Genomic DNA, 56822 nt, shown 5'->3' on the forward strand with positions numbered 1-56822 from the left:
AACAACGACGACCCGCAGGGCGCCTCGCGCCCCTACGACCTCGCCCGGGACGGTTTCGTCATGGGCGAGGGCGCGGGTGTGGTCGTCCTGGAGTCCGCCGAGCACGCCGCCGCGCGCGGCGCCCGCGTCTACGCGGAGGCGGTCGGCCAGGGCATCTCCGCCGACTCGCACGACATCGTGCAGCCGGAGCCGGAGGGGCGGGGCATCTCGCACGCCCTGCAGAACCTGCTGGACCGCACGGACCTGGACCCGGCGGAGATCGTGCACGTGAACGCGCACGCCACGTCGACGCCGGCGGGTGACATCGCCGAGCTGAAGGCGCTGCGGAAGGTGTTCGGGGACGACGCGGACCACTTCGCGGTGTCCGCGACGAAGTCGATGACCGGGCACCTGCTGGGCGGCGCCGGCGGTGTGGAGTCGGTCGCGACCGTGCTGGCGCTGTACCACCGAGTGGCTCCGCCGACGATCAACGTGGAGAACCTGGATCCCGAGGCCGAGGCGAACGCGGATGTCGTTCGCGGTGAGGCGCGGAAGCTGCCCGTCGACGGGCGGATCGCCGCGTTGAACGACTCGTTCGGGTTCGGGGGGCACAACGTGGTGTTGGCGTTCCGGACGGTTTGATCGCCCCCCGGGGCGGTTCGCGGAAGGGGTTCACCTCTGGGGAGGTGGGCCCCTTCCGGTTCTTCTGCGGGTTGCCCGCGTGCGGGGCGGTGGGGGTTTCGCGCAGTTCCCCGCGCCCCTGATGGCTGCGGGCGGGCCGGCGGAGGCTGGGCGCGCAGTCCCCCGCGCCCCTCAGACGACCTGGTGGAGCCAGCGGACCGGGGCGCCCTCGCCCGCGTAGCGGAAGGGTTCGAGTTCGTCGTCCCAGGGCTTGCCGAGGAGTTTGGCGATCTCCGACTCCAGGTCGGTGTCCTCCGCGCGGGAGCGGACCAGGGCGGCGCGCAGGCGGTCCTCCGGGATGAGGATGTCGCCGTGGATGCCGGTGACGGCGTGGAAGATGCCGAGGTCGGGGGTGCAGCTGTAGCGTTCGCCCTCGGCGGTGGGGCACGGTTCGGAGGTGACCTCGAAGCGCAGCATCTGCCAGCCGCGCAGCGCGGAGGCGAGCTTGGAGGCGATGCCGGGCTGGCCCTGCCAGGAGAACTCCGAGCGCCAGGTGCCGGGGGCGGCCGGCTGGCGGATCCAGTCGAGGCTGACACGCGTGCCGAGCACCCCGGCGACGGCCCACTCGACGTGCGGGCACAACGCGCGCGGCGCGGAGTGCACGTACAGAACTCCACGAGTCGTCACCGGAACCTCCGGGCTGAGCGGGTCGTCTTCGATCGGGCGGAACGGTCACGGCCCGGCGGGCCGCGTTGAGGGCGAGGCTACCGTGCGACGGAGCCGGGAGTGTGACGGACCGTCCGTCCCGGTGACGGGAAAGTCGTGCCGTTCACCCGGCAGGACGCCTGTGCGGGCGCCGTGGTTCACCGCCGGGCGGGCCCGTCGGAGGAGCGGGAACTCCCGTGCGTTGTTATGGGTTGGGGGACGGCACGGACCAGGCGGGACGCTCGGGGAGGCGGCGGATGGGGCAGGCGACGTGGAGGCGGGGACGTCGCGCGCGGGCGCTGTCCGCCGCGGTGGCGGCCGTCGCGTTCGGCGTGGCGGGCTGCGACGCGGGCGGCGGGGAGGTCCGCGGTGCGGCCGCTTCCGGGACGCCGTCCGCCAGGCCGACGCCGCTGTGGGACACCCGCCCGGACTCGGTGGCCGCGGTGGGCGACTCCATCACCCGGGGGTTCGACGCCTGCGCGGTGCTGACGGACTGTCCGGAGGTGTCGTGGGCGACGGGGGACAGCGAGCAGGTCGACAGTCTGGCCGTACGGCTGCTGGGGCGGGCCGAAGCGGCCGGGCGGAGCTGGAACCACGCGGTGACCGGCGCCCGGATGGCGGACCTGCCGGGGCAGATGGCGCGGGCGGTGCGGCGTGAACCGGAGCTGGTGGCGGTGATGGTGGGCGCGAACGACGCCTGTCGGGAGAGCGTGTCGGCGATGACGCCGGTGGAGGAGTTCCGCGCGGACTTCGAGGCGGCGATGCGCACCCTGCGCGAGGCGCTGCCGAAGGCGCAGGTGTACGTGGCGAGCGTGCCGGACCTGAAGCGGCTGTGGGCGCAGGGGCGGACCAACGCGCTGGGCAGGCAGATCTGGAAGCTGGGCATCTGCCCGTCGATGCTGGGCGACGCGGACGCGCTGGACGCGGCGGCGACCGAGCGGCGGGCGACGGTGCAGCGGCGTGTGGAGGACTACAACGAGGTGCTGCGCGAGGTGTGTGCGAAGGACAGCCGGTGCCGTACCGACGGGGGCGAGGTGTACGCGTACCGGTTCGGCGCCGCGGAGCTGAGCCGCTGGGACTGGTTCCACCCGAGCGTCGCCGGACAGGCCAAGCTCGCCGAGATCGCCTACCGGACGGTCACGGCGCCGGGGGCGTGACCTATGGTTCCGCGCTTGACTTCCTCCCCCCCTCCTGAAGGCGGGGGGTTCCTACGGCTCGCGCCGTGGGGTTTCCTGCTCCACGGCCGACTGCCCGCCCGGCGTACGCCGTTGGGGTCTTACGCCGGCTCCACAGGCTGACACCGCCAGTCCGGCGGCCAGAAGGTTCTTCGCGGCATTCACGTCCCGATCGTGGACTGTCCCGCAGTCACACGTCCAGGTACGGACGTGCAGGGGCATCTCGCCTTGCAAGGCACCGCAGTTCGAGCAGAGCTTGCTGGAGGGGAAGAAGCGGTCGACGGCGATCACCTCGCGGCCGTACCACTGGGCCTTGTGCTCCAGCATGCTCCGGAAATCCGACCACGCGGCATCACTGGTGGCACGGGCCGGACTCCGGTTTCTGACCATGGTGCGGACGCTCAGGTCCTCGATCACGACCGTTTGGTTCTCACGGACGAGCCGAGGGGTCAGCTTGTGCAGGTGATCCCGCCGCCGGTCGGCGATGCGGGCATGGATGCGGACGACCCGCCGGCGGGCCTTGACCCGGTTCGCGGAGCCCTTCCGCTTCTTCGCCAGGCGGCGCTGAGCGAGGGCGAGCCGGGCTCGGTCCTTGCGTTCATGCCGGGGGTCGGCGCCTTTCCCTCCGGTGGAGAGGGTCAGCAGATGGTCGAGCCCGACGTCGATACCGACCGCCGTGTCCATGGCGGGCAGCGGCTTCACCGTCGGGTCCTCGACGAGGAGAGACACGAACCAGCGTCCGGCCGCGTCCTGCGACACGGTCACCGTGGACGGTGCCGCGCCCTCGGGGAGGGGCCGGGACCACACGGTGTCCAGCGGCTCGGCCATCTTGGCGAGGGCCGGCTTCCCGTCGCGGAACCGGAAGCCGGAGGTGGTGTACTCCGCCGACTTGCGGGACTTCTTCCGCGACTTGAAGCGGGGGTACTTCGCCCGCCTGCCGAAGAAGTTGGTGAACGCAGTCTGAAGGTGCCGCAGGCACTGCTGGAGGGGGACGGAGGAGACGTCGTTCAGGAACGCCAGCTCCTCCGTCTTCTTCCAGGCGGTCGGCATCGCCGAGGTGGCGTTGTGGTTGATGCGCTCCGACCGCAGTACCCATGCCTCGGTGCGGGCCTGGAGGGCGAGGTCGTAGACCGTCCGCACGCATCCGAACGTGCGCGGCAGCTCGGCTGCCTGCGCGCCGGTCGGATGGAAGCGGTACTTGAAAGCCCGCTTCGTGTGAGCGGCGGTCGTGGCTCATGAACTAGCAGGGTTGTTCGTGAAGTGTTGAATACCGCTTACAGCACGGTCTTTCGCCTTGACGACGAAATCCCACCTCCTGCCCTGCTCCACAGGGGTTTCGCTTCCTCCCCGGCCTGAAGGCCGAGGTATCCACGAAAGGAATCAGATGAACGAACTCTTCGGCACACTTCCCGACGGCACGCCGGTGCACCGGTGGACCCTGGAGCGGGCGGGCGTACGGGTACGGATCCTGTCGTACGGCGGGATCGTGCAGGAGGTCGAGGTGCCGGACCGGGACGGGCGGCCCGGGAACGTGGCGCTGGGGTTCGACGGCCTGGACGGCTACCTCGCGCACCCGAAGCCTTTCCTCGGCGCCCTGATCGGCCGGTACGCCAACCGGATCGGGGGTGCGCGCTTCACCCTGGACGGCACCGAGCACGTCCTCGCGCCGAACGACGGACCGAACTCGCTGCACGGCGGTGAGCGGGGCTTCGACAAGCGCGTCTGGGACGTCACGGAGACCGGTCACGGCCTGCGGCTGTCGCTGGTCGCCGAGGACGGCGAGGAGGGCTTCCCGGGCCGTCTGGAGGTCGTGGTCGCCTACTCCCTGGACGAGCGGGGCGCGCTGCACATCGCGTACGAGGCGGTGACGGACGCGCCGACGCATGTGAACCTGACGAACCACACGTACTGGAACCTGGCCGGTTCCGGCACCGCGGGCGGGCACGAGCTGCGGGTGGCGGCGTCCCGCTACACGCCGTCCGGTCCGGGGCTGATCCCGGCCGGCGGGCCGGCGGACGTCTCCGGCACCCGCTACGACTTCCGTGAGGCGCGCGAGGCGGGCGGCGGCTACGACGACAACTTCGTGCTGGACAAGGGGGTGACGCCGGCGCCCGAGGAGGCGGCCGAGCTGTACGACCCCGGCTCGGGCCGGGTGCTGACGGTGGCGACGACCGAGCCGGGCCTGCAGGTGTACACCGCGGACCACATCGGGGAGCCGTTCGAGCCGGGGGCGGGCATCGCGCTGGAGACGCAGCACTTCCCGGACTCGCCGAACCGTCCCGATTTCCCGAGCACGGTGCTGAGGCCGGGCGAGGTGTTCCGCTCCGAGACGGTGTACGGCTTCTCCGTGCGGTAGCGGCGGCCCTGCGCACGGGATCCGGACACAGTGGGATCCGGACACAGCGGACCCCGGACGCACATGAGCCCCGGTCCGGGGTCAGGGTCCCGGGCCGGGGCTGTTCATGGGTTACCCGCAGGAACCCGACGTTAACCGCTGAACCGCTCCCGCGGCCGGGGATCCGGGTCACGGAACGGATACCGTACGAATCCTTCACATTCGGCCACGAAGGTGGTCCCCCGCCGCTCCGGCGGCCGTCGGCCGGGGCCCGCCGCACCGTGGTGTGCTTCACGCCGGTTACGCGACACCGCGGCGGGCCTCGGCCGGTTCCCGGTGTACGACGACGCCGCCGTGACGGAGATCTCCGCGGGAGGGACCGCGCCGGTGCCGGCGTCCGGGACGGGCGACACCACGGAGGTGACCGACCCGCGGTTCGTGCGGAACCGGCCGGCCGTCGTCGCCCGGGTGCGCGCGATCGTGTCCGTCGCGGTCAGTGCGCCGGAGCGAGCGCGAGGCTGACGCCGAGGCCGGCCAGCGCGGTCCCGATCACCTTGTTGAGGACCCGCTGGCCGCGCAGCATCAGGCCGCGCATCCGGTCATGGGAGAAGAACAGCGCCACGGCGGCGAACCACAGCAGGTGGGCCAGCGACATGAACAGGCCGTAGCCCGCCTGCTGGAGGACCGGCGTGCCGGGGCCGACGACCTGCGCGAACGTCGAGACGACGAAGAGCGTCGTCTTCGGATTGAGGACGTTGGTCAGGAACCCGGTGCGCAGCGCGGCGAGCGGGGTCAGGCCGGTGCGGTGCTCCAGGTCGACGGTGACCTCGGCGCGGGTGCGGAAGGTGCGCACGCCGATGTACACCAGGTAGGCCGCGCCGGTCAGTTTGACGACCGTGAAGAGGAAGGCCGAGGAGGCGATCAGCAGCCCCACGCCGAGCAGGGTGTACGTGACGTGGACCAGGACCCCGGCGGCGACCCCGGCGGCGCCGAGCAGCCCGGTGCGGCGGCCGTGGAGGTAGCTGTTGCGGACCACCATGGCGAAGTCGGCGCCGGGGGCGATCACCGCGAGGACGGTGATCGCGGCGACGGCGAGGATCTCGGTCACGCGTCGACGCCCTCCTCCTCGGGCGCGCCGACGGCGCCGTCCTCCCCGGTCTCCTCGCCGAGCAGCCCGCGCGCCATCAGGGTGGCCCCGGCGACCGCGCCGGGCATCAGGAACACCGCGACGAACGGCACGAGGAACGCCAGCGCGAGAGGGGCGCCGAAGCCCCACACGAGGGTCTTGCGGGACCGCAGCAGCGCCAGCCGCTCGCGCACCTCGACGCCGCGTCGCTGGAGGGCGACGGCGGTCAGCTCCTCGGTGAGGAAGAAGCCGGTGACGAAGAGGCCGATCACCGGGACGACGGTCTGCCCGGCCACCGGGACGAACCCGAGCGCGAACAGCAGCACCGCCCACACGGCGGCCCGCGCGACGATGCGGAGGCTGTCGCGGGCGGAGATCCACAGCTCCCGCCACAGCGGCAGGTCCGACTCGGGCGCGGTGCCGTCGGGCGAGACGTCCCGGTCGACCGTCTCGGAGAGGCTCTCGTAGAAGGGCTGCCCGATGAGCAGGGTCACCGCGGTGAAGGTGAGCACGGACAGCAGCAGGCCGAGCGCGAACAGCACGGCGGTGAGGAAGCCACGGAACAGGCCCGTCCAGGGGTCGGCCCAGTCGTCGGCGAACGGCGTCGCCCAGCCGACCAGGTCGGAGCCCCACAGGGCGAGGGCGACCAGGGCGGCCGCGTACAGCACCAGGGTGATCAGGCCGGGCAGCAGCCCGAAACCGTACTGTCCGCCGTGCCGGCCGACCCATCGCTGGCCCTTCAGCAAGTACCGGAAACCGGCCACCAGATCGCGCATGGGAAGGACTGTAGCGGGCGCTCCGCGGGGCCCACGGGACAGGGCCGCACCCCACGTCCAAGGGTGCGGCCCCGCCGTGTGCAACGAGACCGGCCGGGCGGGCGTCACGGGCGGCGGGGCCCCCGCGTCACCGGGCGGCGGCGGTCTCCGCGGCCTCCTCGTCGTCCGTGGCGGCGCGGTGCGGGCCGTCCGGCCCGCGCAGGGCCCCGTGGACCAGCAGGACGGCCATGACGGCGACGCCCGCCCACATGGCCCGCTGCCAGCCCTCCACGAAGGACTCCTGCGCGGCGCGCACCAGCTCCTGGGCGTGTCCGCCGGTGGCCGGGGCCACCTCGACGGCGTTGGCGACGCCTTCCCGCGCGGTGTCCGCGGCCTCCCGGGGGACGCCGTCGAGCCGGTCGCCGACGGCGGCGCGGTACCCGGAGGCCACGAGCGCGCCGAGCAGCGCGACGCCGAGGGCCGTGCCGAACTCCCGGGTGATGTCGTTGAGGGCCGAGGCGACGCCCTGCCGGGCACGGGGCAGGGCGGCGGTGATCGCCTCGGTGGAGGGCGTCATCGACAGGCCCATGCCCGCGCCCATGGCGAGCGTGCCGGGCAGCACGGACAGGTAGCCGCCGTCGGCGGAGACGAACAGGGCCATCAGCGCGAGGCCGAGGGCGGACAGGGCGATGCCCGCCGTCATGGTGGAGCGGGCGCCGGTCACGGCGGCCATCCTGGGGGCCAGTCCGGACGTCGCCATCATGGTGACCGCCATGGGCATCATCGCCGCCGTGGACAGCAGGCCCGACCAGCCCAGCACCGCCTGGAAGAAGGGGAACATCACGACGGCGACACCGGCCTGGACGCCGAACACGGCGAGCAGCGTGAGGGAGCCGCCGGCCAGGCCGCGCTCGCGGAAGAGCCGTACGTCCAGCAGCGCCGCGTCGCGGCGGCGCAGCTCCCAGGCCACGAAGGCGACGGCGGCGGCCAGGCCGGCCGCGAGGCCGGTGAGCGTCATGGGGGCGGTCCAGCCGCGCTCGGGGCCTTCCTGGAGGACGAAGATCAGGCCGACGACGGCGACCGTGGACAGCAGCGCGCCTCCCGTGTCGAAGGAGGAGGCGGGCCGCTCGCGGGAGTCGGGCACCGACCGCACGGTCGCCACCAGCGCCACCGCCGCCAGGGCCACGGGCAGCGCGAACAGCCACCGCCAGTCCGCGACGTCCACGAGGAGCGCGGAGAGGAACATCCCGAGGATGCCGCCGCCCCCGGCGACCCCGGTCCACACGCCGATCGCCTTGCCGCGCTCCTCCTCGGGGAACGTGGAGGTGATCACGGCCAGCGTGACCGGCATGATCATCGCGGCGCCGGCACCGGCCGCCACCCGGGCGCCGATCATCACGGCGGCCGACGGCGCGAACGCGGCCGTCGCACCGGCCGCGCCGAAGAGGACCAGCCCCGCGATCAGCACGGGTCTGCGGCCCAGCCGGTCGCCGACCGCGCCGAGCGGCAGCAGCAGGGCGGCCAGGGCGAGGGTGTAGACGTTGACGATCCACAGGACGGTCGTCTGGGAGGCGCCCCACTCGACGGCCATGTGGGTCTGGGCGACGTTCAGGCCGGACACCGACGCGACGACGGCCATCAGCGCGATCGACACGGCGGTCAGGACCGCGCGCAGCTGTCGCGCGTCCGGCGCCCCGGCGTCGCTCGGTGGTGCGTCCGCCGCCCGGAAGGGCTGGTCGCTGCTCATGTTCTCCTCCGGAAAGGGGCGTGCGGGATCAGCGCCGGGACGGGTCCGGCCGCCGAAGAGGACGGGGCGGAGCGGCAGTCGCGCGGACCGCCGGCCCCGCTCCCCGGCGACGCTAGGCTCCCATTGCGGCTGGGGCATAGGCTGTTGCCCATGACGCAAGAAGACGGCGGTCTGGACGGCCTCGTACGCAAACGGATCCGTGCGCTGCGGGTCGCGCAGGGGTGGTCCCTGGAGGAGCTGGCGACCCGGGCCAACCTCAGCCAGTCCTCACTGAGCCGGATCGAGAACGGGCAGCGGCGGCTCGCCCTGGACCAGCTCGTCGTCCTCGCCCGGGCCCTGGACACCACCCTGGACCAGCTCGTGGAGAACGCCGACGACGACGTCGTCGTCAGCCCGATGATCGACGGCGCCCACGGCCTGATGCGCTGGCCCGTGAAGGGCCACCCGGGGATGAGCGTGGTGCGTCAGCGGCTGACCGCTCCCCCGCCCGGCAACCCGGCCCGGATGCGCGCCCACCCGGGCCGCGAGTGGCTGGTCGTGCTGTCGGGCACCGCGGTCCTGCTGCTCGGCCACCGCCGGTACCGCGTGGAGACCCATCAGGCCGCCGAGTTCCCCACCATGACCCCGCACGCGATCGGGGCGGAGGGCGGGCCGTGCGAGATCCTCGGCATCTTCGACCGCGACGCCCGCCGCGGCCACCAGCGGGACGCCGGCGGCCCCGCGGGGGACGACGGTCCGCGGGGCGCGTAGCGGACGCCCGGGAGGTCCGGGGCGCTCGCCCGCGGAAAGGACCGCACCCGGCGGCACGGGTCGTGCGGCCGGGTGCGGTCCAGGGCGGCTCCGGGGAGCCCCGTCGTCAGAGCTTGACGATCATCTTGCCCGTGTTGTCGCCGCGCAGGACGCCGAGGAAGGCCTCCAGGTTGTTCTCGATGCCCTCGACGACCGTCTCGCGGTACTTCAGCTCGCCCGAGCGGATCCAGGCGCCGACCTCCTCCACGAACCGCGGCTGCAGGTCGTAGTGGTCGCCGACGAGGAAGCCCTCGATGCGGCCGCGGGTCTGGATGAGGCGGGCGAGGTTCTTCGGGCCGGGGGCGGGCTCGGTGTTGTTGTAGACGGAGATCGCGCCGCAGACGGCGATGCGGCCGTCCCGGTTGAGGGAGCCGATGGCCGCCTCGAGGTGGTCGCCGCCCACGTTGTCGAAGTACACGTCGACGCCGTCGGGGGCGGCGGCGCGGAGCTGCTCGCCCACCGGGCCGTTCTTGTAGTTGAACGCGGCGTCGAAGCCGTACTCCTCGGTGAGGAGCTTGACCTTCTCGTCGGAGCCGGCGGAGCCGATCACCCGGGAGGCGCCCTTGAGCTTGGCGATCTGGCCGACCTGGCTGCCGACGGCGCCGGCCGCGCCGGACACGAAGACGGAGTCGCCCTCCTTGAAGGACGCGGTGCGCAGCAGGCCCGCGTAGGCGGTGAGGCCGGTCATGCCCAGCACGCCCAGGTACGTCGACAGCGGTGCGGCGTCCGGGTCCACCTTGACGGCGGTCTTCGCGTCCACGACGGCGTACTCGCGCCAGCCGAGGAAGTGCAGCACGTGGTCGCCGACGGAGATCCCCTCGGCGTTCGACGCGACGACCTCGCCGACGGCGCCGCCCTGCATGGCCTTGCCCAGCTCGTACGGGGCGACGTAGGACTTGACGGCGCTCATCCTGCCGCGCATGTACGGGTCGACGGACAGGTACTCGTTGCGCACCAGCACCTGGCCCTCGCCCGGGGTGCGGACCTCCGCCTCGACGAGCGCGAAGTCGTCCGGCTCGGGCCAGCCGACCGGCCGGCTCACCAGGTGCCATTCGCGGGCGGTGGCGGGGGGCGTGGGGGTGTCGGACATGAAGGCCCTTTCCTCGAGTGCTTCAGTACCTGAAACAACCATGCTGCTGAATATTTCAGTATGTCAAGCACATGGGTACCCTGGTCGGCATGGCCACACCCCGATCCGCGCCCAGCCGTCCCGACGATCTCACCCTGGAGGTCGTCGATCTGATCGGCGCGGTCGTGGCGCGCTACCACGAGGAGTACGAGGAGGCCGCCGCCGGACACGCGCTGACCGGCGCGCAGGCGCGGCTGCTGAGCCTGCTGAGCCTGGAGCCGCTGCCCATGCGGAGGCTGGCGCAGCGGCTGAAGTGCGAGCCGTCGAACGTCACCGGCATCGTGGACCGGCTGGAGGCCCGCGGTCTGGTGGAGCGCCGCCCGGACCCGGCGGACCGCCGCGTGAAGCTGGCGGCGGCGACGGAGGAGGGACGCCGGGTGGCGCGCGGCCTCCAGGAATCCCTCCGCTTCGCCCGCGAGCCGCTCGCGGGACTGTCGGAGGGCGAACGGGTGGCGCTGCGGGACGCGTTGCGGCGGATGCTGGGGCCGGGGAGCGGCCGGCCGCTCCCCGGCGCCGGGGTGCTCCCACCCGGGTGACGCCGGGCGCGGGCCCGCCCGGGCGCCCTGCGGCAGTGGTGAGCGGGGCCCGCTCACGGACACCGGCACGGCTCGGGCGCCGACCGGGCGGGACGCGGGTCCTTGCGTGGCCCCTCGGGCTCGGACGGATCGGAGCACCGGAGCGGGGCCCGCTCACGGACACCGGCACGGCTCGGACGCCGACCGGGCGGGACGCGGGTCCTTGCGTGGCCCCTCGGGCTCGGACGGATCGGAGCACCGGAGCGGGGCCGGGCGCGGGCCGCCGCGCCCGGCCGCCGGGCGGAGGCGGGCGCCGCGAGCCGCCCGTGCTTCGCCCGGGGCTCAGGCGCACCACCACAGGAACTTCTTGCACGTCTCCGACGGCTCGGGTTCCGGTTCCGGGTCCGGTTCCTCGGTGGTGGGGTCCGGTTCGGCGGGGGCGTCCGTCTCCGGCGGGCCCTGCGAGGGCTGCCGCGTCGCCGGGGCGTCGGCCGTGGGCGTCCCCGCAGGCGCGGACGACGCGGCCGCCTCCGCCGTCTCCTCCTCCGCCCCCTCCGACTCCTTGCCCTCGGGGGCGGAGGCGGAGGCGGAGACCGAGGCGGAGGCGGAGCCCGACGCCGCCGGGCCGGGTGACGTGCCCGGCGCTTCCGCCCGCGGGGCGGTCCCGCTCGCCGACGCGCTCGGCCCGACCTCGTCCGACCCCCCGTCGACCGACTCCCCGCCCGCCACCGCCGGACGCGGCTTCGGAACGGGTGCGTCCAGTCCCAGTTCGGCCAGGCTCAGTCCGCCGGCCGCGAGGGCGAAACCCGCGACGATCAGCAGGGTGCGGTTGCGCCGACGACGGTGGGCCGCCGCCTTGCGGTCCCGGCGGCTCCGTCCGACACCGTTGTCCTCACCCTCCGGACCCTCCACGCCGTTCGGACGCTCCGGCCGCCCGCCCCGACGCCGGTCCGCACGCCGTCCACGGGGCGCGGCGCCCGCCGCCGACTCCTCGCCCGCGTCGGCTTCTTCGCCTTCGGGGCGCTCCTCGTCACCGTCGTCGTACGCGTCACCCGAGCCCGGGAGGACGGGGGCGCCGTCCGCGGGCGCGGTCCGCTGCCGGGCACGCAGCGTCTCGACGGGCGTGCCGCAACCGGGGCACGCCAGGGCGCCGTTGAGGTGCCGTCGGCACGGGTGACAGAAGTCCATGACGCGGGAAGGTTAGGTTCCGGTACGGTCCGGTTCCTAGGCCTTGCCGTGAAGGTTTGGTGCGGACCTTTGCGCAATGCTTTCGAACCTGCCGAAACCGTTGTGCGCGCGACCCATTGACACCCTCGCCGCGCCGTCCTTACTGTCTCGCCAGCATTTCGAACGTGTGACGAAATATCGAACGCGTCGTACCGTCGCACCCGATGCCAGTCCACCACCGCAGCGAGGGGCAACCGCCGTGCGCATCACCGGAATCAGCACACACGTGGTCGGAACGCCGTGGCGCAACCTGACGTACGTCCAGGTGCACACCGACGAGGGGCTCACCGGGGTCGGCGAGACCAGGATGCTCGGCCACACCGACGCCCTCCTGGGCTATCTGAGGGAGGCCGAGGCCAACCACGTCCTCGGCTCCGACCCGTTCGCCGTCGAGGACCTGGTCCGGCGCATGAAGTACGGCGACTACGGCCGCGCGGGCGAGATCGTGATGTCCGGGATCGCGGTCGTCGAGATGGCCTGCTGGGACATCAAGGGCAAGGCGCTGGGCGTCCCCGTCTGGCAGTTGCTGGGCGGCAGGGTCACCGACAAGGTGAAGGCGTACGCCAACGGCTGGTACACCACCGAGCGCACCCCGGAGGCGTACCACAAGGCGGCGCGCGCGGTGATGGAGCGCGGGTACCGGGCGCTGAAGATCGACCCCTTCGGCACGGGCCACTTCGAACTCGACCACCGGGAGACCTCGTACGCCGTCTCCCTGATCGAGGCGGTGCGGGACGCGATCGGTCCCGAGGCCGAGCTGATGCTGGAGATGCACGGCCGCTTCTCCCCCGCCACCGCCGTCCGCCTCGCGCACGAGCTCGCGCCGTTCCGGCCCGCGTGGCTGGAGGAGCCGGTGCCGCCGGAGAACCTCAAGGCGCTGGAGAAGGTCGCCGCGAAGGTCGGCATGCCGGTCGCGACCGGTGAGCGCATCCACGACCGCATCGAGTTCCGCGAGCTGTTCGAGAGCCAGGCGGCGGACATCCTGCAGCCGGACGTCGGACACATCGGCGGCATCTGGGAGACCCGCAAGCTGGCGGCGACCGCCGAGACCCACTACATGCTGGTCGCCCCGCACAACGTCGGCGGCCCGGTGCTGACCGCCGCCTCCCTCCAGGTCGGTTTCACCACCCCGAACTTCAAGGTCCTGGAGCACTTCAACGACTTCGCCGACGCGGAGATCAAGAAGGTGGTCAAGGGCGCACCCGTGGTGGACCCGGAGGACGGCTGCTTCCACCTGTCCGACGCGCCCGGACTCGGGGTCGAGCTGGACACCGACGCCGCCGCCGAGTTCCCGCAGCAGCAGGCCCGGTTCGACCTGTGGGCCGAGGGCTGGGAGCAGCGCAGGCCGAAGGGGACGGGACAGTGAGCACCGCCGTCGTCGTCGAGGCGCCCGGACAGCACCGGCTGGTCGCGCACACCCCGCGGCCGCCCGCCGCCGGGGAGGCGCTGGTACGCGTCCACGCGGTCGGCATCTGCGGCAGCGACCGCGAGGTCTACCAGGGCAACAGGCCCGAGGGGTACGTCCGTTACCCGCTCACCCCCGGCCACGAGTGGTCCGGCACCGTCGCCGCCGTGGGCGACGGGGCGCCCGCGAGCCTGGTCGGACGCAAGGTGGTGGGCGAGGGCTTCCGCAACTGCCAGGTGTGCGACCGCTGTCACGCGGGCGAGACCACGCTGTGCACGGCCGGGTACGAGGAGACCGGGTTCACCCGGCCCGGCGCGATGGCCGCCACCCTCACCCTGCCGGCCCGGCTGCTGCACCCGCTGCCGGAGGACGCCGACCTGACCGCGGCCGCGCTGCTGGAGCCGGCCGCCTGCGTCGCCGCCGCCGCGCTGAAGGCGCGCGCGGTGCCCGGCGAGCGGGTCGCCGTGGTCGGCACCGGCACGCTGGGGATGTTCGCCGCGCAGTTCCTGCGCGCCGCCTCGCCCGCCGAGCTGCTGGTGGTCGGCACCCGCCCGGACCGGGCCGGGCTGTCACGGCGGTTCGGGGCGACCGCGTTCCGCACCAAGGACCAGCCGCTTCCGGACGACGTCGACGTGGTGATCGAGACGGCCGGGTCCGCCGACGCGGCCCGTACCGCCGCCGCGCTGCTGCGCCGTGGCGGCCGGCTGGTGCTCACCGGCATCCCGGCGCCGGGCGCCGAGGGGCTGGACCCGACGGACCTGGTGGTGCGGCAGCTGGAGGTGCACACCGTGTTCGGCGCACCGCCGGACGCCTGGGCGCACACGGTGCGGATGTTCGCGGCCGGGCTGCTCGACCCGCTGCCGCTGGTGACCCATGAACTCCCGCTCACCGGGTTCCCGGACGCCATCGAGCTGGTGGGGTCCGGCGATCCGAAGGTGGGCAAGGTCCTGCTGCGCCCCTGATCCGCGCCGGTACGTGGGCGAGCCGACGGCCCTCGTACCGGCGTCCCTTCCCCGTCGTCCTCGTACCGGCGCTCCTCCCCCGTCACCTGGAGCCCCACCCCCGTCCCGCCTCCCGTTCCGCCCCGGACCCGGCCGGCCCGTGCCGCGGGCCGCGAACCTCGTCCGACCCGTCGAACGAACACCGAAGGACCTCTTGTGACCGACGCTTCCGCCACAGCGCCCCGCAGACCCGGTGAGCAGGCGCTCACCGCGCTCGGCCTGGGCGCACCCGCCCCCGACCCCGCCGACGCCTCGCCGCACTCCTTCCCCGGCGGCGGCCGCTGGCGCACCGAGATCCCCTCCTGCGAGGGGCCCGAGGCGCTGGCGGTGGTGCTGAAGGAGGCCTCCCGCCTCGACGTGCCGGTGCACCGGATCAGCCAGGGCAGCGGTGTGTGGATGCTGACCGACGCCGAGATCACCGAGATGGTCGAGGCGACCGCCGAACGGGACGTCGAGCTCTGCCTGTTCACCGGCCCGCGCGGCACCTGGGACATCGGCGGCTCCACCCGGACCGACTCGCGGGGCGCCGGGCTGCGCGCCCGCGGCCACGACGCGGTGGCCGGCTGTGTCGAGGACGCGGTGCGCGCCACCGAACTGGGCGTGAAGTGCCTGCTGGTGGCCGACGAGGGCGTGCTGTGGACGCTGCACCGGGCGCGGGCGGCGGGCGTCCTCCCGGCGGACACCACGCTGAAGGTGTCGGCGCTGATCGGGCCGGTCAACCCGGCCTCGTTCGCGGTGCACGAGCGGCTGGGCGCGGACTCGGTCAACGTGCCGAGCGATCTGACGCTCGACCACCTTACCGAGATCCGGCGGGTGTCGGCGGCCCCGATGGACATGTACATCGAGGCGCCCGACGACCTGGGCGGTTATGTGCGGATGTACGAGGTGGCCGAGCTGATCCGGCGCGGCGCCCCGGTGTACCTGAAGTTCGGGCTGGCGAAGGCGCCCGGCATCTATCCGTACGGCCACCACCTGCGGGAGGTCGCGCTCGCCACGGCGAAGGAGCGGGTGCGGCGGGGCCGGCTGGCGCTGGATCTGCTGGCGCGGCACGGCGCCGGCGGCGGGATGGCGCCGCTCGGTTCGCGTCTGCCGGGAAAGCTGCGCCGGTTCGACATCTCGTCATAACGTTCCGGAAACGCAGCTTCACAGAAGCAGACACAGACGCGCACAATCCAACACACCCGTTGTCAGGTCCCAGCGCGTCCGGCCCTTCCGCACCACCTCGTCACCGCTTCGTACACGGCACCACCGACTCGAACCGAGTCGCCCGCCCCGCTCGACTCGCCCGACGATCAAGGAAGATCTCCATGCGTAACCGCAGAGCCGCATTCGCCGCGACGGCCACCGCCGTCACCCTCGCCCTCTCCCTGACCGCCTGCGGCCAGAACAGCGAGGGCGGCAGCCAGGAGGACAAGGGCAGCTCCGAGGGAGCCACCGTCGGCATCGCGATGCCGACCAAGTCCTCCGAGCGCTGGATCGCCGACGGCGACAACGTCGTCGAGAACCTGGAGTCCAAGGGCTACAAGACCAAGCTGGTGTTCGGCGAGGACGAGCCGGACCAGCAGGTCTCCCAGATCGAGAACATGATCACGCAGGGCGTGGACGCCCTGATCGTGGCGGCCATCGACAACAAGTCGCTGAACAACGTGCTCCAGCAGGCCGCCGACGCCGACATCCCGGTCATCTCCTACGACCGCCTCATCCTCGGCACCGAGAACGTCGACTACTACGCCTCCTTCGACAACGAGAAGGTCGGCGAGCTCCAGGGCACCTACATCGCCGAGCAGTTGGGCCTGGCGGACGGCAGCGGGAAGGGGCCGTTCAACATCGAGCTGTTCGCGGGCTCCAACGACGACAACAACACCCGCTACTTCTTCCAGGGCGCGATGAACGTCCTGCAGCCGTACATCGACAAGAAGCAGCTCGTCGTCCGGTCGGGCCAGACGGAGCTGACCCAGGTGACCACGCTGCGCTGGGACGGCGCCACCGCGCAGCGGCGCATGGACGACATCCTCACCAAGTCGTACAAGAGCGCCAAGGTCGACGCGGTGCTCTCCCCGTACGACGGCATCTCCATCGGCATCCTGTCGGCGCTGAAGTCGGACGGCTACGGCACCGCGAGCAAGCCGCTGCCGGTCGTCACCGGCCAGGACGCCGAGGTCGCCTCGGTGAAGTCGATCATCGCCGGCGACCAGTCGATGACCGTCTACAAGGACACCCGCGAACTCGCCAAGGTGGCCGCCGGCATGGTCGACGCGCTGCTCAACGACAAGAAGCCCGAGGTCAACGACACCAAGACGTACGACAACGGCGCGAAGGTGGTGCCGGCGTACCTGCTGGAGCCGGTCGCCGTGGACAAGGCGAACTACCGGGAGACCGTGGTCGACTCCGGCTACATCAAGGAAAGCGACCTCAAGTAACGGCCGGACCACACGGATTGGAAGGCACGACCATGGCGGGACCCGTCCTGGACATGCGCTCGATCGTCAAGACCTTTCCCGGCGTCAAGGCGCTGTCGGACGTCAACCTGACCGTCCGGCAGGGCGAGGTCCACGCCGTCTGCGGGGAGAACGGAGCCGGCAAGTCGACCCTGATGAAGGTGCTCTCCGGCGTCCATCCGCACGGCACCTACGAGGGCGAGATCCTCTTCGAGGGGGAGGTCTGCCGCTTCAAGGACATCCGGGCGAGCGAGCAGCGCGGCATCGTCATCATCCACCAGGAACTGGCGCTGGTGCCGTTCCTCTCCCTCGCGGAGAACATCTTCCTCGGCAACGAACACGCCACCCGCGGGTTCATCGACTGGAACGAGACGCTGAGGCACGCCACCGAGGTGCTGCGCCGGGTGGGGCTCGACGACCACCCGGAGACCCGGGTCGCCGACATCGGCGTCGGCAAGCAGCAGCTCGTGGAGATCGCCAAGGCGCTGTCGAAGAAGGTGCGCCTGCTGATCCTCGACGAGCCGACCGCGGCGCTGAACGACGAGGACAGCGGCAAGCTCCTGGACCTGATCCTGGAACTGAAGAAGCAGGGCATCACCTCGATCATCATCTCGCACAAGCTCAACGAGATCCGCCGGGTCGCCGACTCGGTGACCATCCTGCGCGACGGGCGGACCATCGAGACGCTCGACGTGAAGTCCCCGGAGACCACCGAGGACCGGATCATCAGCGGCATGGTCGGCCGGGACCTGGAGCACCGCTTCCCGGAGCGCACCCCGCACCGGCCGGAGGAGGGCGCGGCGCCCGCCCTGGAGATCCGCGGCTGGACCGTGCACCACCCCATCGACCAGTCCCGCAAGGTGGTCGACGACGTGTCGCTGCACGTGCGGCGCGGGGAGATCGTCGGCATCGCCGGACTGATGGGCGCCGGCCGCACGGAGCTGGCGATGAGCGTCTTCGGGCGCAGCTACGGACGGTACGCGGGCGGCACGGTGCTCAAGGACGGCGAGGAGATCCGGACCCGGACCGTCGCCGAGGCGATCCGGCACGGCATCGCGTACGTCACCGAGGACCGCAAGCACTTCGGGCTCAACCTCATCGACACCATCAACCGGAACATCTCGCTGAGCGCGCTGGACAAGGTCTCCCGGGCCGGTGTGGTCGACGAGCACGAGGAGCGGAAGGTCGCCGAGTCCTTCCGCACCTCCATGAACATCAAGGCGCCGACCGTGTTCGAGCCGGTCAGCAAGCTCTCGGGCGGCAACCAGCAGAAGGTCGTCCTCAGCAAGTGGATCTTCACGGGTCCCGACGTGCTGATCCTGGACGAGCCCACCCGCGGCATCGACGTCGGCGCCAAGTACGAGATCTACACGGTCATCGACCGGCTGGCCGCCGAGGGCCGGGCGGTGGTCTTCATCTCCTCCGAGCTGCCGGAGCTGCTCGGCATGTGCGACCGCGTCTACACCATGGCCGCCGGACGGCTGACCGGGGAGTTCGCACGGTCCGAGGCCTCGCAGGAAGCGCTGATGCGCCAGATGACGAAGGACAAAGAGGTGACGCGATGAGCACGGATGTGACCGCCAGGACGCCGGCCCCGGCGCCGTCCGGCAAGGGCGGCGGGGCCGCGGACGGCGGACTGTGGGGGCTGGTCCTGAACGGCATGCGCCGCAACATGCGGCAGTACGGCATGCTCATCGCCCTGGGCCTGATCGTGACGCTGTTCGCGGTGTGGACCGACGGCGACCTGCTGCTGCCCCGCAACGTCTCCAACCTGGTGCTGCAGAACAGCCACATCCTGATCCTCGCGATCGGCATGATGATGGTGATCATCGCGGGCCACATCGACCTGTCGGTGGGATCGCTGACCGCGTTCGTGGGCGCGCTGGCCGCCGTGCTCATGGTCAAGAACGACATGCCCTGGCCGCTGGCCGTGCTGCTGTGCCTGGCCATCGGCGCGGTCGCCGGCGCCGTACAGGGGTTCTTCATCGCGTACGGCGGGATACCGTCGTTCATCGTCACCCTGGCGGGCATGCTCATCTTCCGCGGTCTGACGGAGATCTTCCTGGAGGGCCAGACCCTCGGCCCGTTCCCGGAGGGCGAGCAGAAGATCGGCATGGGCTTCCTGCCGGAGGTCGGCCCGGAGACCAACTACCACAACCTCACCCTGCTGCTCGGTCTCGTGCTGATCGCGGCCGTGCTGCTCCAGGAGCTCCGTGACCGACGCCGGCAGAAGTCCTTCTCGCTGGACGTGCTGCCGAGGAACCTGTTCCTGCTGAAGCTGGTCGCGGTCACCGCCGCGATCCTCACGGTCACCCTGCTGCTCGCCAGCTACAAGGGCGCCCCGATCGTGCTGCTGATCCTGGGCGTGCTGGTGGTCGGTTACAGCTACGTGATGCGCAACTCCGTCTTCGGCCGCCACATCTACGCCATCGGCGGCAACCTGCCGGCGGCCAAGCTGTCCGGCGTGAAGGACAAGAAGGTCACCTTCTCCGTCTTCCTGAACATGGGCATGCTCGCGGCCCTGGCCGGTCTGGTGGTCGCCGCCCGGCTGAACGCGGCCTCGCCGAAGGCGGGCCTGAACTTCGAACTCGAGGCCATCGCCTCGGCGTTCATCGGCGGGGCCTCCATGAGCGGCGGTGTCGGCACCGTCCTCGGCGCCATCATCGGCGGTCTCGTCCTCGGCGTGCTGAACAACGGCATGAACCTCCTCAGCGTCGGCACCGACTGGCAGCAGGTCATCAAGGGCCTCGCCCTGCTGGCCGCGGTCGGCTTCGACGTGTGGAACAAGCGCAAGGTCGGTTCGTAAGTCAGCCCGGGCCCCGCCGCGCGGCGGGGCCCCTTCCCATCAGGGAGCGGCACGGATGGAACTGAACAGACGCACGGTCATCGCGGGAGCCACCGCGGCCACGGTGGCCGCCACCACCCTGGGCGGGACGGCGCACGCCGCGTCCGGGGGCCGGGGGAAGCCGGCCCGGGAACCCTTCGGCAGGCTCGCCGACGGCACCCGGGTGGACCGCTGGACGCTGGAGAACGGCGGCACCCGCATGAAGGTCCTCTCCTACGGCGGCATCGTCCAGTCGCTGGAGATCCCCGACCGGCGCGGCCGGCGCGCCAACGTCTCCCTCGGCCTCGCCACCCTGGAGGAGTACGTCGCCTCCAGCCCGTACTTCGGCGCCCTGATCGGCCGTTACGGCAACCGCGTCGACAAGGGCGCCTTCACCCTCGACGGCACCCGGTACCAGCTCTCCGTCAACGACGGCGACCACAGCCTGCACGGCGGCGCGCAGGGCTTCGACAAGCGGGTGTGGGACGTCGAGCCGTTCACCCGCGGCTCCGACGTCGGTCTGCGCCTGTACTACACGGCCGTCGACGGGGAGATGGGCTACCCGGGCACCCTGCGCACCAAGGTGACGTACACCCTCACCCGGCACGGCGACTGGCGCGTCGACTACGAGGCGGTCACCGACCGGCCCACGGTCGTCAACCTCACCAGCCACGTCTACTGGAACCTGGCCGGCGAGGGCAGCGGCAGCGTCCTGGACCACGAGCTGTCGATCGCCGCCTCCCGCTACACCCCGGTCGACGCGGGACTGATCCCCACGGGCGAACTGGCCGGGGTCGCCGGCACCCCGTTCGACTTCCGGCGGGCCAAGCCGGTCGGCCGGGACATCCGCACCGCCCACCGGCAACTGCTCCACGGGCAGGGCTTCGACCACAACTGGGTGCTGGACAAGGGCGTCACCGCCCGCCCGGGGCACGCGGCGACCCTGCGCGACCCGTCCTCCGGCCGCACCCTGCGCATCGCGACGAACGAGCCGGGCCTGCAGTTCTACTCCGGCAACTTCCTCGACGGCACCCTCACCGGCAGCGGCGGCCGGGTGTACCGGCAGGGCGACGGACTGTGCCTGGAGACCCAGCACTTCCCGGACTCCCCCAACCGGCCGGCGTTCCCCTCGACCGTGCTGCGGCCGGGTGAGACGTACCGGACGACGACGGTGCACACCTTCGGTACGTGAGCCGCCGTCCGGTGTGAACACGTCGGTGCGAGGACTTCGGTGTGAGCACGGTCACGGGCCGTCCTCACCTTTTCCTCACACCTGCTGAACGGCCCCCGGACCGGATCCGTAGTTCTGGGTGGCCCGTGCTCCCCCGCGCGGGCCACCCAGGCATGACGGGCCCGTCACGTCCCCGGCGGGCCCGCCGCACACGGAGGTTCCCTTGGCCGGCAACGTCACCTCGTTGTTCCGCAGCACCGCGGCGCACAGCCCGTCGATGGCGGCGCTGACGCGGGAGAGCGACGGGGCCGGCCCGGTGGACTTCTGCATTCCGTGCAACCCGTACTTCCCCACCCCCGCCATGTTCGAGGAGATGGCGGCCCGGCTGCGCGACATCATCACGTACTACCCGAGCAGCGCGGACACCATCACCGCCGAGCTGTGCGGTCTGCTGCGGCTGCCGCCGCAGTGCGTGGCGATGGGCAACGGCTCGACCGAGCTGATCACCTGGATCGACCATCTGCTGGTGCGCGAGTCGCTCGCCGTGCCGGTGCCGACCTTCGGCCGCTGGACCGACCAGCCGATGGAGACCGGCAAGCGGGTCGACATGTTCCCGCTCCAGGAGTCCAGCGGCTTCGCCCTGGACCTCGCGCGGTACGCCGACTTCATCCGCGCCCGCGGCACCCGGGTCGCCGTGATCTGCAACCCCAACAACCCCGACGGCGGCTTCCTGCACAGGCACGCGGTCGTGCAGTTCATGGACGCCATGGCCGACCTGGACCTGGTGGTGATCGACGAGTCCTTCCTGGAGTTCGCCGACGCCGAGAACGAGCCGAGCGTGGTGCAGGAGGCGATGCTGCGCCCCAACGTCATCGTGCTGCGCAGCCTCGGCAAGAACTTCGGCCTGCACGGCATCCGCTTCGGCTACCTGGTCGCCAACCCCGCCCTGGCGGGCCGGGTGCGTTCGATGCTGCCCAAGTGGAACCTCAACTCCTTCGCCGAGCACGTGGTGTTCATGCTGAAGGAGCACGGCGCCGAGTACGCGCAGAGCCTGCACCAGGTGCGCCGCGACCGGAGGGACATGTCCGGCCGGCTCTCCTCGCTGCCCGGCCTCACGGTCTACCCCTCCCAGGGCAACTTCCTCTTCGTGCGGCTGCCCGTGGGCGCCGAGGGGACCGTCGTCCGCGACAGACTGCTCACCGAGCACCGCGTCCTGGTGCGCGAGTGCGGCAACAAGATCGGCTCGTCCAGCCGCTTCCTGCGTCTCGTGGTGCGCCCCCAGGTCGACGTGCGCCGCCTGGTGACCGGCCTGGAACAGGTGCTCCACGGGACGTCCGGGAGGGGAGCCGCCGCGCCCGGGCAGGCCACGGGGACCGGCTACAGCTCGGGCACGGCGGCGGTGGACCGCCTGGTGAGCGAGACCAACGGGGCCGGAACGCGCGGCCTCGCACAGGCCGCCGGCGCCCCGGGGCTCGCCGCCGCTCCGGCCGCCGGCGCCGGCATGCCGCTCCCCGCCGCCGCGTCCGCCCCCGCGGCGGGCGCGGGCGGCGGGATGCCGGCGCCGGCCGCGGCGGGACTGCCCCGGCCGGAACCCCTGCCCGTGTCTCAGCCCGCGCAGCAGCCTGTGCCGCAGCAGTTCCCGCAGCCGGCGCCGCTCCCGGAACCGGCCGCGCAGCCCGCCCCGGCCGCCGCCCCGCCCCTCGTCCCCGCGGCCGCGTTCCCGCCGCCCGCACCCGCGCCGGTGTCTACGCCCGCGCCTGCGCCGATGCCGGCGCCCGCCCCGATGCCCACCGGCCCCACCCCGCCCGGCGTGCCGGCGCGCGGCGGGCTGACGGCGGCCCAGGTGCGCGGCACCGACGGGCTGTCCATGGCCCCGGCGACGGGCCGGCCGGGGGCGCGGAGCCGGCCTGACGCGGCGGGGATGGGGCAGGCGGGCTGAGCCGCCGGCCGGCGGCTGTCTCCCCTACTGCCCGGACGAGGTCTCCGTCGGGGTCGGGCAGGGTGTGTCGGAGGCGGACGGGGAGGCCGTGGGCTCGGCGCTGGGGCCGGGGTCGGCCGGCTCCGGGGAACAGGGGTCCGGGGTGGTCGGGTCCGGTGAGGGCTCGGCCGTCTCGGTCGGGGACTCGACGGGCGGCTCCGAGGGCTCCTGACCGGTCGGAGGATCTGTCGGGGTGCCGGTCGGGGACGTGCTGGGACCGGGTGGCGACGCGGGCGCCGAGGCGTCCGGTGAGGAGGGGGAGGACGGGGAGGGGCGCGGGGACGGTCCGGGACCGCCCGAGGGGCTGGGCTGCGGCCCTATGACGACGCCCCCGCCACCACCCCGGCGCCCGCTCTCGCCGCCGACCGGCTCGGTCGCCGGGGTGTCGCTGCCCGCGCCGGGACTGCGGGGGACGACGCCCTTGCCGTCGGGCACGGCGTGGACCCCGTGGCTGTAGAACGCCAGCCAGTATCTGACCAGGCGCAGGTAGGCACGGGAGCGGTTGTAGCTCAGGACCGCCCGGTCCAGGTCCGCCGGGCGGCTCAGGTCCCGGTCGCCGGCGCACAGGTAGTGGCCGGCCGCCAGCGCCGCGTCGAAGATGTTGTTCGGGTCGGCGCGTCCGTCGCCGTTGCCGTCCGTGCCCCAGCTCGCCCAGGTGGACGGCAGGAACTGCATCGGGCCCACCGCCCGGTCGTAGACGGTGTCGCCGTCGTGGGCGCCGCCGTCCGTGTCCCGGATCAGCGCGAAACCGCGTCCGTCGAGGGCCGGCCCGGTGATGCGGCCGAGCGTCGTGCCGTTCCGGTCGACCGCGCCGCCGCGCGCCTGACCGGACTCGACCTTGCCGATGGCGGCCAGCAGCTCCCAGGACAGCCGGCAGCCGGGGTCCGTCCTGGCGACCGAGGTCTCGGCGGCACGGTAGGCGCGCAGCACGGTGGCCGGGACGCCCGACTGGGCGCGGACCTCCCGGTGGAGCACCGGTGAGGCCGGGGCCGCCCGCACGGTGCGGAGCGGCGGGAGTTCGGTGTGGTACGAGCCGTCACCCGGCGGCGCGAGTTCGGCGAACGGATCGCCCGCGGCCTGCGGCGCCCCGCCGTCGCCCGCCGGTTCGGCCCGGGCCTCCGCGACGTCCCCGACGAGGCCGGGTCCCTGGGAAGCGGTCAGGGCCGTCATGGCCGCCACGGCGAGCACGGTCGTGCGCAGTCCCCTGCGGGCCCGGCCGGAGTACCGGCGTCGGGATCGGCGTACGGACATGGGCGTCACTCCTGTCGGATCCGTCGGAGGGGCGGGTGGTGCGGGGGCACGGAGGTGCGGGTGGTGCGGTGATGCGAGGGGGCGGTGTGCCGGTGGTGCGGGAGGTGCGAGGGGCGGAGGCGGGGTGGCGCCGGAGGCGCGGAAGGCCCCGGGGGGCCGGTGGAGGGGCGGTCCCCCGGGTGTGCGGTGCCGGTGGGACGGTCGGGCGTCGGTCATCCGCGGCCGAAGGTGTCGAGGCCGGAGACGAGCCAGCGTCCGTCGCGGTGCACGGTGTCCACGGCGAGCATGGCGGCCGCGTACACGCCGTCGTCCCGCGCCGCCCCCTTCCCGTCCGTCTGCTCGCCGGAGGTGGCGACGCTGCTCTGGTCGGCGTAGACGAGGACCCGGGCCCGGTCGCCGTCGATCCGTTCGACCGCGGTCTCGGTGACCGCCGTGGTGATCACCGCCTTCTGCGCGTCGGCCCGCTTCCGGACGTCGGCGAGCAGGTCCCGGTGCTGGGCGACGGCCTTGCCCGTGAGGAGGTCCTTCGCGGCCTTGTCGAAGGCTCCGGGATCGGCGTGGTCGTAGGAGAACAGCCGGTCGACGGCCTCGGCCACCTGCCCCTTGATCTCGCTGGTGCGGGCGAGGTCGGTCAACGCCGTGTTGCTCCGCGCGGGCTCGGCGCGGAGCGCCTCGGCCTCCGCGCGGGCGTAGCCCGCGAAGGCGCCGAGGAGCAGCGTCAGCGCGCACAGCGCCGCCAGCCCCAGAGGACGGCGCGGCCGGGACCGGACGGCCCCGCCCTCCTCGTCCGCGGCCGGTGCGGGCCCCCGCCGGGAGGACGGCGTCCGCACGGCGGTACGGACGGCCGCACCGCGCGTGCCGGCGCGGTCCTCCGTGCCCTCCGCGCCCTCCGCGCCCTCCGTGCCCCCCGGGCGGGGGGCGGCGGCTGCCGCGGTCGCGGCGGGGCGGGCGACGCGGGCCTGACGGCGTCGCTGGCGGTTGATGTGGTGACGGGTCGTCGACATGGTGGGGTGTCCTCCTCGCTGCGGCCGGCTCGTGCGGTACGGACCGGTCAGCCGGCCGGTGCGCCGCCGACGGGCGCCTGGCCCAGGGCGCTCAGCTTCCACCGGCCGTCGGTCCGGGTGAGTTCGCCGAGCATGCGGCTGTCCTTGTCGGTGCGCGTCCCGTCGGCCGCCTCGACGGTGACGCGCAGGGCGACCAGCACCCGGGCGCGGCCGGCGCGGTCGTCGAGTTCGGTGACGGCGCCGGACAGCACCCGGGCCGTGCTGACGGTCTTCGCCTCCTTCACCTGTTCGGCGAAGTCGGCCCGGCCGGCGTCGAGCTGCTCGTGCAGTTCCCCGGTCGTCGACGCCTCCCAGAGGTCGAGTCCCTGGTCCAGGGCACGGTGGTCGAGCGTGTTGAGGTTCTGCACGGCCTGCTCCCCCGCGGCGAGCGCCTCGTCCCGCTGCACGGCGTAGGCGGCCCGGTCGTCGTGGGCCGCCCGGTACCAGTCCTGGCCCGCCCACGCGGCGAAACCGCCGGCGACGAGGACGAGGGCGAGCGCCGGCGCGTACGGCGTCCGGAGGCGGCTCACGGCGAGGCGGCGGGCCGGTCGTTCCATGGGGTGCTCCCGTCTTTCGCGCATGTCAGCGGGCCTTGATGTCGACGATCCGCCACCGGTCGTCCTCGAGTCGTGCCGTGACCGTGAGCTGCGCCGCCGCGGTGGTGGCCGCGTCCTCGCCCCTGCGGGAGGTCTGGTCGAGGAAGACCAGCAGGCGGGCCCGGTCGCCGTCGAGTTCCACCACACCGGTGCGGACGGCGCGGGTGCTCAGGGTGACGCGCTGCGCGGTGAGGTCCTGGCGGACGCGGCCGAAGAGGGTCGCGTACTGGCGGGCGGCCCGCCCGTCGAGGACGGTGCGTGCGGAGCGCTCGGCGGCGGCGGTGCCGTCGGGCGTGTAGGAGAAGATCCGGGCGAGGGCGTTGCCGACGTCGCCCGCGACCCGGCTGGTGGCCTCGGTGTCGGTGAGCGCCCGGTTCCGGGCGGACTCGGCCGACCGCAGCTGGTGGGCCGCGTGGAGGAGGACACCGCCGCCGACGACCAGGGCCGCGGCGACGCCCGCGGCGACGGCCCGCCGCAGCCGCGGACCCGGCCGACGGCCGCTCCCCGGACGGGGGTCCGCCGGGCGGCGGTTCCCCGGGCGGTGGGCGAGGCCGTCGCCGGGCTCGCCCTCGGACGCCCCCTCGCTGGACCCGCCACCGGACACGCCCTCGGACGACCCCTCGCGGAACCCGTCACGGGGCACACCCCCGGAAGGCCTCCCGCCGGACTCGCCACCAGGCACGCCCCCGGCCAAGTCCCCGACGGACCGCTCCCCGGAGGCGTCCGCCCCGGACGACCGCTCCCCGGAGGTGTCCCCCCCGACCGACGCATCCGCCGGCACGTCACCGCGACGCCCCTCCCCCGGGCCTGCTGTCCCCCTGCCCCCGCTGCCGGGGTCCTCCCCCTCCATGCCTTCCCCCGGGCCTCCGTCCGCGACGACGGCTTCCCCGGGGCGCGCGCCCGCGGAGTCCGTGCGCGCGTGCCCCTCCGGTCCCGTACCGGGCTCTCGTGCAGCCGTTCCGCGGGCCGCCGGCCACGTCCGTGTCATCGGTCCCTGTCCTCCCTCTCCCCCTCGACCGGTACGGCGCTCAGCGCCTTCACCTTCCACACGTCCTCGCCCGTGCGGGCCAGGACCGCCTCCAGGCGCTTGCGGTCGACGGCCGGTTTCCTCGTCCCGGCCGGTGTGACCTCGACGCGGACGGTGGCGATGAGCTTCGCCGTGCCGGAGCGGGTGTCGAGCGCGGTGAGGGCGGCCTCGGTGACCGTGCCGCGCGCCGAGGCCCCGGTCCGGGCCCCGGTGGTGCCGAGTTCCTCGCGCAGCGGGCCGGTGGAGACGTCGCGCCAGTCCCGGACGCCGCGCTCCGCGCGCTGCCGCGTGGAGGCGTCGATCGTGGTGAGCACGGCGAGGGCCCGGCGTCCGTCGGCGAGCGCCGCGTCCCGTTCCCTGCCGTACGCGAGGCCGTCGTCGGTGCGTGCCTGGGTGTACGTCCACGCGCCGGTGCCGCAGAAGCCGAGGGCCAGCGCGAGCCCCGTCCCGGCGAGGACCCGGCCCCGCCTCATCGGGCGTCTCCGACGGCCGGGCTGAGGACGCCCGTCAGGTCGCGCGGCGCCTCGCCGCTCTGCCCGGGCAGGGCGAGCGCGCCGGGCAGCACCGCACCGCCGTGCTGCGCCGCACCACCGTGCCGTGCCGCGCCGCTGCCGGAGGGCAGGGAGCCGGGGCGGGCCGGTTCGGGCACCGCGCCGCCCTTCGGGGCGTTCGCCGCGCCGCGCACGTTCTTCCCCGTCGACGCCGGGGCGGTGCAGGCCGCGCCGGTGTTCAGGGGCGGTGCGGTGCCGAGGTCGAGGCCGTTGCGGTAGCGCGTGGCGCCGTATCCGGCCGTGCAGGGCAGGGGGTCGAAGAAGGTGACGGCCATGCCGAGGTTCAGCTTCCCTCCGTCGACGGCGGTGGCTCCGGCGGAGACGGCCGCCGGGTACGTCACGAGCAGCTCCTCGATGCCCCGCTGCCGGGTGACGGCGACCTCGGCGGTGGTGAGCAGGTTGGCGAGCACGACGCCGAGGCTCGGGTCGAGGTCCCGCAGCACGCCGCTGACCTGGGTGGCGGCCTCGGGGGTGACCGCGAGGAGGCGGCGCAGGTCGGCGTCGGACCCCTTGAGGGCACGGGCCAGTTCCTCCGCCCCGCGGGCGAAGCCGCGGATCGCCTCGCCCTCCTGGGCCTGGGTGCGCAGGACGGTCTCGCCGTCGGTGATGAGCAGGGCGGTGGACGGCAGGGCGCGGTCGGCGGCCCTGACGAAGTCGCTGCCGCTGTCGAGCAGCACCTGGAGGTCGTCGCCGTGTCCTTCGAAGGCCTCGCCCAGTTCGTCGACGACCGTGCGCAGATCGTCCTGCGGAACCGACCGCACCAGGTCGTCGACGCTCGCGAGGACGTCGGTGACGGGGGCGGGCACCTGGGTCTCGGTCCGGTCGATGCGGGTGCCGTCCGTCAGGTAGGGGGAGCCGTCGCTCTCCGGCCGCAGGTCGATGTACTGCTCGCCCACGGCGGAGAGCGCGGCGACCACGGCCTTGGTGTCGGCGGGGATGCGGGGTGCGGACTTCTTGATCCGCAGCTCGGCGACGACCCCGTCGTCGGTCAGCCGGATGGGGCCGACGCGGCCCACCGAGACGCCTCGGTACGTGACGTCCGCGTGAGTGAACAGGCCGCCCGTGCGCGGCAGTTGCACGTCGACGGTGTAGTGGTCGGCGACGCCGACGTACCGGCCGAGGTCGGCGTAGCGGATGCCGAGGTAGGACAGGGCGAGGACGGCGATGAGGAGGAAGGCGAGGTTCTTCAGCCGTACGGCGAGGGTGATCACGAGCCGTCACCCGCCTCCGGAGACGCCGGTGCGGTGTCCGCGCCGGCGGTGGGCGCGGACACGGAGGGCAGGGGCAGCGGGGAGGAACCCCGCGACGGCGACGGGGAGGGGGCGGGGGTGGACGGGGCCCCCGGGTCGGTCGCCCCGTGGCCGCCCTTGCCGGGGGAGCGTCCCGCACCGGCCGTGCCCGCCCCGCCGCGCGCCTCGGGGGTGGGGCCCGTGGAGGCGAGCGGGTCGTCGATCGGCGGGATCACCTCGGCTCCGGGCACGGCGACCATGCCCAGATACGCGTTGAGGTAGTCGCCCTTCACCCCGTTCAGCACCTCGTCGGTGAAGGGGTAGGTCACCAGCACCTGGAGCGCGTCGGGCAGGTCCGCGCCGGCGTCGGCGAGCTCCTTCAGCGTCGGCGCGAGGGCCTTGAGGTCGGCGATCATGTCGTCCTTGCTCGCGTCGATGGTGGACACGGCGACGCCGGAGAGCGTGTCGAGGGAGCGCAGCATGGTCAGCAGTGAGCCGCGCTGCCTCTCCAGCGTCTTCAGGCCGGGCGAGAGGCCGGTGAGGACGGTCCCGACGTCGTCCTTGCGGTGGGCGAGGGTGGAGGAGAGCCGGTTGACGGCGTCGAGCGCGTCGGTGATGTCCCCCCGGTGGTCGTCGAGTTCGGTCACCAGGGTGTTCACCCGCCGGAGCATGGAGCGGACCTCGGGTTCCCGGCCGCCGAGCGCCGCGTTGAGTTCCCGCGTGATGGTCCTGAGCTGGTTGACGCCGCCGCCGTTCAGCAGCAGGGACAGCGCGCCGAACACCTCCTCCACCTCGGTGTTGCGGCTGGTGCGGGACAGCGGGATGACGCTCCCGTCGGACAGCCTGCCGCTCCCGCCGCCGGGCGGGGGAGCGAGCTGGACGTACTTCTCGCCCAGCAGGCTGGACTGTCCCAGGCGCGCGGTCGCGTCGGCGGGCAGCCGTACGTCGCCGTTGATCTCCATGGAGACGCGGGCCGCCCAGTCGTCGCCGAGCTCGATGCCGGTGATCCGGCCGACCGCGACGTCGTTGACCCGTACCGCGGAGTGCGGGACGAGACTCAGCACGTCGCCGAGTTCGGCGGTGACGGTGTACGGGTGGTCGCCGAGGTCGGCGCCGCCGGGCAGCGGCAGGTCCTCGATGGCGTCGAAGCCGCGGGGCGCGGCGGCGACGCCGCCGACGGCGAGGGTGAAGCCGAGGCCGAGGGCGATCAGTCCGCCCACGGTGAGGCCGGCGGCCCTGCCGGTGGTGAACGCGCCGCGTCCGAGCCGCGAGGCGGCCCGTCGGCCGTGTGTGCCGCGCTTCATCTCGTCCCCTTCCCCCCGGTCGAGGGCCCGTCGCCGCTCGTGGCGGAGGCGTCGGCGACGGGCAGTGGCAGCAGGGGGCCTCCCATGCTGATCTCGTTGAGGTTCGCCCGGCCGTCGAGGGTGCGGGTGTCGGGGTTGTAGGCGTTCACGACGTTGCCGGCGGCCAGCGGCGCCACGTCCAGCGCCTCGGCCAGCGAGGCCCGTTGCTCGACCAGGGTGCGGGTGATCGGGACGAGCCGGTCGACGTTCTCCTTCAGCTCGCCCCGGTTGTCCTCGACGAAGGTCTTCACCTGGCCGAGGGCCTTGCCGAGTTCCTCGAGCGCGCCGGTGAGGTCGTCCTTGTTGTCGGCGAAGAAGACGACGACCTCGTCGAGGCGTTCCTGCGCGGTGCGCACGTCGCTGTCCTTGTCCTTCAGCATGGTGGTGAACGTCTGGAGGCTGCGGAGCGTCCGGAACAGGTCGCCGCTGCTCCCGTCCAGGGTCCTGGCCGCCTTGCCGAACTCCTCGACGCCGTCGCCGATGGCCTCGCCGTTGCCCTCCAGGTTGGCGGCGCCGGTCCGCAGCAGGTCGGACAGGGCGCCGTCGGCGTTGGCGCCGTCCGGACCGAGGGTGTCGGCGAGTTCGGTGATCGAGTCGTAGATCTGGTCGATCTCGACGGGGACGCGGTTGCGCGAGGCGGGCAGCACGGCGCCGTCGGCGAGGGCGGGACCGCTGCTGTGGGCGGGGGTGAGCTGCACGTAACGGTCGGCGACGATGCTGGGTGCGACGACGACGGCCCGCGCGTTCTCGGGGACCTTCACCCCCTCGTCGAGGCGGAGGTCCACCCGGACGGTGGTGCCCTGCGGTCGCACCGACTCCACCTCGCCGACCCGTACGCCGAGGATGCGCAGGTCGGAGCCGGCGTGGACGCCGACGACGCGGTCGAAGTAGGCGGTGATGCGGACACCGTCGGGGGCGAGGGCCGAGGCGGCGGCCAGTCCGCCGGCGGCGAGCACCACCAGGGCGAGCAGGCCGGTGAGGATCTTTCTGCGTCGGCTCATCGTTCACCACTCCCCCGGGCCGCCGCCGGCTGTTTCGGCGGCAGGCATCCGGTCTCGGGCAGGGAGGTCTCCGGCAGGTAGTCGCGGGGCACGACGCCGCACAGGTAGCTGTCGAACCAGCGGCCGTTGCCCAGGGTGTTGCCGACCAGGCGGTAGTAGGGACCGACCAGGGCGAGCGTCCTGCCGAGCTGGTCGTTGTTCTTCTCCAGGACGCCGGTCACCCGGCCGAGGGCCTTGAGGGTGGGGCCGAGCTGCTTCTCGTTGTCCTCGACCAGTCCGCCGAGTTCGGTTCCGAGGTCGCGGCTGCCCTTGAGCAGGGCGCTGATGGCGGCGCGCCGCTTCCTGAGTTCGCCGAGCAGGGAGCCGCCGTCCTCGATGAGGGTCTCGAAGCTGGACTTGTGGTTCTCCAGCGTCTTGCTGAACCGGGCGCTGCCCTTGAGGAGCCTGGAGAGTTCCGCGTCGCGCTTGGAGACCGAGCGGGACAGGTCGGACAGGCCGGTGGCGGCCTTGCTCACGTGGGGGGGCGAGTCCTCGAAGGTGTCGGAGATGGTCTCGAAGCTCTCCGCGAGCCGGCGGGTGTCGATGGCGTCGACGGTGCTGCTGAGGTCCTGGAAGGCCTGGGTGACGTCGTAGGGGGAGGTGGTGCGGGACGCCGGGATGCGGCTGTCGGGGTCCTGCGGGCGGGAGCCGAGGGGGTCGACGGCCAGGTACTTGTCGCCGAGGACGGTCTTGACGGCGATGGCGGCGGTGGTGCGGTCGCCGATCCAGGCGTCGTCGACCGTGAAGGAGACCTTCACCTTGGCGCCGTCCAGTGCGACGCCGGTGACCTGGCCGACCTTGACGCCGGCGATGCGCACCTCGTCGCCCTCGTCGAGGCCCGCCGCCTCGGAGAAGTCGGCGCTGTAGGCGGTGCCGCCGGTGAACGGCAGCCGGTCCGCGCCGTAGGCGAGGCCGCCGAGCAGGGTGAGGGCGAGCAGGCCGGCGATGCCGACGGCGACGGGGTCGCGGTCCTTGACCGGCTTCATGAGCGGGCGTCTCATCCGCGGCACCTCGGTTCGGTGATCGCGATGCCGGTCGGCGGCTCGGAACCGTCGGACATGGTCACTCCGCTCACTCGCGCCTCGCAGAGGTAGAGGTTGAACCACGATCCGTAGGAGGACAGCCGGGCCAGGGCGGTCATCTTGGCGGGGGTCCGCTCGAGGAACTGCTCGATCTGCGGGGTGTGCTCGCCGAGGTTCCGGGAGAGCCGGCCCAGTTCGCGGATGTCCCGCTTCAGGGGCGCGCGCCCGTCGTCGAGGAGGTCGGCGGTCACGGTGGTCAGGTCGCCCATGGCCGCGACGGCCCTGCCGAGGGGCTCGCGGTCCTCGTCGAAGCCGGAGACGAGTGCGCGCAGGGTGACGACGAGGTCGTCGAAGCTGTCCTCGCGGTCGTTGAGGGTGTCCAGGACGGTGGTGAGGTTCTCGACGACCGCGCCGATCACCTTGTCCTTGGCGGCGACGGTGGTGCTGAGCGAGCCGATGCGGCGGATCAGGCTGTCGACGGTGGCGCCCTCGCCCTGGAGGACCTGCACGATCGATCCGGCGAGTTCGTTGACGTCCTTCGGGGAGAGCCCTTCGAACAGGGGCTTGAAGCCGTTGAAGAGGAGGGTCAGGTCGAGCGCGGGAGTGGTGCGGTCCAGCGGTACGGTGGCGCCCTCCTCCAGGGTGCCGCCGAGGTCGCCGCTGCCGCGGCCGAGCGACACGTAGCGCTGGCCCACCATGTTGAGGTACTTCACCGCGGCGGTGGTCGAGCGGGGCAGCCGGCGGTCCTCGCGGACGGTGAAGGTGACCTGCGCGAGGCGCCGTTGCACGACGCGTACGTCGGTCACCTCGCCGACCGCCACACCGGAGATGCGGACGCTGTCCCCGTCCCGGAGCCCGGTGACGTCGGTGAAGAGGGCCTTGTAGGTACGGCCGCCGCTGCCGCCGATGTCGGCGCCGGAGCCGGAGCCGGCGACGCCGAGGCCGAGCACGGTGGTGGCGAGGGCGGTGACCACCACGAAGACGAGGGACTTCAGCAGCGGTCCGGTCAGCGGGCGGCGCCGGGTGTGCGCGGTGTCGACACCGGTCATCCGAGGGTCACCTCCGTACCGCGGTAGACGGGGCCGGCGAGGAGACTGCTCCAGTCGGGCAGGTCGCCCGGGGCCGCGCCGGCGGCGGGGGCCAGCAGTTCGTTGACGAGGTCGTTCTCCGCCGGGGAGTTGACGGGCCCGAGGTCCTCGGCGGCCGCGGCGGAGGCGGACGGCGCGGTGGGCCGGGGCAGCGGGCCGACGTAGGGCACGGAGGGGCAGCGCGGGCCGCCGCCGGAGTCGTACACCGGGGTGTCCCGGCCGGGGCGGTAGGCGCCGCGCGCGGCGACGGCGGTGACGTCGACGTGGATCCCGGGCCGGTCGGTGCCCTTGCCGAGCGCCTGGTCCATGGCCGGGACGAACTCGGCGAGGGTGCGCAGGGTGCACGGGAAGGAGGAGGAGTATTCGGCGAGCAGTTCCAGGGTCGGCCGGCCGGTGGCGGCGAGGCGGATGAGGTTGTCCCGGTTCTCGCGCAGGAAGGCCGTCACGTCCTCGGCCGTCCGGGTCGTGGTGCCGAGGGTGGAGGCGAGTTCGGCCTCCTTCTCGGCGAGGGTGCCGCTGGTGGTGGTGAAGTCGGTGAGCGCCGTGATGACGTCGGGTGCGGCGTCCGCGTAGACATGGCTGACCTTCACGAGTTCCCTGAGGTCGCGGTTGAGGGCGGGCAGGTGCGGGTTGAACTCCTCCAGGTGCCGTTCCAGCAGGCTCAGCGTCCGGCCGAGCCGTTCCCCGCGTCCTTCCAGGGCCTGCGAGACGGCCGACAGGGTCGCGGCGAGCTTCTGCGGCTGGACCGCGGTGAGCATCGGCAGGACGTCGTCGAGCACCTGCTGGAGTTCGACGGCGTTCTCGGAGCGGTCCTGGGGGATGACGGCTCCGGCGGCCAGCGGCTCGGGCGAGGGGTCCTCGGGCGGCACCAGGGCCACGAACCGCTCGCCGAACAGCGTGGTCGGCAGCATCTGGGCGCGGACGTCGGAGGGGACGGCGTCCAGCGTGCCGGGCTTCATGGCGAGGGTGAGGCGGGCCCCGTCGCCGGTGGCGTCGATGGCGCGGACCTCACCGACGACGACACCGCGCAGTTTCACCTCGGCGCCCGGGTGCATCTGGTTCCCGACGCTGTCGGTCTCGACCACGACCGGGTCGGACGCGGTGAACTTCTTGTCGTAGACGGCGACGGCCAGCCAGATCAGCAGGGCGGGCACCAGGATGAACACCACCCCGGCGAGCCGGCGGCGCAGCGTCCGTCCTCGGGGTTCCCAGGGTTCGTTCATCTCACCCCGCCACCTTCACGGTCGTGGTCGCGCCCCACAGGGCCAGCGACAGGAAGAAGTCGGTGACGCTGATCAGGACGATGGCGTTGCGCACGGACCGTCCGACGGCGACACCGACGCCGGCGGGGCCGCCCGAGGCGCGGAACCCGTAGTAGCAGTGGGCGAGGATCACCATCACGCTGAAGATCAGCACCTTCAGTACGGAGAGCAGCACGTCCGTCGGGGAGAGGAAGAGGTTGAAGTAGTGGTCGTACGTCCCCCGGGACTGCCCGTTGAACAGGACGGTGACGTAGCGGGAGGCGACGTAGGAGGAGAGCAGCCCGATCGCGTAGAGCGGGACGATGGCGACGACGCCGGCGATGATGCGGGTGGTGACCAGGTAGGGCATGGAGCGGATGCCCATGCCCTCCAGCGCGTCGACCTCCTCGTTGATGCGCATCGCGCCGAGCTGGGCGGTGAAGCCCGCGCCGACGGTCGCGGAGAGGGCGAGACCGGCGACGAGGGGGGCGATCTCGCGGGTGTTGAAGTAGGCGGAGACGAATCCGGTGAACGCGGCCGTGCCGATCTGGTCGAGGGCCGCGTAGCCCTGGAGTCCGACGACGGTCCCGGTGAACAGCGTCATCGCGATCATCACGCCGACGGTGCCGCCGACGACGCCGAGGCCGCCGGTGCCGAAGGCCACCTCGGCGAGGAGACGCTGCACCTCCTTGAGGTACCGGTGCAGGGTCCGCGGGATCCACAGCAGGGCCCGTGCGTAGAACAGCAGTTGGTCGCCGGAGCGGTCGAGCAGGGCGAGCGGGGAGGCCATCGGACCTCAGCCTCCCTTCGGCGGGACGATCTGGAGGTAGACGGCCGTCATCACCATGTTGACGAAGAAGAGCAGGAGGAAGGTGATGACGACGGACTGGTTGACGGCGTCGCCGACGCCCTTGGGGCCGCCGCGCGGGTTGAGGCCCCGGTAGGCGGCGACGATGCCGGCGATGAACCCGAAGACCAGGGCCTTGAGTTCGCTGACGTACAGGTCGGGGAGCTGGGCGAGGGCGGAGAAGCTGGAGAGGTAGGCGCCGGGGGTGCCGCCCTGCATGACGACGTTGAAGAAGTAGCCGCCGAGGATGCCGACGACGGAGACCAGGCCGTTGAGCAGGACCGCGACGCCCATCGCGGCCAGCACCCGGGGCACGACCAGCCGCTGCACCGGGGAGACGCCCATGACCTCCATGGCGTCGAGCTCCTCGCGGATCTTGCGGGAGCCGAGGTCGGCGCAGATGGCGGATCCGCCGGCGCCGGCGATCAGCAGGGCGACGATGAGCGGGCTCGCCTGCTGGACGACGGCGAGGACGCTGGCGCCTCCGGTGAACGACTGGGCGCCGAGCTGCTGGGTGAGGGAGCCGACCTGGAGGGCGATGACGGCGCCGAAGGGGATGGAGACGAGGGCGGCGGGCAGGATCGTCACGCTCGCGACGAACCAGAACTGTTCGACGAACTCGCGGAACTGAAAGGGTCTTCGGAAGGCGGCGCGGCTGACTTCGGCGGCGAGCGCGAAGAGCCGGCCGGTCTCGCGCAGCGCGCCGCTGATCATGCGCCGCTCCCGGCGACGGGCGTCGTCACGGTGGCCGCCCGCGCGTCCCGCGCGTAGGTCTCGCGGATGGCGGAGCGCGCGGCGGGCGGCAAGGTGTCGAGCATCCGCATGACCCGGTCGCGCCGTCGGGCGACGGCGCGGCGCGGCGGGAGGCCGGGCGACGGCTCCAGCTGCGGGACGATCACCCGGGGCGCGACGGGGACGGCGGTGTTCGCCTCGGCGGCGAGGGTGGCCGCGTCCTTCTCCTCCGACATCCCGATGGGCCCCTCGCGCCGGCCGCCGAGGAACTGGGAGACGACCGGCTCGTCGCTGGTCAGCAGCACCTCGCGCGGGCCGAAGGTGACGAGCTCGCGCCGGAAGAGCATCCCCATGTTGTCGGGCACGGAGGCGGCGATGTCGAGGTTGTGGGTGACGATCAGCATCGTCGCGTCGATCTGCGCGTTCAGGTCGATCAGCAGCTGCGAGAGGTAGGCGGTGCGGACCGGGTCGAGCCCCGAGTCCGGTTCGTCGCACAGGATGATCTGCGGGTCCAGCACGAGCGCGCGGGCCAGTCCGGCCCGCTTGCGCATGCCTCCGCTGATCTCGCCCGGAAGCTTGCCCTCCGCGCCCAGCAGTCCGACGACCTCGATCCGCTCCATGACGATGCGGCGGATCTCGGACTCCTTCTTGCGGGTGTGCTCACGCAGCGGGAAGGCGATGTTGTCGAAAAGGGAGAGGGAACCGAAAAGGGCTCCGTCCTGGAACATGAGACCGAACATCTTACGGGCCTCGTAGATATCCCTCTCGGGACTGTTCACCATGTCCACCCCGTCGACGAGGACACGGCCCTTTTCGGGTTTGAGCAGCCCGATGAGCGACTTCAGAAAAACGGTCTTTCCGGTGCCGGAAGGCCCCAGCATCACACTGACCTCTCCGGCCGGGAGGGTGAGTGACACGTCCCGCCAGATGTTCTGTCCGCCGAAGGACTTCGTCAGCCCCTCGACCACGACTTCGATTCCCATATCACCTCCAGCGGACGTCCGTCGAATATGCGCCGCGGGCGCACGTTAAGTCGATGCGGAGCCCATCGACAACGGGCGGGACACCGGATTCGCGCCGGCCCCCGGAACCTGTCACCGCACTGACAACACCGCAGCCCCTCATTTGTCTCCGGGGAGACAGACCGGGTCCCACCGCTCCGGGGGGCGCGGAGGCACGCGAGACCCTGCCGACAGACGCCCGATCCGAGGGAGGAAGGGCCGGAAGACGTCCGTCGCGGCTCCGGCCGGCAAGGGCCGCCGACCTGGAACCGAGCACCGCACCGGCACGTTACGGCCGAGTAACCTCGGCGGGCAACACCGTGATCCGAGTTTTCCGGGATACCTTCTTCGACCATCCGAAATTTGTCAGCGAGAGCACAAGATGCTCACGGGAACTTGTCAGCCGGTGAGCACGGAGCGCGAAACGGAAGCTCTTCGGGTAATGAGGGGCAACTAGCGGCGCACACCTGCCGTCCTTGACGGCACCTGAGTAAGGTGAGCCGCGGACCACTCACCCCGGAAACAGCTTGTTCCCTTTTTGAAAGAATCTTGGACCGCCGCATTGTTCAGCTAAGTTTACCGCCAGTAACGTCATGGCTCACGGACAGGCCACGTCCGGCCGCGGGCCGTACACACGCTCCGTCGCCCATGTCGGCCACGGCCCGTCTCCGCCGGTCAACCCTCAAGGAGATTTCCGAGCCATGAAGAAGACCTTCAGAAGGACCGCTGTCGTGGCGGGTGCGGCCACGGCCGCCTTCGGCCTCACCCTCTCCCCCGCCTCGGCGGTGCCGTCCACGACGTGGACCGTCACCCCGGGCGGCAGCTACACGGCGACGAACGTCGGCAACGTCGTGCTGACCGCCACCATCCCGATGACGTGCACCACCTCGAGCGCCTCGGGCACCATGGCGAGCAACACCGGCAACCCGGCCCAGGTCGCCACCATCAACGCCATCAACTTCGGCACCTCCGCCACCCCGTGCACCAGCGTCCTGGGCACCGTCACCACCGTGGCGGTCGTCCCCTGGACCGTCGTCGCGCAGGACTACAACGCCGGCGTCACCAAGGGCTACGTGGGCAACGTCACGGCCAACGTGACCGCCGGCGTCTGCAAGTTCACGGTGAAGGGCAAGGCCTCGGCCACCTACACCAACTCCACCGGCATCCTGGCCGTCAACAGCGTCGCCGGTGAGCTGTCCGTCACCAACCCGGTCAACTGCGGCACGGTCATCACGACCGCCACCAAGCCCCTCTTCAAGGGCAACTACGCCATCAAGGCGTCGAACGGCTCCATCCCGAAGATCGTCGGCACCAACCCGTAAGACGCCCCCGTCCGCGGACGCCCGGCCGGCGAACCCGGCCGGGCGTTCGCGGGCCACCCGCGCCGGAACCGGCAGGTGCCGGCCCCCGCACCCCGATTCCGGACACCCCCCGGACGACTCGAGCGGAGCAGCTTTGAGAGGAAACCGTACCGCCGCGTCGCGGCCCTCCCGCGTCCGCGCCAGGGGCACGGCGATCGCGGCGTTCGTCGTACTGGCCGCCATGGTCCCGGCCTCGGCTTCCGCCGCGGGCTCCCAGAAGATCGACGCCGAACTGCCCTACGTCTGCGCCCTCCCCTCGGGAGAACGGGCGTCGACGGTGCGGATCTCGGCGGAGTTCCCCGGCCGGGCGGAGCGGGGTGAGGCGATCTCGCCCACCGGCGTCACCACCACCGTGGAACTGCCGGCCGAGGCGGTCGCGGACCTCACCGCGCTCGAGGCGACCACCGTGCGGGCCGCGACCCGTCTCACCGTGGGCGTCGCCCAGGAGGAGGCCGCGGCCGAGGCGGTCTGGCACGGCACCGCGCAGCCGACCGCTCTTCCCGCGTCCGGGCCTCTGACGCTGACCGCGACGGGTGACGTCCCGACGGTGACCGGACGGGGCCACGGCGAACTGAGGTTCTCCGCCGGGAACCTCACCGTCGACCTGACGCCCGGCGCGGCGGACGGGACCGCCGTCGGCCCCCGGTCGCTGACCGTCTCGTGCTCCCCCGCCGGGAAGACGCCGGAGGGCGGGCTGCTGGCCACCGTGCCGGTCGGTGCGGACGCCGCGGAGCCGAGCGGCTCGCCGTCCCCGCCCGACGCCTCCCCCGGGACACCGGAACCGTCCTCCGGGACACCGCGGGACCGGCAGGGGGACCGGGCGCCGGAGGCGGCGGAGAACCCGGCCGGCTCCGCGGCGGGCCGGGACGCGCCGCCCTGCGCCTACACCGAGGAGAACCCGTTCGGGCCTCTGTCGATGAACGCGTACATCACCGGCTACAGCAACGTGAAGAAGCAGAAGGGCGCTTCGCTCCTGCCGGTGTCCTGCGTGCTGCTCGAGACGAAGGAGATGCTCGCCGAACCGGACGAGAACGGCAATTTCGTCGTGACGATCAAAGCCGAGGGCGAGCTGCACCACGAGGGGCGCAAGCAGTCGCCCCCCTTCCGGAGCACCTTCCTCAGCTTCGGTTTCGTCCCGACGACGGCCACCATGGTGCTGGAACAGACCGGCCCGATGACCATCGAATTCGCCAGTACCTACGTGGGGCTGGACGTCATGGCGGAGACCTTCGTCCGGGTCCCGTTGCGACTCCGGGTGACAGACCTCGAGGTCAACGGCGTCCCCCTGGAGGTCGGTTCCGGCTGCCGGACGGAGAAACCGCTGCGCTCCACCGATCCGGACCCCGCGAACCACCCCGGCGACCATCTGGTCATGTACGGAAAGGGCGAGCACAAGTTCGGCGAGAACGTCACCGGCTACATGCTCCTCTCGGGCGGCCCGCTGACCGGTGAGGCGACCATACCCGCCTTCACCGGCTGCGGCAGCGGCAGCGAGAACCTCGACCGCCTCCTCACCGCCTCCGTCTCCGGACCCGGCAACCACATCAAGCAGATACAGGGACAGACGTGCACGCCGAGCGTTCCGGTGTTCGAAACCCCCGAGACCAGGGGCGAGTGCACGGAGGACCTCCAGCCCTACCAGATCCCGGTCGCCGAGCGCTGAGCCTCCCGCGCCCCTCCACCCACCCTCACCACTCCCCGAAAGGCACCCCGATGCCCCCGTTCTCCACCCGCACCCGCCTCGCCACCGTCTCCGCGCTGACCGCGCTGGGCGCCTTCGCCTCCCTCGGCACCGCGACCGCGGCCGAGCCCGCGCTGAACGGCGAGTGGGCCCCCTTCACCCGCTGCCCGGTGGACGCGCCGGCGATGCTGGCCGCCGACGGCCTCGCACAGACACCGCAGTGCGTGGTCTCCACCTCCACCAGCGGCACCATCAAGCTGGGCCACACGACCGTGGTCACGGGGAAGACGAACCTGCAGATCGGCATCGTGCAGAACGCGGACGGCACCAGCAGCGTGGTGGCCCCGCCCGGCGGCGCGCTGGTCGCCGAACCCGCCACCGTGCCCGGCGGACTGCTCGGCCTGATGTGCCCGAGCGACATACCCGTCATCACGGGTCTGTGCGAGTCGCTGGAGAACTCCAGCCTCAACAAGATCACCGCGACCATGGAGTCGGTCGGCGCGCCCTACGACTTCAACCAGACCGCGGGCATCCTGACGGACATGCCCATCGTCGCCCTGCCGGTCCGCATCCACCTGGAGAACCCGCTGCTCGGCAGCAAGTGCTACATCGGCACGGCCGCCAACCCGATCGTGCTGCGCCCCGAGAACCGCGACTACCCGGCGTTCGACATGAGCTTCTTCCAGGGGAACGGGACCTCCGACCCGGCCGGCGAGATGAGCCGGATCAACCTCACCGGCTCCACCCAGAACGACAGCACCTTCGCGGTCCCCGCCGCCACCGGCTGCGGCCTGAACATCGGTCTGATCAACCTGGCGGTGAACGCCAAGACCGGACTGCCCTCCGCCTCCGGGAACAACAGCCTCACCCTCAACAACACGCAGACCTACCTCACCGGCCTCAATGCGCCCGGCACCGCGGCCCCCCGCGCCGGCGAGGTGCTGGCGGAGAACTGGCACTCCGCCGTCAAGTGACGGACCGCGCACCGGCCCGCCCAGGCTCCCCGGGGACGCCCGCCCTCCCCGGGGAACCACACCACTCACGGTGAAGCGGTTCCTGCACAAGATGTGTACAACACAACGAAGTTGACTTACCGTCGGCTGCTCAGACCGGTGCACGCGGCGGCCCGGCCGGGCTCCGTCCGGCGGGGCGTACCCGGTCGGCCGCCCCGCCGGACAGGTCGGAGAGCAAGGGATCACTCATGCCCTCAATCGAACGTCCTTCGGTGCTCGGCGAGCCGCTCGATCCCCTCCCCCGGCAGTTCGCCGCCATCATGCGGCCGTTGCTGCCGGGGCTGCTGAACGAGATACGCACCGAGGTCACCCGCGCCTACCCGGTGTACGGCAGGCTGCTCAACGGCCCCGACGGGCACGCCATCCGCCAGGGCGTCGAGCAGGCGCTCACCGCCTTCGTGGACCGGGTGGCCGACCCCGGCACGACCTCGGAGCTGCGGGACGAACTCCTGCGCAGGTTCGGCCGGGTCGAGGCCTACGAGGGGCGTGACCTGGAGGTGCTCCAGGGCGCCTACCGGCTCGGCGCACGCATCGCACTGCGCCGGGCCAAGACACTGGGACGGCAGCACAGCCTCTCCCCCACCACGGTCCTCGCCTTCGCCGACGCCCTGTTCGCGTACGTCGAGGAGCTGGAGGCCGTGACCCGGGAGGGGTACACGGAGGTGCGGGAGAGAGCCGCGTCCGAGGTGTCCGCGTTACGAAGACAGCTCTTACACCTCCTTCTGGCCGCCTCCCCGCTCCCCCGGACGACCGCCTCCGAACTGTGCGCGTCCGCCGCCTGGGAACTGCCCCGGACGTGTTTCCTCGTCGCCCTGCGCCCTCCGGTCCCCGAGCACATCCAGACAGGGCTCGACGGCGACGTCCTCGCCGACTTCGACATCCCGCAGCCGCATCTGCTCGTGCCGGGCGAGCTCACTCCCGAACGCCTGGGGATGCTCCGTACGGCCCTGTCCGGCACCCGTGCCGCGGTGGGGCTGACCGTGCCGGTCGCCCAGGCCGCGGACTCCGTCCGCTGGGCCCGCCGCATGCTGCAGCTCGTCGACGACGGCGTGGTGCCGGACGCCCCGCTGGTCCGCTGCGAGGACCATCTGACGACGCTGTGGCTGCTGTCCGACCCGGCCCTGATCGACCGCCTCGCCGCCCGCGAGCTGGCGCCGCTCGACGGGCTGACCGCCAAGCGGCGCGACCGGCTCGTCGAGACCCTCCGGGTGCACGTCTCCACCCGTGCGCCCGCCGAGCAGGTCGGCGAGACGCTGGGGGTGCACGCCCAGACCGTCCGCTACCGGCTGCGGACGCTGGACGCCCACCTGGGCGACCGGCTCGCCGACCCCGACCACCGGTTCGCGCTCGAGGTGGCCCTGCGCGCGCGCCATCTGCTCGACCGCGACGGCGCACGGGACGGGGCGGACCTGCCCCGCCCCGGCCAGTAGGCGCGCGTCGGCGGGACGGGCGGCCGGGGTCTCCCCCGACCGCCCGCCGGCTCCCGTACGGGACCCCGCCGTCAGGTCACTTCGCCGGGCACCGCTTCCACGCCGGGTGCCACACCGTGCTGATGTCCCCGTCCGTGGGGTCCACGGCCATGGAGCCGGCCCCGGACGGGTCGTTCCCGGGGGCGACTCCCGGCCGGGGCCGGCTCCGGCCCTTCACTCCCGGTCCGCACACCGCCGGCGGACGCGGCGGGCGTGCCGGGGCTCCCGCATGGACGAGGGGGCGTTCCGGTTCGGGGAGAATGGCCCACCAGCACCCCTTGTGGCACAGACCAGGAGGCGCTCCCTTGGAGCTCAGCAGGCGCACCTTCACCGCCCTGGCCGGCACGGCCGCGCTCGGCCTCGCGCTGGCCGGCAGCGGCGGGGCGGCGACCGGCCCGCGGGGGTCGCGCGTCGTGCCGACCGGACCGCCGCCCCCGCCGCCGGAGGCCGACGGCCGGCGCCGTCGCGTGACCCACGACCGGCACTCCCTGCTGGTCGACGGCGCGCGCCTGGTGCTGTGGTCCGCCGAGGTGCACCCCTTCCGGCTGCCGAGCCCGTCGCTGTGGCGGGACGTGCTGCAGAAGCTGCGCGCCCACGGCTTCAACGCGGTCGACGTGCCCGTGCCGTGGAACGTCCACTCCCCCGCGCCCGGCGTGCACGACTTCACCGGGGTGCGGGACCTCGACCGCTTCCTCTCCGTGGCCGCCGAGGAGCGGCTGTACGTGGTGCTGCGGCCCGGCCCCTACCTCGGCGCGGACCTGGACGCCGGCGGTCTCCCCGGCTGGCTGACGGCCGCCGCGGGCTCCGCCCGCACCGACGACCCCGAGTACCTGCGCCACGCCGAGGCGTGGCTGACCGCCGTCGACGCCATCGCCGTACGGCACCTGTACACCGCGGGCGGCGGGACGGTGCTGCTGTACCGGCTGGAGGACGGGCGTCCGGTGCCGGCCGGGGACCCGGCGGCGCGCGCCCACCGGGCCCGGCTGCACGCGACGGTGCGCGCCGACCGCATCGACGTGCCGGTCCTGGACGGGGACGGCTGGGCCGGGGGCGACGGGCCCCGCACGGCCGGTCTCACCGCCGTGGCGGGCGGGGCGGCCGACGCCTGGGGCGGGGCGCTGTCCGGCGGCGAGGGGTACGCGCGGGTGCGCGAGACCCATGACGCGGCGCACGAGCGGCGGCGCCATCTCACCGCGCTCGCCGACCGGGTCACCGTGCACCACACCGGCATGGGGTTCGGCGGGACGTCGTGGGGCTGGCTGCCCGGACCGGGCGTCTACACCTCCTACGACTACGGGGCGGTGCTCGACGAGGCGCGCCGGCCGGCGCCGAACATGGCCGCCGTGCAGCAGCTCGGCCATCTGGTGCGGACCGTGCCCGACCTCGCCCGGCTGGAACCGGCCGGCGACGGCCGGGAGCGCGCCGCGGACGGACGGCTGACGGTGCGCCGCCTGGCCAACCCGGACACCGGCGCGCGGTTCCTCGTGGTGCGCAACGACTCCGACGAGGAGGTGCGCGCCCTGCTGCCCGGCACCGGCATCGAGGTGCCGGTCACCGTGGCCGCGGGCGACGCCAAGCTGCTCGCGACGAACCTCCGCCTGGGCCACCGCACGCTCGCCTACACCACCGCCCAGCCGATGCTCTCCGTCTCCACCGGGCGGCAGGACGTGGCCGTGTTCGTCGGCCGTCACGGGGAGACCGCCCAGCTCGCGCTGGACTGCGAGAAGCAGCCGGGCGTCGACCGCGCGGACACCGAGCCCGCCTGGGCCTACGACCGGGGCCGGCTGAACGTCGTGGTCCCGCTCGGCGTGGGCGGCCTGAGCCGGGTGCTGGTCAAGGACGGCGACTCCGGGACGCCCCTCGTGCTGCTGTTCGCCGACGACGAGACCGCGCTGCGCCTGTGGACCTACGAGACCCCGGCCGGACCGCTGGTGGTCTACGGCCCCGCCGTGCTGCGCTCGGCCGCACTGCGCGACTCCACCCTCCACCTGACCGGTGACGTCACGATCGAGACCGGCGTGGAGGTGTGGGGGCCGCGCGGCATCGCCGAGGTCACCTGGAACGGCGAGCCGGTGCCCACCTACCTGGGCCGGGCCCGCAGCCGGGTGATGGAGGGGCTGATGCCGGCCGTGCGGGCGGTGGCGCTGCCCGCCCTCGACGGCTGGCGGTGCCGCGCGGAGAACCCGGAGTCCGACCCGGACTTCGACGACTCGGCCTGGACGGTCGCCGACCGCACCGCCTCGCACAGCTCCACGCCCGTGCCCGAGGGCGGTCCCGTGCTGTTCGCGGACGACTACGGCTTCCACCACGGCGACGTCTGGTACCGGGGGCGGGTCGAGGACCTGCGCGGCATCCGGTCGGTGGCGCTCTCCTACAGCACCGGCACCCAGGGGCTGCTGATGGCCTGGCTGGACGGCCGGCCGCTCGGCACCCACCGGATGCCGGCGCCCGACGAGGACACCGTCTCGCGCTCCACCTGGACGGCCACGGCCCGGTTCACCGTCCCCGGGGCGCTGCGCACCCCCGGCGAGCACGTGCTGTCCGTGCTGGTGCGGCCCATGCAGCACGCCGGGACGGAGCCCGGCGAGGACGCCCACAAGGCCGCCCGGGGACTGGTCTCCGCCGCGTTCGCGGGCGGTGACCGCGTCGTCGAGTGGCGCGTCCGGGGCGCCGCCGACCCGGAGCGGGTGACCGGCCCGTTCAACAACGGCGGCCTGTACGGGGAACGGCGCGGCTGGCACCTGCCGGACCACGACGACCGCCGCTGGCGGGTGGTGGAACTCCCGCGCGCGGAGCGGCGGCAGGGCGTCACCTGGTACCGCACCCGCTTCCGGCTCGGTCTCGAACCCGAGCTGGACGCGTCGGTCGGGCTCACCCTGGAGGACGACCCGGAGCGCGCCTACCGGGCGCAGATCTTCCTCAACGGCTGGAACCTGGGCCAGTACGTCAACGACGTGGGTCCGCAGCACACCTTCGTGCTGCCCAACGGCATCCTGCGCACCCGCGGCCCCAACACCCTGGCGCTGGCCGTGCTGTCCGACGGGACCACCCCGGCCGGACCGGGCACGGCCCGGCTGACGCTGCTGGGCGCGGCGCGCGGCGGCGTCCCGGTCGAGCCGGTGGACCCACCGGGGAGGTGAGCCCACCGGGCGCGCGGGTCCCGGGCCGGGCCGGCCGCGTCACGCCAGCCGGATCATGTTCCAGGACAGCGGTTCCAGCACGGCCGAGAGCCGGCCGCCGGCCAGCGTGGTGCCCTCGGCCGCGTGCGGGACCACCCGCTCGGGCTCGGCGAGGGTGTTGCGGGCGTCGGGGTCGGCGTCCGCGAGCACGCTGTGCTCGACGACGGACGTCAGGCCGAGCCCGTTCAGCGCGACGTCCAGCGGCAGCGGCCCGGTGCGGGAGCGGTTGACGGCGAACACGGTGACCGTGCCGTCCTCGCCCCGCACCGCCGTCGCGTGCAGGAGGTCCGCCTCCCCGTACTTCTCCGTGTCGTACGTCGGGGAGTCCACGCGCACGTCGAGGACCTCGCCGCGGCCGTGCTTCGAGGCCTGGGCGAACGGGAAGAACGTCGTCTGCCGCCAGGCCGGGCCGCCCGGCTCGGTCATGATCGGGGCGATCACGTTGACCAGCTGGGCGAGGCAGGCGACGGTGACCCGGTCCGCGTGCCGGAGCAGGGCGATCAGCAGCGAGCCGAAGACGACCGCGTCCATGACGCTGTAGTTGTCCTCCAGCAGCCGCGGCGCCTCGGGCCAGTCGAGGGCGCTCACCTGCTCGTCGGTGCGGGACATGTACCAGACGTTCCACTCGTCGAACGAGAGGTTGATCTTCTTCCGGGACTTCAGGCGCGCCCCGACGTGGTCGCAGGTGGCCACCACGTCCTCGATGAAGGTCTCCATGTCGACGGCGGAGGCGAGGAAGGAGTCCACGTCGCCGTCGAGCGGCTCGTAGTAGGCGTGCAGCGAGATGTGGTCGACCAGGTCGTACGTCTCCTGCAGGACGGTGGCCTCCCACTCGGCGAAGGTGGCCATGGAGCGGCCCGAGGAGCCGCAGGCGACGAGCTGCACGCCGGGGTCGATCTGGCGCATCGCGCGGGCGGTCTCGGCGGCGATCCTGCCGTACTCGGCGGCGGTCTTGTGGCCGGTCTGCCAGGGGCCGTCCAGCTCGTTGCCCAGGCACCACAGCCGGATGCCGAAGGGGTCCTTGTCGCCGTGCTCGGCGCGCAGGTCGGACAGGGCGGTGCCGCCGGGGTGGTTGGCGTACTCCTGGAGCTGGAGGGCCTCGGCGACGCCCCGCGTGCCGAGGTTGAGGGCCATCATCGGCTCGGCCCGCGGCCCGATCTTCCGCAGGAAGGAGATGAACTCGGACAGGCCGAAGCGGTTGGTCTCGGTGGAGCGCCAGGCCAGGTCGAGGCGGCGCGGGCGGTCCTCGACGGGGCCGACGGAGTCCTCCCAGCGGTAGCCCGAGACGAAGTTGCCGCCGGGGTAGCGCACGGCGGTGACCCCGAGCTCGCGGACCAGGTCCAGGACGTCGCCGCGGATGCCGTCGGCGTCGGCGGTGGGGTGGCCCGGTTCGAACACGCCGGTGTAGACGCACCGGCCGAGGTGCTCGACGAACGAGCCGAACAGGCGGGGGTCGACCGTGCCGACGGTGAAGGCGGGGTCCAGGGTGAAGCGGGCGGTGCGCATCGTGTCCTCTCGACGGATCGGGTCCTGCGGCGGGCGCGTCACTGGCCGGCGAGGCCGGTGTGGGCGACGCCCGCCACGATCTGGCGCTGGAAGAAGACGAAGACCACGATCAGCGGCAGGCCCGCCATGAGTCCGCCGGCCATGAGCTGGGCCCACTGGATGCCGTAGGAGTTCATGACGGTCGCGATGCCGTTCGGCATGGTCATCAGGTCGGGGTTGTTGGTGACCATGTACGGCCACAGGAAGTTGTTCCAGGAGCTGATGAAGGTGAAGATGCCGACCGCGGCGAGGGACGGGCGGGACAGCGGCACGATGATCGTGAAGAACACCCGCCAGCGGCCCGCGCCGTCGATGAACGCGGCCTCCTCCAGCTCGCGCGGCACGCCCTGGAAGAACTTGTAGAGGATGTAGACCATCGCGGCGGGCGCGCACTGCGGCAGGATCATGCCCCAGTAGGTGTCGACCATGCCGAGCTGCTGCACGGTGGTGAACAGGGGCACGCCGAGCACGGCCGGGGAGACCATCAGGCCGGCCATCACCACGCCCATCAGCACCGCCCGGCCGCGGAACTCGGTGCGGGCGAAGCCGTATCCGGCGAGGGCGCCGACCAGCAGCACGACGGCCGTGACGCACACCGACACCACGAGGGAGTTCACGAACCAGTTGGTGATGTCGCCGGTCTCGAGGACGGCCGTCCACGCCTGGCCGGTCCAGTCCTCGGGCAGCCAGTGCGGGGGCACCTCCACGGCCTCGGTCTCGGACTTCAGGGAGGTGAGCAGCGCCCAGGCGAGCGGCGCGAGGAACACCGCGGAGACGGCCGTGCCGAGCAGGGTGAGGACGATCTGGCCGGGGGTCCAGGGGCGGCGGGGGCGCGGTACGGCGGCGGTGGTCATCGGCCGTCCTCCTCACGGGTGCGCAGCAGCCACATCCGCACGAGGGCGACCGCCGCGATGAGCACGAAGAAGATGAGGGAGATCGCGGAGGCGTAGCCCACGCGGTAGCTGGTGAAGCCCTGTTCGAGGGTGTACTGCACGAAGGTGCGGGTGGAGCCCTCGGGGCCGGGCCCGAAGTCCTGCAGCACCACGGCCTGGTCGAAGACCTGGAGCGAGGCGAGGATCTGCAGCGTCACGACCAGTCCCGTGATGGTGCGCAGCATCGGCAGGGTGATGCGGACCGCGCGGTGCCAGGCGTTGGCGCCGTCCAGGGCGGCGGCCTCGTAGAGGTGCGCGGGGATGTTCTGCAGGGCGGCGAGGTAGAGCAGGAAGCTGAAGCCGACGGTCCACCACAGGGTGGTGACGACCACGGCGAGCATCGCGTACGACTTGTCGGTCAGCCAGGGCGTCTCCAGGCCGAGGACGTGGTTGACCATGCCGGTGCCGGGGTTGAACAGCCACTGCCACAGGTTGGCGGCGACGGTGGACGGCAGCAGGAACGGCGTGAAGAAGCACAGCCGCCACAGCCACTTCCCGCGCTCGATGTGGTGCGCGAGCATCGCGAGGAGGAACGCCAGGACGGTGATGCAGGGCACCACCAGCAGCGTGAAGTACGCGCTGTGGCCGAGGGCCTCCCACATCAGCGGGTCGTCCAGGGCCTCCCGGTAGTTGTCGAGGCCGACGAAGGAGGCGTGGTCCCCGGAGACGTTGGCGTCGGTGAAGCTGAGGTACAGGCCGCGCAGCAGCGGCCAGACGACGAAGAGGGCGAACAGGGCGAGGAACGGGGCGACGAACCAGCCGCCGTGCTGGAGGCCCTGTCCGCGGCGGACGGAGGTGGCGGGGGCGGCGGGGGCGGCGTCCCCGGCCCGGGCCGGGCGGAGGACGGTCCGTGCTCCGGTGGCGGTCATGCGGCGTCACCCGCCTCGGCGGCGGTGCGGCCGTCCATCGGGTTCCTGGAGGCGAGCAGGGCGGCGAGTTCGCTCCTCATCCGGCGGGCGGCGGCGTCGGGCCGGGCGGAGCCGGTGGTGGCGGAGACCACGATCGGGCCGACCCGCTGGGCGAGGATGCCGGTGGAGCCGGCGAACCACACCTTGGGCTCGGTGGCCTGGTGGTCCATCGCGGACACGTACTCGTTCTGCGGTTCGAGCGCACGGTAGGCGGGGGTGGACAGGGTGGGGGTGTGGGCGGGGATGTGGCCGCCCGCGGCCCACTGCCGGGCGTGCCGGACGATGTACGCGGCGAGCCGGTGGGCGGCCTCGTCGGCGGCCCCGCCCCGGCCCGCCTGGTGCGGCAGCACGAAGGCGTGGGACTCGGCGTGGGTGGCGGGGCGGCCGAAGACGGGCGGCAGGGGGACGGCGCCGTACTCGGCCTTCGCGGAGTCGAAGACCGGCACGGACCAGTTGCCCTCCCACACGAACGGGGCGCCGTTGACGAACTGTTCGGCGCCCGCGCCGCCGCCGTAGCCGGGATCGGCGTACCCGTCGGTGAGGTGGCGGCGCAGGAACTGCAGGACCCGGGTGGCGCGTTCGGTGTCGAAGGTGACGCGCGCGTTGGCGTCGTCGAACCAGGTGCCGCCGAGCTGGGTGTAGAAGGCGACGAAGAACCACCACTGGAAGTTCTGGTCGTTGTGCCACAGGCCGATGGTCTGGAGCCCTTTCCTCGTCGCCCCCTTGGCCTCCCTCAGCACGTCGAACCACTCCTCGGCGGACGTCACCGGCGCCATGCGGCCGTCGGGGCCGAGCAGGCCGGCGCGGTCCAGGACGTCCTTGCGGTAGAAGCAGAGCTGGACGTGGATGTCGAGCGGGAGGGCGTAGAGCCTGCCGTCGACGACGGCGCGCCGCCACAGGTCGGCGTCGAAGTCGGCCTCGCGCACGCCGAATCGGGCCAGCAGCTCCGTGTCCCAGGGGTCCAGGAGGCGGCCGGGCGAGAAGCCGGGGACCCGGCCGAGGTGCATGACGCCGAGTTCGGGGGCGCGGTTGCCCGCGGCGGCCATGGCGAGCTTGGTGTAGAAGGGGTTGCCCCACTGGAGCGTGGAGTCCTTCACCTCGATGCCGGGGTGGCGCGCCCGGAAGGCGTCCAGCATCGCGATCATGTTGTATCCGTCGCCGCCGCTGAAGAGGTTCCAGTAGCGCACCCGGGTGTCCGCGCCGGAGGCGAGCGCGTCGGCCCCCGTGCCGAGCGCCGCGAAGCCGAAGCTCCCGGCGACCGTCAGCCCGCCGAGCCCGGCGAGGAGTTGCCTGCGGTTCAGGCCAGGTCGTCCCATTCCCTGCCCCATCTGCTCATCGAGTGTCCGAGGTGTCGCTGTGGTCGAGATGCCGCTGTGGTCGAGACGCCGCAGTGTGCGGAATGCCGCTGTGTTCGAGATTTCGGATGACGCCCGTAACTTCGAACGGGACCGTAGGTGCCGGGCGGGACCGCGTCAATGCCCCGGACAGAACTCGTCGCCGCGCACGGCCGCCCCGGGCCGCCCGGCGGACACCGGATCGCGTGACGCGGACACGTCCGGCCGCGTAGGCTCGAACAGCCTGGAGTGCGGAGGTCGCACGGGCGAGAGGACCTGATGGATGGCGCGGGCGCACGGACGCGGGCCGTACGGCTCGCCTCGGCGCTGCGGCGGTCCCGTGCCCGCGCCGCCCTGCGCCGCCTGGCCGGCGATCTCGCCGCCGCGCTCCGCGCACGGCCCGGTCCCCCCACGGACGTCCGGGCGGCGTGCCGGGTGCTGTGCGAGGAGATGAGCTCGCGGCGCGGAGGACGGCCCGTGGTCCTGCGCTTCGAACGCTTCCCCGACGAGATCGAAGTGACCGGCCTGTGGGTGGAGTTCCAGGACTTCGACCTGGTCATCGTGGAGGAGCGAGCGGAGGCCATGCAGCAACTGGTCATCCTCGGGCACGAGTTGTGGCACATGCACGCCGGGCACCGGCACCACGCCCCGGTGACGGCCCGGCGGGTCCTCACGGACGGCACACCGGACTGGGACGCCGCGCTCGCCATGGCCGCCCGCGACGGCTCCCGCGAGACCGACGAGGCCGAGGCCGACGAGTTCGGGCACCGGATCGCCGCCGCCGTGCGCTCCCTCCTGGAGGACCGGGAGACCGACGCCGGTCCCCTGCAACGGGCCCTGGGCTACCGCGGACGGCGAGGAACGCACCGGTGACCGCTCCGCTCGCCGCCACGCCCTCGGACGTCCTCGGCGACCTCTACATCTCCTTCTGGATCCCCACGGGCGTCCTCACCGCGGCCCTGATCATCAAGCTGCCGACCATCGTCCGTCTGTGGCGGGACCCGCTGCTGCGCGCGGTGGGCGGGCTGCTCCTGCTCGCCTGCGCCGTCTTCGTCTTCGTGGCGCCCACCACGATCGCCCGGGTCAACCGCGTCACGGGGGTGCCGAACATCTCGGCGCCGTGGTGCTACTCCCTCCTCACCGCGTTCTGCGCCTCCTGCCTGCTGCTGATCATCGCCTGGCGCAACGGGCTGTCGGACCGCTCCGCCGCCACCCGGCGGGCGATGCGCTGGGTGATCTCCCTCTACTCCGGGGTGATCGTCGCCCTGTGGGTGCTGTTCTTCCTCGCGGACGCGTCCGAGGAGCGGCTGCGGGACCTGGACACGTACTACGCCACGACGCCGTTCATGCGCGAGCAGATCGTGCTCTACCTGCTCGCGCACACCGTCGCCGTCCTCATCACCTGCCGGCTGCTGTGGAACTGGGTGCAGACCGCGGGGCTGGACGCCTGGCTGCGGTGGGGCCTGAAGTTCCTGGGCGTCGGCTACGCGCTGAACCTGGTCTTCGACGCCGCCAAGCTCACCGCCGTCGCCGCCCGCTGGACCGGGAACGACCTGGACTGGCTCAGCACCGACCTGGCGCCCCCCGTCGCCTGCCTGTCGGCCATCCTGATCGCGGTGGGCTTCATCCTCCCGCACGCCGGCCAGTACCTGCACGAGCGCTGGCACGTCCGGCTCGCCCTCCACCGGCTGCGGCCCCTGTACCTGCTGATGCGCTCGGCCAACGGCAGGGGTGTGCCGTTCCTGCTGCGCGCCACCCCGGAGCTGCGCCTGATCCGCCGGGAGACCTTCATCCGCGACGAACTGCTCCTGCTGGCCCGGCACATCGACGAGGAACGGCGTGACCGGACGCGCGAGGCCGCGCTCGGTCTCGGGTTCCCGCCGGAGCGCGCCGGGGCGCTGGCGAACGCCGTGTCGATCCTGGAGGCCGTCGAGGCCAGGCGCCGCGCGCCGGACGAGGAGGGCACCCAGGACCCCGACACCACCGACCTGCTGCGGGAGATCGGAGCCGTCTCCCGGGAGCTGCGCCGTCCCCACACCGTGGAGGCGGTCCGCGCACGGGCCGCCGCCCTCGCGGCCGGCCCCCCGGCGGCCGTCCCCCGCGGCGCGCCCCCCGGGCGCGGGGGACCGGCCCGGTGACCGCCGCGGCCGCCCCGCCGGACGGCGGGCGCGGACCGGGGGAAGCCCTCTCACCGAGAACCGACGACAGGTCAGGAGAACGAAGAGCGTGCCCGCCGTCCCAGAGAGAAGACGTCCGTCCACGAGCGGACGTCCCGCCACCGCCGTCGTGCTCGGCGGATCCGTCGCCGGGCTGCTCGCCGCGCGGGCCCTGGCCCCGTTCGCCCGGGTCACCGTGGTGGAGCGCGACGCGCTGCCCGCCGGTCCCGAGCCGCGGCGCGGCGTCCCGCAGGCACGGCACGCGCACCAGCTGTGGTCGGGCGGGGCGCGCGCCCTGGAGGAACTCGTGCCGGGCGTCACCGAGCGGCTGCGGGCGGCGGGGGCCCACCGCCATCCGGTCACCACGAACATGGTGGTGCTGTCCCCGCACGGCTGGTACCGGCGCTGGGACGAGTCCCACCACATGCTGCTGTGCACCCGTGACCTGCTGGAGGCGACCCTGCGGGCCCAGGTGCTCGGCGACCGGCGGATCGAGCTGCTCGACCGGACCGAGGTCCTCGCGCTCGACGGCGACCGCACCGCCGTCACCGGCGTCCGGGTCCGGACGGACGACGGTGCCGAGCGCACGCTGCGGGCCGGTCTGGTGGTGGACGCCACGGGACGCGGTTCCCGCACCGCCCGGTGGCTGGCCGACGCCGGGCTGCCCGCCCCCGAGCGCCGGGAGGTCGACACCGGGCTGGTGTACGCGAGCCGCCTCTACCTCGCCCCGGAGGCGGCCCAGGGCGGCTTCCCGGTCGTCAACGTGCAGCAGGACCCGCGGGCGGGAGGGCCCGGCCGCGGCGGCGTGCTGCTGCCCGTGGAGGACGGGCGCTGGCTGGTCACCCTGTTCGGCACGCGGGGCGGCGAACCCACCGCCCGGACGGCCGACTTCGAGCGTTTCGCCCGCGAGGAGCTGCGGCACCCGGTGATCGCCGACCTGCTCGGCGAGGCGGTCCCGCAGACGGAGGTGGCGCTCACCCGGGCCACCTCCAACCGCCGCTTCTTCTACGAGCGGATGACGGCGTGGCCGGAGAACCTGGTGGTGGCCGGGGACGCGCTCGCCGCGTTCAACCCCGTCTACGGCCACGGCATGGCGGTGGCGGCGCGCGGCGCGGCGGCGCTGCGCGCGACGGTGCTGCGGCACGGCTGGGGGACGCCGGGACTGGCCCGCCGCGCACAGCGCGCGATGGCCCGGCCGGTGGGCGCGGCCTGGGACCTCGCCCTGGGCCAGGACGTGTTCTACCCGGGACCGACCCACGACGGCCCGTCCGCGCGGGACCGGTGGCTGGCCGCGTACGTCGGCCGGCTGATGCACACGGCCACCGGGAACGGGCGCGTCGCGCGGCGCGTCACCGACGTGACCTCGCTGGAGCGGGGCCCCGGGGTGCTGCTGACCCCGCGGATGCTCGTGGCGGCGCTGGCGGGGCCGCTGAAGCCCGCCCTGACGGCCCCGCCGCTGACGGCCGAGGAGCGCAAGGCGGCCGGTCTGTCGTGAGGCCCGGCCGCCTCAGCCCGCGAAGGCGGGCTGGGCGACGCCCCGGCCCGCGCCCGGGACCACCAGCAGGGATCCGGCGAGCGGGTGCGGGGCGGTCAGGCCGACGCGGGCCGTGGTGAGGTAGAGGTCGGTCAGCCCGGCGCCGCCGAAGGCGCAGGCCGTGACCCGCGGGACGGGCAGCTCGATCACCCGGTCCAGTGCGCCGGACGGGGTGTAGCGGCGCACCGCCGACCCGTCCCACAGGGCCACCCAGACACAGCCGTCGGCGTCGACGGTGAGACCGTCGGGGAAGCCGGCGCCCTCCTCGATCTCCGCGAGCGGACGGCGGTTCGTGAGCGCGCCGTCCTCGGCGACGTCCCACACGTCGATCCGGCGGGTGGGCGTGTCGATGTAGTACAGCAGCCGGCCGTCGGGGCTCCAGCCGGTGCCGTTGCTCACCGTCACGTCGTCGAGGAGCACGGTGACCGTGCCGTCGCCGGTCACCCGGGACAGGGTGCCGCCGCCGGGCGCCTCGTCGTAGCGCATGGTGCCCGCGAGGAGGCTGCCGTCGGGGGCGACGGCGGCGTCGTTGCCCCGGCGGCCGGGGACCGGCTCGCGGTGCAGCCAGCGGAAGGTGTCGTCGGGGTCGAGCAGGCCGACGCCGTCCCGCAGGTTCAGCACCAGGCCGCCGCCCGCGCGGGGCTTGACCGCGCCCACGTGCTGCTCGGTGCGGCGCACGGTGCGCCGGCCGGTGGCGGGGTCGTAGGTGTGCACGCGGGAGCCCAGGATGTCGATCCACAGCAGCCGGCCGGCCGCCGGGTCCCAGGTGGGGCCCTCGCCCAGCTCCGCCTCCGCGCGGACCGCGACGTCGAACGTGTGTGTCATGTCATGCTCCTGTGGCCCAGGCGCTCGGAGAGTTCGGCGGCGCCCTTCACGGCGAGCTGCTCCAGCTCGGCCCGGCGCCCGTCGCTCCAGCGGATCATCGGTACGGAAATGGACAGCGCGGCGACCACCTGTCCGGTGCGGTCGCGCACCGGGGCGGCGACGCACGAGACGTCCGGGTTGGATTCGCGGCTCTCCACCGCCACGCCCCGGGTGCGGATGTCCGCGAGGGTCTCGCGCAGGACGGCCGGGTCGGTGATGCTGTTCGGGGTCATCGCGGCCAGCTCCGCGCCGTCGGGGAAACGCGCGGCCAGCTCCGGCTCGGGGAGGGAGGCCAGCAGCATCTTGCCGACGGACGTGCAGTGCGCGGGGAGCCGGCGGCCGGCCGCCGACACCATCCGCACCGCGTGGGTGGAGTCCACCTTGGCGATGTAGATGACGTCGGTGTCCTCCAGGATCGCCACGTGCACGGTCTCGTCGCAGGTCTCGGCGACGGACCGGGCGACCTGCTGTCCCTCGGCGGCCAGGTCCAGGTGCTCGGCGTAGCGGGCGCCGAGCTGGTAGGGCCGTACGCCCAGCCGGTAGCGGCCCGGCTGACCGGCGACCGGGACGAGGTACTTGCGGGCGGCGAGCGTGGTGACCAGCTCGTGGACGGTGGTGCGCGGCAGTCGCAGCGTGCGCACGATGTCGGGGGCGGAGAGCGTGCCGTCCCCGTCGAGGAAGAGCTCGAGTATGTCGAGCGCCCGGGTCACGGCTGGTACGAGTCGTCCCACGACCGGCCCCCTCCTAGCGGTCTCGGCGCCTGCGTTCGAGATACCAACAGACGATCGGCATGACGAACACAGGCTAGCGACAGCCCGTCCGGACGGGCAACGCCCCCGGGGGCGCGGGAAACCACGCGGTCACCCGCGTGCGCCGCCCCCCGCGGGCCCCCGCGCCGGATCCCGCCCCACGAGCGGCTGCGCGGCCCGCGCCCCGCCCCGGCCCGCCCGCCGGAGGGCTCGGCGCCCGCCCGGTGGGGCCGGCCCTCACCGCCCCGGACGCGGCGGGCGACCGTCACGAGGTGGTCGCCGGATTCACCCGGGGGCTGCTCCGGCGGACGGCCGTCAGCGGCCGGCCGCCTCGATGATCCGCTCCACGACGACCGGCAGCGACTCCGGGTGCAGCCACAGGAACAGGTTCGGCTCGACCAGTTCCAGCTCCATCACCCGGGGCCGCCCGTCGTCGCCGTCCACCAGGTCGACCCGCGCGTACAGCAGCTCGGGCGCCCCTGGAACGGCGGACAACGCGGCGTCCGCGACGGCGAGTTCGTCCGCCGTGGGAGTCCAGCCGGTCAGCCCGGGGTGGGCCGTCTTCCGCTGGTCGTAGGGGGCGCCGGGGGCCAGCACCGGACCCTTCCTGCCGGCGTGCAGCAGCTTCCCGCCGAAGAACTGCAGCGCCCGCTCCCCGGCGCTGTCGACGGCCCGCACGTACGGCTGCACCATCGCCGTGAACCCCTCGTCGTGCAGGCGGCGCACATGCCGTACGGCGGTCTCGTGCGCGTCGGGGGTGTAGCGGGCGGCGAACCGGGCGCCGGCGCCGGAGGCCGGCTTGACCACGAACTCGTGGCCGTCCGGGAGATCGACGGCGTCGCCGGGCGCCAGGTACCGCGTGTCCACCACGGGCACCCCGGCCCCGGCGAGGTCCGCGAGGTAGCGCTTGTCGGCGTTCCACCGCACCACGTCCGCCGGATTGGCCAGCCGGGTCAGCGCGCCGCACCGCTCCGCCCACGCGGTGAACTCGGCCGCCCGCCAGCTGTAGTCCCAGGTGGAGCGGATCACGGCGAGGTCGAACCGGCCCCAGTCGACGCGGCCGTCGTCCCACACCTCGGCGGACGCCTCCGCCCCGGCCTCGTTCAACGCCCGCACCAGCACCGGCAGATCCCGGTCCTCCGCCACGTCGGGCTGAGGCGCACAGG

Annotated in this window: 48 protein-coding genes and 1 pseudogene (2 of these 49 cut by a window edge); 21 read left to right on the plus strand and 28 right to left on the minus strand. The window is 73.2% G+C overall.

Annotated features, from left to right (window positions below):
* On the plus strand, positions 1-621 hold the end of the coding sequence (gene fabF / locus ACWH4W_RS31370) for a beta-ketoacyl-ACP synthase II (protein WP_473079178.1). The gene continues 651 nt to the left of window position 1, outside the view; only the last 621 of its 1272 coding nucleotides appear in the window; its start codon lies beyond the left edge, outside the window; its stop codon occupies positions 619-621.
* A 171-nt stretch (positions 622-792) separates the two neighbouring features.
* On the opposite strand, the gene ACWH4W_RS31375 is transcribed toward fabF, so the two are convergent.
* Entirely contained in the window at positions 793-1287 is a 495-nt protein-coding gene (locus ACWH4W_RS31375) for a DUF3145 domain-containing protein (protein WP_473079179.1), read from the minus strand.
* Between the two features lie 275 nt (positions 1288-1562).
* Between ACWH4W_RS31375 and ACWH4W_RS31380 the strand changes: the two genes are divergently transcribed.
* Positions 1563-2462, plus strand: coding sequence for an SGNH/GDSL hydrolase family protein (locus ACWH4W_RS31380; RefSeq protein WP_473079180.1), 900 nt, complete (start codon positions 1563-1565; stop codon positions 2460-2462).
* A gap of 51 nt (positions 2463-2513) precedes the next feature.
* Here the strand turns inward: ACWH4W_RS31380 and ACWH4W_RS31385 are convergent.
* Positions 2514-3701: pseudogene (locus ACWH4W_RS31385) on the minus strand (RNA-guided endonuclease InsQ/TnpB family protein); the annotation flags it as partial.
* A gap of 163 nt (positions 3702-3864) precedes the next feature.
* On the opposite strand from ACWH4W_RS31385, the gene ACWH4W_RS31390 reads away from it, so the two are divergent.
* The gene (locus ACWH4W_RS31390; RefSeq protein WP_473079181.1) at positions 3865-4836 is read left to right on the plus strand and encodes an aldose epimerase family protein; all 972 of its coding nucleotides are present in this window, start codon (positions 3865-3867) and stop codon (positions 4834-4836) included.
* A gap of 472 nt (positions 4837-5308) precedes the next feature.
* On the opposite strand, the gene ACWH4W_RS31395 is transcribed toward ACWH4W_RS31390, so the two are convergent.
* The 3 genes from ACWH4W_RS31395 to ACWH4W_RS31405 all read right to left on the minus strand — a co-directional run bounded on the left by ACWH4W_RS31395 (position 5309) and on the right by ACWH4W_RS31405 (position 8443).
* Complete coding sequence (locus tag ACWH4W_RS31395; RefSeq protein ID WP_473079182.1) at positions 5309-5923, minus strand: LysE family transporter; 615 nt, start codon at positions 5921-5923, stop codon at positions 5309-5311.
* Positions 5920-6717 carry an EI24 domain-containing protein gene (locus ACWH4W_RS31400; RefSeq protein WP_473079183.1) on the minus strand — a complete coding sequence of 266 codons (798 nt, stop codon included), beginning with the start codon at positions 6715-6717 and terminating at the stop codon, positions 5920-5922. The genes ACWH4W_RS31395 and ACWH4W_RS31400 overlap by 4 nt, the downstream gene beginning before the upstream one ends.
* Positions 6718-6844: 127 nt before the next feature.
* The gene (locus tag ACWH4W_RS31405) at positions 6845-8443 is read right to left on the minus strand and encodes an MFS transporter (protein WP_473079184.1); all 1599 of its coding nucleotides are present in this window, start codon (positions 8441-8443) and stop codon (positions 6845-6847) included.
* A gap of 150 nt (positions 8444-8593) precedes the next feature.
* Here ACWH4W_RS31405 and ACWH4W_RS31410 point away from each other — a divergent pair, with 150 nt between their 5' ends.
* The gene (locus tag ACWH4W_RS31410; RefSeq protein WP_473079185.1) at positions 8594-9193 is read left to right on the plus strand and encodes a helix-turn-helix domain-containing protein; all 600 of its coding nucleotides are present in this window, start codon (positions 8594-8596) and stop codon (positions 9191-9193) included.
* Between the two features lie 106 nt (positions 9194-9299).
* On the opposite strand, the gene ACWH4W_RS31415 is transcribed toward ACWH4W_RS31410, so the two are convergent.
* On the minus strand, positions 9300-10322 hold the full coding sequence (locus ACWH4W_RS31415; RefSeq protein ID WP_473079186.1) for an NADP-dependent oxidoreductase: 1023 nt from the start codon (positions 10320-10322) through the stop codon (positions 9300-9302).
* 89 nt (positions 10323-10411) lie between these two features.
* On the opposite strand from ACWH4W_RS31415, the gene ACWH4W_RS31420 reads away from it, so the two are divergent.
* Complete coding sequence (locus ACWH4W_RS31420; protein ID WP_473079187.1) at positions 10412-10897, plus strand: MarR family winged helix-turn-helix transcriptional regulator; 486 nt, start codon at positions 10412-10414, stop codon at positions 10895-10897.
* A 321-nt stretch (positions 10898-11218) separates the two neighbouring features.
* Here the strand turns inward: ACWH4W_RS31420 and ACWH4W_RS31425 are convergent, their stop codons facing one another.
* Positions 11219-12064 carry an SCO2400 family protein gene (locus tag ACWH4W_RS31425; RefSeq protein WP_473079188.1) on the minus strand — a complete coding sequence of 282 codons (846 nt, stop codon included), beginning with the start codon at positions 12062-12064 and terminating at the stop codon, positions 11219-11221.
* A gap of 238 nt (positions 12065-12302) precedes the next feature.
* Between ACWH4W_RS31425 and ACWH4W_RS31430 the strand changes: the two genes are divergently transcribed.
* The 8 genes from ACWH4W_RS31430 (at position 12303) to ACWH4W_RS31465 (ending at position 22881) form a co-directional block, all read left to right on the plus strand.
* The gene (locus tag ACWH4W_RS31430) at positions 12303-13469 is read left to right on the plus strand and encodes a mandelate racemase/muconate lactonizing enzyme family protein (RefSeq protein WP_473079189.1); all 1167 of its coding nucleotides are present in this window, start codon (positions 12303-12305) and stop codon (positions 13467-13469) included.
* Entirely contained in the window at positions 13466-14470 is a 1005-nt protein-coding gene (locus ACWH4W_RS31435) for a zinc-dependent alcohol dehydrogenase (protein ID WP_473079190.1), read from the plus strand. Before ACWH4W_RS31430 ends, ACWH4W_RS31435 begins: the two co-directional genes overlap by 4 nt.
* Positions 14471-14665: 195 nt before the next feature.
* Entirely contained in the window at positions 14666-15634 is a 969-nt protein-coding gene (locus ACWH4W_RS31440; protein ID WP_473079191.1) for a hypothetical protein, read from the plus strand.
* 182 nt (positions 15635-15816) lie between these two features.
* Positions 15817-16929: a multiple monosaccharide ABC transporter substrate-binding protein gene (gene chvE / locus ACWH4W_RS31445; protein ID WP_473079192.1), complete on the plus strand. Its 1113-nt coding sequence runs from the start codon at positions 15817-15819 to the stop codon at positions 16927-16929.
* Positions 16930-16961: 32 nt separating this feature from the next.
* Positions 16962-18512: a multiple monosaccharide ABC transporter ATP-binding protein gene (mmsA, locus tag ACWH4W_RS31450; protein WP_473079193.1), complete on the plus strand. Its 1551-nt coding sequence runs from the start codon at positions 16962-16964 to the stop codon at positions 18510-18512.
* Positions 18509-19753 (plus strand): multiple monosaccharide ABC transporter permease, encoded by a 1245-nt coding sequence (mmsB, locus tag ACWH4W_RS31455; protein WP_473079194.1) that lies wholly within the window; start codon positions 18509-18511, stop codon positions 19751-19753. The genes mmsA and mmsB overlap by 4 nt, the downstream gene beginning before the upstream one ends.
* Before the next feature lie 55 nt (positions 19754-19808).
* Positions 19809-20963 (plus strand): aldose epimerase family protein, encoded by a 1155-nt coding sequence (locus ACWH4W_RS31460; protein ID WP_473079195.1) that lies wholly within the window; start codon positions 19809-19811, stop codon positions 20961-20963.
* Between the two features lie 202 nt (positions 20964-21165).
* Positions 21166-22881: a pyridoxal phosphate-dependent aminotransferase gene (locus tag ACWH4W_RS31465; protein WP_473079196.1), complete on the plus strand. Its 1716-nt coding sequence runs from the start codon at positions 21166-21168 to the stop codon at positions 22879-22881.
* Between the two features lie 24 nt (positions 22882-22905).
* Here ACWH4W_RS31465 and ACWH4W_RS31470 read toward each other — a convergent pair whose 3' ends face one another.
* The 14 genes from ACWH4W_RS31470 to ACWH4W_RS31535 form a co-directional block, all read right to left on the minus strand.
* Complete coding sequence (locus tag ACWH4W_RS31470) at positions 22906-24171, minus strand: lytic transglycosylase domain-containing protein (RefSeq protein WP_473079197.1); 1266 nt, start codon at positions 24169-24171, stop codon at positions 22906-22908.
* Positions 24172-24383: 212 nt separating this feature from the next.
* A complete protein-coding gene (locus ACWH4W_RS31475) occupies positions 24384-25175 on the minus strand; it encodes a hypothetical protein (RefSeq protein ID WP_473079198.1) in 792 nt (263 codons plus the stop codon).
* Positions 25176-25222: 47 nt separating this feature from the next.
* The gene (locus ACWH4W_RS31480; RefSeq protein WP_473079199.1) at positions 25223-25771 is read right to left on the minus strand and encodes a hypothetical protein; all 549 of its coding nucleotides are present in this window, start codon (positions 25769-25771) and stop codon (positions 25223-25225) included.
* Positions 25772-25796: 25 nt separating this feature from the next.
* Positions 25797-26453 carry a hypothetical protein gene (locus ACWH4W_RS31485; protein WP_473079200.1) on the minus strand — a complete coding sequence of 219 codons (657 nt, stop codon included), beginning with the start codon at positions 26451-26453 and terminating at the stop codon, positions 25797-25799.
* Between the two features lie 341 nt (positions 26454-26794).
* Positions 26795-27310, minus strand: a complete 516-nt coding sequence (locus ACWH4W_RS31490) for a hypothetical protein (RefSeq protein ID WP_473079201.1) — start codon at positions 27308-27310, stop codon at positions 26795-26797.
* Positions 27307-28599, minus strand: a complete 1293-nt coding sequence (locus tag ACWH4W_RS31495) for an MCE family protein (protein WP_473079202.1) — start codon at positions 28597-28599, stop codon at positions 27307-27309. Before ACWH4W_RS31495 ends, ACWH4W_RS31490 begins: the two co-directional genes overlap by 4 nt.
* Complete coding sequence (locus ACWH4W_RS31500; RefSeq protein WP_473079203.1) at positions 28596-29921, minus strand: MCE family protein; 1326 nt, start codon at positions 29919-29921, stop codon at positions 28596-28598. Before ACWH4W_RS31500 ends, ACWH4W_RS31495 begins: the two co-directional genes overlap by 4 nt.
* Entirely contained in the window at positions 29918-30961 is a 1044-nt protein-coding gene (locus ACWH4W_RS31505) for an MCE family protein (protein WP_473079204.1), read from the minus strand. Before ACWH4W_RS31505 ends, ACWH4W_RS31500 begins: the two co-directional genes overlap by 4 nt.
* On the minus strand, positions 30958-32001 hold the full coding sequence (locus ACWH4W_RS31510; protein WP_473079205.1) for an MCE family protein: 1044 nt from the start codon (positions 31999-32001) through the stop codon (positions 30958-30960). Before ACWH4W_RS31510 ends, ACWH4W_RS31505 begins: the two co-directional genes overlap by 4 nt.
* Positions 31998-33071 carry an MCE family protein gene (locus ACWH4W_RS31515; protein WP_473079206.1) on the minus strand — a complete coding sequence of 358 codons (1074 nt, stop codon included), beginning with the start codon at positions 33069-33071 and terminating at the stop codon, positions 31998-32000. Before ACWH4W_RS31515 ends, ACWH4W_RS31510 begins: the two co-directional genes overlap by 4 nt.
* Positions 33068-34333, minus strand: coding sequence for an MCE family protein (locus ACWH4W_RS31520; protein WP_473079207.1), 1266 nt, complete (start codon positions 34331-34333; stop codon positions 33068-33070). The genes ACWH4W_RS31515 and ACWH4W_RS31520 overlap by 4 nt, the downstream gene beginning before the upstream one ends.
* 1 nt (position 34334) lies before the next feature.
* Positions 34335-35141: an MlaE family ABC transporter permease gene (locus tag ACWH4W_RS31525; protein WP_473079208.1), complete on the minus strand. Its 807-nt coding sequence runs from the start codon at positions 35139-35141 to the stop codon at positions 34335-34337.
* Between the two features lie 6 nt (positions 35142-35147).
* Entirely contained in the window at positions 35148-35912 is a 765-nt protein-coding gene (locus ACWH4W_RS31530) for an MlaE family ABC transporter permease (protein WP_290004678.1), read from the minus strand.
* The gene (locus ACWH4W_RS31535) at positions 35909-36913 is read right to left on the minus strand and encodes an ABC transporter ATP-binding protein (protein WP_473079209.1); all 1005 of its coding nucleotides are present in this window, start codon (positions 36911-36913) and stop codon (positions 35909-35911) included. The genes ACWH4W_RS31530 and ACWH4W_RS31535 overlap by 4 nt, the downstream gene beginning before the upstream one ends.
* A gap of 719 nt (positions 36914-37632) precedes the next feature.
* Here ACWH4W_RS31535 and ACWH4W_RS31540 point away from each other — a divergent pair.
* From ACWH4W_RS31540 to ACWH4W_RS31560, 5 genes are all read left to right on the plus strand, one after another.
* Positions 37633-38253 (plus strand): hypothetical protein, encoded by a 621-nt coding sequence (locus ACWH4W_RS31540; protein WP_473079210.1) that lies wholly within the window; start codon positions 37633-37635, stop codon positions 38251-38253.
* A gap of 133 nt (positions 38254-38386) precedes the next feature.
* Positions 38387-39955: a DUF6801 domain-containing protein gene (locus ACWH4W_RS31545; RefSeq protein WP_473079211.1), complete on the plus strand. Its 1569-nt coding sequence runs from the start codon at positions 38387-38389 to the stop codon at positions 39953-39955.
* Positions 39956-40005: 50 nt separating this feature from the next.
* Positions 40006-40947, plus strand: coding sequence for a hypothetical protein (locus tag ACWH4W_RS31550; protein ID WP_473079212.1), 942 nt, complete (start codon positions 40006-40008; stop codon positions 40945-40947).
* A 227-nt stretch (positions 40948-41174) separates the two neighbouring features.
* Positions 41175-42416: a PucR-like N-terminal domain-containing protein gene (locus tag ACWH4W_RS31555; RefSeq protein ID WP_473079213.1), complete on the plus strand. Its 1242-nt coding sequence runs from the start codon at positions 41175-41177 to the stop codon at positions 42414-42416.
* A 344-nt stretch (positions 42417-42760) separates the two neighbouring features.
* Positions 42761-45595, plus strand: a complete 2835-nt coding sequence (locus ACWH4W_RS31560) for a beta-galactosidase (RefSeq protein WP_473079214.1) — start codon at positions 42761-42763, stop codon at positions 45593-45595.
* 39 nt (positions 45596-45634) lie between these two features.
* On the opposite strand, the gene arfA is transcribed toward ACWH4W_RS31560, so the two are convergent.
* Genes arfA through ACWH4W_RS31580 form a run of 4 tightly spaced genes read right to left on the minus strand, consistent with a single transcriptional unit; the run spans position 45635 to position 50335 of the window.
* Positions 45635-47140: an arabinosylfuranosidase ArfA gene (arfA, locus tag ACWH4W_RS31565; RefSeq protein ID WP_473079215.1), complete on the minus strand. Its 1506-nt coding sequence runs from the start codon at positions 47138-47140 to the stop codon at positions 45635-45637.
* A 38-nt stretch (positions 47141-47178) separates the two neighbouring features.
* Positions 47179-48033, minus strand: coding sequence for a carbohydrate ABC transporter permease (locus ACWH4W_RS31570; RefSeq protein ID WP_471589493.1), 855 nt, complete (start codon positions 48031-48033; stop codon positions 47179-47181).
* Complete coding sequence (locus ACWH4W_RS31575) at positions 48030-48980, minus strand: carbohydrate ABC transporter permease (RefSeq protein WP_473079216.1); 951 nt, start codon at positions 48978-48980, stop codon at positions 48030-48032. The genes ACWH4W_RS31570 and ACWH4W_RS31575 overlap by 4 nt, the downstream gene beginning before the upstream one ends.
* Entirely contained in the window at positions 48977-50335 is a 1359-nt protein-coding gene (locus ACWH4W_RS31580) for an extracellular solute-binding protein (RefSeq protein ID WP_471589491.1), read from the minus strand. The genes ACWH4W_RS31575 and ACWH4W_RS31580 overlap by 4 nt, the downstream gene beginning before the upstream one ends.
* A 297-nt stretch (positions 50336-50632) precedes the next feature.
* Here ACWH4W_RS31580 and ACWH4W_RS31585 point away from each other — a divergent pair, with 297 nt between their 5' ends.
* From ACWH4W_RS31585 to ACWH4W_RS31595, 3 genes are all read left to right on the plus strand, one after another.
* Positions 50633-51226, plus strand: a complete 594-nt coding sequence (locus tag ACWH4W_RS31585) for a toxin-antitoxin system, toxin component family protein (protein WP_473079217.1) — start codon at positions 50633-50635, stop codon at positions 51224-51226.
* On the plus strand, positions 51223-52491 hold the full coding sequence (locus ACWH4W_RS31590) for an MAB_1171c family putative transporter (RefSeq protein ID WP_473079218.1): 1269 nt from the start codon (positions 51223-51225) through the stop codon (positions 52489-52491). Before ACWH4W_RS31585 ends, ACWH4W_RS31590 begins: the two co-directional genes overlap by 4 nt.
* A 148-nt stretch (positions 52492-52639) precedes the next feature.
* Positions 52640-54004: an FAD-dependent oxidoreductase gene (locus ACWH4W_RS31595; protein WP_473079301.1), complete on the plus strand. Its 1365-nt coding sequence runs from the start codon at positions 52640-52642 to the stop codon at positions 54002-54004.
* 12 nt (positions 54005-54016) lie between these two features.
* Here the strand turns inward: ACWH4W_RS31595 and ACWH4W_RS31600 are convergent, their stop codons facing one another.
* The 3 genes from ACWH4W_RS31600 to ACWH4W_RS31610 all read right to left on the minus strand — a co-directional run.
* On the minus strand, positions 54017-54868 hold the full coding sequence (locus ACWH4W_RS31600) for an SMP-30/gluconolactonase/LRE family protein (protein WP_473079219.1): 852 nt from the start codon (positions 54866-54868) through the stop codon (positions 54017-54019).
* The gene (locus ACWH4W_RS31605; protein ID WP_473079220.1) at positions 54865-55638 is read right to left on the minus strand and encodes an IclR family transcriptional regulator; all 774 of its coding nucleotides are present in this window, start codon (positions 55636-55638) and stop codon (positions 54865-54867) included. The genes ACWH4W_RS31600 and ACWH4W_RS31605 overlap by 4 nt, the downstream gene beginning before the upstream one ends.
* A gap of 333 nt (positions 55639-55971) precedes the next feature.
* A protein-coding gene (locus ACWH4W_RS31610; protein ID WP_473079221.1) for an ATP-grasp domain-containing protein crosses the window boundary here: on the minus strand, positions 55972-56822 show its 3' portion. Its footprint extends 22 nt past the window's final position; 851 of the gene's 873 nt are visible here — the last part of the coding sequence; its start codon lies off the right edge, out of view; the stop codon is at positions 55972-55974.

It is taken from the genome of Streptomyces sp. DSM 120436, from assembly GCF_055778765.1.

Coding starts and splice junctions, on each gene's coding strand:
- ACWH4W_RS31380 (WP_473079180.1), top strand. CDS start 1,563: ATGGGGCAGGCGACGTGGAGGCGGGGACGTCGCGCGCGGGCGCTGTCC.
- ACWH4W_RS31390 (WP_473079181.1), top strand. CDS start 3,865: ATGAACGAACTCTTCGGCACACTTCCCGACGGCACGCCGGTGCACCGG.
- ACWH4W_RS31400 (WP_473079183.1), bottom strand. CDS start 6,717: ATGCGCGATCTGGTGGCCGGTTTCCGGTACTTGCTGAAGGGCCAGCGA.
- ACWH4W_RS31405 (WP_473079184.1), bottom strand. CDS start 8,443: ATGAGCAGCGACCAGCCCTTCCGGGCGGCGGACGCACCACCGAGCGAC.
- ACWH4W_RS31410 (WP_473079185.1), top strand. CDS start 8,594: ATGACGCAAGAAGACGGCGGTCTGGACGGCCTCGTACGCAAACGGATC.
- ACWH4W_RS31415 (WP_473079186.1), bottom strand. CDS start 10,322: ATGTCCGACACCCCCACGCCCCCCGCCACCGCCCGCGAATGGCACCTG.
- ACWH4W_RS31420 (WP_473079187.1), top strand. CDS start 10,412: ATGGCCACACCCCGATCCGCGCCCAGCCGTCCCGACGATCTCACCCTG.
- ACWH4W_RS31425 (WP_473079188.1), bottom strand. CDS start 12,064: ATGGACTTCTGTCACCCGTGCCGACGGCACCTCAACGGCGCCCTGGCG.
- chvE (WP_473079192.1), top strand. CDS start 15,817: ATGCGTAACCGCAGAGCCGCATTCGCCGCGACGGCCACCGCCGTCACC.
- mmsA (WP_473079193.1), top strand. CDS start 16,962: ATGGCGGGACCCGTCCTGGACATGCGCTCGATCGTCAAGACCTTTCCC.
- mmsB (WP_473079194.1), top strand. CDS start 18,509: ATGAGCACGGATGTGACCGCCAGGACGCCGGCCCCGGCGCCGTCCGGC.
- ACWH4W_RS31460 (WP_473079195.1), top strand. CDS start 19,809: ATGGAACTGAACAGACGCACGGTCATCGCGGGAGCCACCGCGGCCACG.
- ACWH4W_RS31470 (WP_473079197.1), bottom strand. CDS start 24,171: ATGTCCGTACGCCGATCCCGACGCCGGTACTCCGGCCGGGCCCGCAGG.
- ACWH4W_RS31475 (WP_473079198.1), bottom strand. CDS start 25,175: ATGTCGACGACCCGTCACCACATCAACCGCCAGCGACGCCGTCAGGCC.
- ACWH4W_RS31480 (WP_473079199.1), bottom strand. CDS start 25,771: ATGGAACGACCGGCCCGCCGCCTCGCCGTGAGCCGCCTCCGGACGCCG.
- ACWH4W_RS31490 (WP_473079201.1), bottom strand. CDS start 27,310: ATGAGGCGGGGCCGGGTCCTCGCCGGGACGGGGCTCGCGCTGGCCCTC.
- ACWH4W_RS31500 (WP_473079203.1), bottom strand. CDS start 29,921: ATGAAGCGCGGCACACACGGCCGACGGGCCGCCTCGCGGCTCGGACGC.
- ACWH4W_RS31505 (WP_473079204.1), bottom strand. CDS start 30,961: ATGAGCCGACGCAGAAAGATCCTCACCGGCCTGCTCGCCCTGGTGGTG.
- ACWH4W_RS31510 (WP_473079205.1), bottom strand. CDS start 32,001: ATGAGACGCCCGCTCATGAAGCCGGTCAAGGACCGCGACCCCGTCGCC.
- ACWH4W_RS31515 (WP_473079206.1), bottom strand. CDS start 33,071: ATGACCGGTGTCGACACCGCGCACACCCGGCGCCGCCCGCTGACCGGA.
- ACWH4W_RS31520 (WP_473079207.1), bottom strand. CDS start 34,333: ATGAACGAACCCTGGGAACCCCGAGGACGGACGCTGCGCCGCCGGCTC.
- ACWH4W_RS31525 (WP_473079208.1), bottom strand. CDS start 35,141: ATGGCCTCCCCGCTCGCCCTGCTCGACCGCTCCGGCGACCAACTGCTG.
- ACWH4W_RS31530 (WP_290004678.1), bottom strand. CDS start 35,912: ATGATCAGCGGCGCGCTGCGCGAGACCGGCCGGCTCTTCGCGCTCGCC.
- ACWH4W_RS31535 (WP_473079209.1), bottom strand. CDS start 36,913: ATGGGAATCGAAGTCGTGGTCGAGGGGCTGACGAAGTCCTTCGGCGGA.
- ACWH4W_RS31540 (WP_473079210.1), top strand. CDS start 37,633: ATGAAGAAGACCTTCAGAAGGACCGCTGTCGTGGCGGGTGCGGCCACG.
- ACWH4W_RS31550 (WP_473079212.1), top strand. CDS start 40,006: ATGCCCCCGTTCTCCACCCGCACCCGCCTCGCCACCGTCTCCGCGCTG.
- ACWH4W_RS31555 (WP_473079213.1), top strand. CDS start 41,175: ATGCCCTCAATCGAACGTCCTTCGGTGCTCGGCGAGCCGCTCGATCCC.
- arfA (WP_473079215.1), bottom strand. CDS start 47,140: ATGCGCACCGCCCGCTTCACCCTGGACCCCGCCTTCACCGTCGGCACG.
- ACWH4W_RS31570 (WP_471589493.1), bottom strand. CDS start 48,033: ATGACCACCGCCGCCGTACCGCGCCCCCGCCGCCCCTGGACCCCCGGC.
- ACWH4W_RS31575 (WP_473079216.1), bottom strand. CDS start 48,980: ATGACCGCCACCGGAGCACGGACCGTCCTCCGCCCGGCCCGGGCCGGG.
- ACWH4W_RS31580 (WP_471589491.1), bottom strand. CDS start 50,335: ATGGGACGACCTGGCCTGAACCGCAGGCAACTCCTCGCCGGGCTCGGC.
- ACWH4W_RS31585 (WP_473079217.1), top strand. CDS start 50,633: ATGGATGGCGCGGGCGCACGGACGCGGGCCGTACGGCTCGCCTCGGCG.
- ACWH4W_RS31600 (WP_473079219.1), bottom strand. CDS start 54,868: ATGACACACACGTTCGACGTCGCGGTCCGCGCGGAGGCGGAGCTGGGC.